Source organism: Candidatus Caldatribacterium saccharofermentans, assembly GCF_050267035.1.
GTDB classification, from domain to species: domain Bacteria; phylum Atribacterota; class Atribacteria; order Atribacterales; family Caldatribacteriaceae; genus Caldatribacterium; species Caldatribacterium saccharofermentans.
The window spans coordinates 560,165-615,912 of the sequence record NZ_CP187957.1 but is presented as its reverse complement, the minus strand read 5'-3'; the positions used below and the strand labels follow the sequence as shown (position 1 = coordinate 615,912).

The 55,748-nt window shown below is 55.9% G+C and carries 56 protein-coding genes, 1 pseudogene, 1 riboswitch and 1 other annotated feature (2 of these 59 running past the window's edge); of the genes and pseudogenes, 42 read left to right on the top strand and 15 right to left on the bottom strand.

Annotated elements, in window-relative coordinates; all coding sequences use genetic code 11:
• The 4 genes from sfsA to ACPT9Q_RS03175 all read left to right on the top strand — a co-directional run.
• On the top strand, positions 1 to 543 hold the end of the coding sequence (gene sfsA / locus ACPT9Q_RS03190) for a DNA/RNA nuclease SfsA (RefSeq protein ID WP_427366293.1). The gene continues 561 nt to the left of window position 1, outside the view; the window shows 543 of its 1,104 coding nt (coding positions 562-1,104); its start codon lies off the left edge, out of view; the stop codon is at positions 541 to 543.
• Positions 544 to 719: 176 nt separating this feature from the next.
• Positions 720 to 2,336, top strand: a complete 1,617-nt coding sequence (locus ACPT9Q_RS03185) for an ABC transporter substrate-binding protein (protein WP_427366292.1) — start codon at positions 720 to 722, stop codon at positions 2,334 to 2,336.
• 77 nt (positions 2,337 to 2,413) lie between these two features.
• Positions 2,414 to 3,277 (top strand): carbohydrate ABC transporter permease, encoded by an 864-nt coding sequence (locus ACPT9Q_RS03180; RefSeq protein WP_427366291.1) that lies wholly within the window; start codon positions 2,414 to 2,416, stop codon positions 3,275 to 3,277.
• Positions 3,278 to 3,289: 12 nt separating this feature from the next.
• Positions 3,290 to 4,144, top strand: coding sequence for an ABC transporter permease subunit (locus tag ACPT9Q_RS03175; RefSeq protein ID WP_017874335.1), 855 nt, complete (start codon positions 3,290 to 3,292; stop codon positions 4,142 to 4,144).
• Between the two features lie 115 nt (positions 4,145 to 4,259).
• Here ACPT9Q_RS03175 and ACPT9Q_RS03170 read toward each other — a convergent pair whose 3' ends face one another.
• From ACPT9Q_RS03170 to ACPT9Q_RS03155, 4 genes are all read right to left on the bottom strand, one after another.
• On the bottom strand, positions 4,260 to 4,511 hold the full coding sequence (locus ACPT9Q_RS03170; protein ID WP_427366289.1) for a hypothetical protein: 252 nt from the start codon (positions 4,509 to 4,511) through the stop codon (positions 4,260 to 4,262).
• A gap of 32 nt (positions 4,512 to 4,543) precedes the next feature.
• Positions 4,544 to 4,909, bottom strand: coding sequence for a glycosyltransferase (locus ACPT9Q_RS03165; protein WP_427366707.1), 366 nt, complete (start codon positions 4,907 to 4,909; stop codon positions 4,544 to 4,546).
• The gene (locus ACPT9Q_RS03160) at positions 4,818 to 5,024 is read right to left on the bottom strand and encodes a hypothetical protein (RefSeq protein WP_427366706.1); all 207 of its coding nucleotides are present in this window, start codon (positions 5,022 to 5,024) and stop codon (positions 4,818 to 4,820) included. The genes ACPT9Q_RS03165 and ACPT9Q_RS03160 overlap by 92 nt, the downstream gene beginning before the upstream one ends.
• 191 nt (positions 5,025 to 5,215) lie before the next feature.
• The gene (locus ACPT9Q_RS03155) at positions 5,216 to 5,866 is read right to left on the bottom strand and encodes an SAM-dependent methyltransferase (protein ID WP_017873969.1); all 651 of its coding nucleotides are present in this window, start codon (positions 5,864 to 5,866) and stop codon (positions 5,216 to 5,218) included.
• Between the two features lie 90 nt (positions 5,867 to 5,956).
• Between ACPT9Q_RS03155 and ACPT9Q_RS03150 the strand changes: the two genes are divergently transcribed.
• Positions 5,957 to 6,937: an aldo/keto reductase gene (locus ACPT9Q_RS03150; RefSeq protein ID WP_017873970.1), complete on the top strand. Its 981-nt coding sequence runs from the start codon at positions 5,957 to 5,959 to the stop codon at positions 6,935 to 6,937.
• 50 nt (positions 6,938 to 6,987) lie between these two features.
• Here the strand turns inward: ACPT9Q_RS03150 and ACPT9Q_RS03145 are convergent, their stop codons facing one another.
• The 3 genes from ACPT9Q_RS03145 to ACPT9Q_RS03135 are packed head-to-tail and all read right to left on the bottom strand — an operon-like array spanning position 6,988 to position 10,238.
• Positions 6,988 to 7,950 (bottom strand): glycosidase, encoded by a 963-nt coding sequence (locus ACPT9Q_RS03145; protein ID WP_427366288.1) that lies wholly within the window; start codon positions 7,948 to 7,950, stop codon positions 6,988 to 6,990.
• A 17-nt stretch (positions 7,951 to 7,967) separates the two neighbouring features.
• Positions 7,968 to 8,573 carry a hypothetical protein gene (locus ACPT9Q_RS03140; RefSeq protein WP_017873972.1) on the bottom strand — a complete coding sequence of 202 codons (606 nt, stop codon included), beginning with the start codon at positions 8,571 to 8,573 and terminating at the stop codon, positions 7,968 to 7,970.
• Positions 8,574 to 8,600: 27 nt separating this feature from the next.
• Positions 8,601 to 10,238: a hypothetical protein gene (locus ACPT9Q_RS03135; protein WP_427366287.1), complete on the bottom strand. Its 1,638-nt coding sequence runs from the start codon at positions 10,236 to 10,238 to the stop codon at positions 8,601 to 8,603.
• Positions 10,239 to 10,339: 101 nt separating this feature from the next.
• Between ACPT9Q_RS03135 and ACPT9Q_RS03130 the strand changes: the two genes are divergently transcribed.
• Positions 10,340 to 11,905 (top strand): AAA family ATPase, encoded by a 1,566-nt coding sequence (locus tag ACPT9Q_RS03130; protein WP_427366286.1) that lies wholly within the window; start codon positions 10,340 to 10,342, stop codon positions 11,903 to 11,905.
• Here ACPT9Q_RS03130 and ACPT9Q_RS03125 read toward each other — a convergent pair.
• The 3 genes from ACPT9Q_RS03125 to ACPT9Q_RS03115 form a co-directional block, all read right to left on the bottom strand.
• Entirely contained in the window at positions 11,897 to 13,186 is a 1,290-nt protein-coding gene (locus ACPT9Q_RS03125; protein ID WP_427366285.1) for a lactate racemase domain-containing protein, read from the bottom strand. The two genes, ACPT9Q_RS03130 and ACPT9Q_RS03125, sit on opposite strands and share 9 nt — an antisense overlap.
• Positions 13,183 to 14,568 (bottom strand): NADP-dependent phosphogluconate dehydrogenase, encoded by a 1,386-nt coding sequence (gndA, locus tag ACPT9Q_RS03120; RefSeq protein WP_427366705.1) that lies wholly within the window; start codon positions 14,566 to 14,568, stop codon positions 13,183 to 13,185. The genes ACPT9Q_RS03125 and gndA overlap by 4 nt, the downstream gene beginning before the upstream one ends.
• 77 nt (positions 14,569 to 14,645) lie before the next feature.
• Positions 14,646 to 15,395: a heparan-alpha-glucosaminide N-acetyltransferase gene (locus ACPT9Q_RS03115; protein ID WP_427366284.1), complete on the bottom strand. Its 750-nt coding sequence runs from the start codon at positions 15,393 to 15,395 to the stop codon at positions 14,646 to 14,648.
• A gap of 72 nt (positions 15,396 to 15,467) precedes the next feature.
• On the opposite strand from ACPT9Q_RS03115, the gene pyk reads away from it, so the two are divergent.
• Positions 15,468 to 16,934 carry a pyruvate kinase gene (gene pyk / locus ACPT9Q_RS03110; RefSeq protein ID WP_427366283.1) on the top strand — a complete coding sequence of 489 codons (1,467 nt, stop codon included), beginning with the start codon at positions 15,468 to 15,470 and terminating at the stop codon, positions 16,932 to 16,934.
• On the opposite strand, the gene ACPT9Q_RS03105 is transcribed toward pyk, so the two are convergent.
• Positions 16,882 to 17,898, bottom strand: a complete 1,017-nt coding sequence (locus ACPT9Q_RS03105; protein WP_017873645.1) for an aldo/keto reductase — start codon at positions 17,896 to 17,898, stop codon at positions 16,882 to 16,884. The two genes, pyk and ACPT9Q_RS03105, sit on opposite strands and share 53 nt — an antisense overlap.
• A gap of 2 nt (positions 17,899 to 17,900) precedes the next feature.
• Entirely contained in the window at positions 17,901 to 18,413 is a 513-nt protein-coding gene (locus tag ACPT9Q_RS03100) for a YigZ family protein (RefSeq protein ID WP_017873644.1), read from the bottom strand.
• A gap of 236 nt (positions 18,414 to 18,649) precedes the next feature.
• Between ACPT9Q_RS03100 and ACPT9Q_RS03095 the strand changes: the two genes are divergently transcribed.
• The 13 genes and pseudogenes from ACPT9Q_RS03095 to ACPT9Q_RS03035 all read left to right on the top strand — a co-directional run bounded on the left by ACPT9Q_RS03095 (position 18,650) and on the right by ACPT9Q_RS03035 (position 31,857).
• Positions 18,650 to 19,564: a sugar phosphate isomerase/epimerase family protein gene (locus ACPT9Q_RS03095; protein ID WP_427366282.1), complete on the top strand. Its 915-nt coding sequence runs from the start codon at positions 18,650 to 18,652 to the stop codon at positions 19,562 to 19,564.
• An 11-nt stretch (positions 19,565 to 19,575) separates the two neighbouring features.
• Positions 19,576 to 20,658 (top strand): zinc-dependent alcohol dehydrogenase, encoded by a 1,083-nt coding sequence (locus tag ACPT9Q_RS03090; RefSeq protein ID WP_427366281.1) that lies wholly within the window; start codon positions 19,576 to 19,578, stop codon positions 20,656 to 20,658.
• Between the two features lie 18 nt (positions 20,659 to 20,676).
• A complete protein-coding gene (locus ACPT9Q_RS03085) occupies positions 20,677 to 21,735 on the top strand; it encodes a LacI family DNA-binding transcriptional regulator (protein ID WP_427366279.1) in 1,059 nt (352 codons plus the stop codon).
• 67 nt (positions 21,736 to 21,802) lie between these two features.
• Complete coding sequence (locus tag ACPT9Q_RS03080; protein ID WP_427366277.1) at positions 21,803 to 23,113, top strand: ABC transporter substrate-binding protein; 1,311 nt, start codon at positions 21,803 to 21,805, stop codon at positions 23,111 to 23,113.
• Between the two features lie 54 nt (positions 23,114 to 23,167).
• On the top strand, positions 23,168 to 24,067 hold the full coding sequence (locus ACPT9Q_RS03075) for a carbohydrate ABC transporter permease (protein ID WP_427366275.1): 900 nt from the start codon (positions 23,168 to 23,170) through the stop codon (positions 24,065 to 24,067).
• Between the two features lie 12 nt (positions 24,068 to 24,079).
• Complete coding sequence (locus ACPT9Q_RS03070; protein ID WP_427366273.1) at positions 24,080 to 24,967, top strand: carbohydrate ABC transporter permease; 888 nt, start codon at positions 24,080 to 24,082, stop codon at positions 24,965 to 24,967.
• Positions 24,968 to 25,177, top strand: coding sequence for a hypothetical protein (locus ACPT9Q_RS03065; protein ID WP_427366272.1), 210 nt, complete (start codon positions 24,968 to 24,970; stop codon positions 25,175 to 25,177).
• Between the two features lie 2 nt (positions 25,178 to 25,179).
• Positions 25,180 to 26,268: an ABC transporter ATP-binding protein gene (locus tag ACPT9Q_RS03060; protein ID WP_427366271.1), complete on the top strand. Its 1,089-nt coding sequence runs from the start codon at positions 25,180 to 25,182 to the stop codon at positions 26,266 to 26,268.
• Between the two features lie 9 nt (positions 26,269 to 26,277).
• Positions 26,278 to 27,366, top strand: coding sequence for an ABC transporter ATP-binding protein (locus ACPT9Q_RS03055; protein WP_427366270.1), 1,089 nt, complete (start codon positions 26,278 to 26,280; stop codon positions 27,364 to 27,366).
• A 14-nt stretch (positions 27,367 to 27,380) separates the two neighbouring features.
• The gene (locus ACPT9Q_RS03050) at positions 27,381 to 28,220 is read left to right on the top strand and encodes a sugar phosphate isomerase/epimerase family protein (RefSeq protein ID WP_427366269.1); all 840 of its coding nucleotides are present in this window, start codon (positions 27,381 to 27,383) and stop codon (positions 28,218 to 28,220) included.
• Between the two features lie 139 nt (positions 28,221 to 28,359).
• A complete protein-coding gene (locus ACPT9Q_RS03045) occupies positions 28,360 to 28,830 on the top strand; it encodes an IS607 family transposase (protein ID WP_427366268.1) in 471 nt (156 codons plus the stop codon).
• A pseudogene (locus ACPT9Q_RS03040) lies at positions 28,727 to 30,414 on the top strand (IS200/IS605 family accessory protein TnpB-related protein). The gene ACPT9Q_RS03045 and the pseudogene ACPT9Q_RS03040 overlap by 104 nt, the downstream one beginning before the upstream one ends.
• 279 nt (positions 30,415 to 30,693) lie before the next feature.
• Positions 30,694 to 31,857, top strand: coding sequence for an iron-containing alcohol dehydrogenase (locus tag ACPT9Q_RS03035; RefSeq protein WP_427366266.1), 1,164 nt, complete (start codon positions 30,694 to 30,696; stop codon positions 31,855 to 31,857).
• Between the two features lie 22 nt (positions 31,858 to 31,879).
• On the opposite strand, the gene ACPT9Q_RS03030 is transcribed toward ACPT9Q_RS03035, so the two are convergent.
• Complete coding sequence (locus ACPT9Q_RS03030; RefSeq protein ID WP_427366264.1) at positions 31,880 to 33,343, bottom strand: FGGY-family carbohydrate kinase; 1,464 nt, start codon at positions 33,341 to 33,343, stop codon at positions 31,880 to 31,882.
• 111 nt (positions 33,344 to 33,454) lie between these two features.
• On the opposite strand from ACPT9Q_RS03030, the gene crcB reads away from it, so the two are divergent.
• The 3 genes from crcB to ACPT9Q_RS03015 all read left to right on the top strand — a co-directional run bounded on the left by crcB (position 33,455) and on the right by ACPT9Q_RS03015 (position 35,080).
• The gene (gene crcB / locus ACPT9Q_RS03025; protein WP_017872173.1) at positions 33,455 to 33,832 is read left to right on the top strand and encodes a fluoride efflux transporter CrcB; all 378 of its coding nucleotides are present in this window, start codon (positions 33,455 to 33,457) and stop codon (positions 33,830 to 33,832) included.
• A 3-nt stretch (positions 33,833 to 33,835) separates the two neighbouring features.
• On the top strand, positions 33,836 to 34,165 hold the full coding sequence (locus ACPT9Q_RS03020; protein ID WP_017872172.1) for a DUF190 domain-containing protein: 330 nt from the start codon (positions 33,836 to 33,838) through the stop codon (positions 34,163 to 34,165).
• A gap of 119 nt (positions 34,166 to 34,284) precedes the next feature.
• Positions 34,285 to 34,436, top strand: a riboswitch (FMN riboswitch).
• A gap of 83 nt (positions 34,437 to 34,519) precedes the next feature.
• A complete protein-coding gene (locus ACPT9Q_RS03015; protein WP_427366262.1) occupies positions 34,520 to 35,080 on the top strand; it encodes an ECF transporter S component in 561 nt (186 codons plus the stop codon).
• Here the strand turns inward: ACPT9Q_RS03015 and ACPT9Q_RS03010 are convergent.
• Positions 35,033 to 35,563, bottom strand: a complete 531-nt coding sequence (locus ACPT9Q_RS03010; RefSeq protein WP_427366260.1) for a methylated-DNA--[protein]-cysteine S-methyltransferase — start codon at positions 35,561 to 35,563, stop codon at positions 35,033 to 35,035. The two genes, ACPT9Q_RS03015 and ACPT9Q_RS03010, sit on opposite strands and share 48 nt — an antisense overlap.
• Positions 35,564 to 35,619: 56 nt before the next feature.
• Positions 35,620 to 35,828 (top strand) — a binding site (T-box leader).
• Between the two features lie 43 nt (positions 35,829 to 35,871).
• Between ACPT9Q_RS03010 and ACPT9Q_RS03005 the strand changes: the two genes are divergently transcribed.
• The 10 genes from ACPT9Q_RS03005 to speD all read left to right on the top strand — a co-directional run bounded on the left by ACPT9Q_RS03005 (position 35,872) and on the right by speD (position 46,900).
• Positions 35,872 to 36,879 carry an ABC transporter substrate binding protein gene (locus tag ACPT9Q_RS03005; protein ID WP_017872168.1) on the top strand — a complete coding sequence of 336 codons (1,008 nt, stop codon included), beginning with the start codon at positions 35,872 to 35,874 and terminating at the stop codon, positions 36,877 to 36,879.
• A complete protein-coding gene (locus tag ACPT9Q_RS03000; RefSeq protein ID WP_427366258.1) occupies positions 36,876 to 37,838 on the top strand; it encodes an ABC transporter permease in 963 nt (320 codons plus the stop codon). Before ACPT9Q_RS03005 ends, ACPT9Q_RS03000 begins: the two co-directional genes overlap by 4 nt.
• A gap of 3 nt (positions 37,839 to 37,841) precedes the next feature.
• On the top strand, positions 37,842 to 38,639 hold the full coding sequence (locus ACPT9Q_RS02995; RefSeq protein ID WP_017872166.1) for an ATP-binding cassette domain-containing protein: 798 nt from the start codon (positions 37,842 to 37,844) through the stop codon (positions 38,637 to 38,639).
• A gap of 18 nt (positions 38,640 to 38,657) precedes the next feature.
• On the top strand, positions 38,658 to 39,974 hold the full coding sequence (locus ACPT9Q_RS02990) for a TrpB-like pyridoxal phosphate-dependent enzyme (protein ID WP_017872165.1): 1,317 nt from the start codon (positions 38,658 to 38,660) through the stop codon (positions 39,972 to 39,974).
• Between the two features lie 99 nt (positions 39,975 to 40,073).
• A complete protein-coding gene (gene oadA / locus ACPT9Q_RS02985) occupies positions 40,074 to 41,807 on the top strand; it encodes a sodium-extruding oxaloacetate decarboxylase subunit alpha (RefSeq protein WP_017872164.1) in 1,734 nt (577 codons plus the stop codon).
• Between the two features lie 6 nt (positions 41,808 to 41,813).
• Complete coding sequence (locus tag ACPT9Q_RS02980) at positions 41,814 to 43,301, top strand: acetyl-CoA carboxylase biotin carboxylase subunit (protein ID WP_427366256.1); 1,488 nt, start codon at positions 41,814 to 41,816, stop codon at positions 43,299 to 43,301.
• A gap of 47 nt (positions 43,302 to 43,348) precedes the next feature.
• Complete coding sequence (locus ACPT9Q_RS02975) at positions 43,349 to 44,881, top strand: FGGY family carbohydrate kinase (RefSeq protein WP_017872162.1); 1,533 nt, start codon at positions 43,349 to 43,351, stop codon at positions 44,879 to 44,881.
• A 14-nt stretch (positions 44,882 to 44,895) separates the two neighbouring features.
• The gene (locus tag ACPT9Q_RS02970) at positions 44,896 to 45,579 is read left to right on the top strand and encodes a flavin reductase (protein ID WP_017872161.1); all 684 of its coding nucleotides are present in this window, start codon (positions 44,896 to 44,898) and stop codon (positions 45,577 to 45,579) included.
• A gap of 49 nt (positions 45,580 to 45,628) precedes the next feature.
• On the top strand, positions 45,629 to 46,096 hold the full coding sequence (locus tag ACPT9Q_RS02965) for a hypothetical protein (RefSeq protein ID WP_017872160.1): 468 nt from the start codon (positions 45,629 to 45,631) through the stop codon (positions 46,094 to 46,096).
• 351 nt (positions 46,097 to 46,447) lie between these two features.
• Positions 46,448 to 46,900, top strand: coding sequence for an S-adenosylmethionine decarboxylase (gene speD, locus ACPT9Q_RS02960; RefSeq protein ID WP_017872158.1), 453 nt, complete (start codon positions 46,448 to 46,450; stop codon positions 46,898 to 46,900).
• Positions 46,901 to 46,954: 54 nt separating this feature from the next.
• On the opposite strand, the gene ACPT9Q_RS02955 is transcribed toward speD, so the two are convergent.
• Positions 46,955 to 47,311, bottom strand: coding sequence for a TraR/DksA C4-type zinc finger protein (locus tag ACPT9Q_RS02955; protein WP_017872157.1), 357 nt, complete (start codon positions 47,309 to 47,311; stop codon positions 46,955 to 46,957).
• Between the two features lie 163 nt (positions 47,312 to 47,474).
• Between ACPT9Q_RS02955 and ACPT9Q_RS02950 the strand changes: the two genes are divergently transcribed.
• The 9 genes from ACPT9Q_RS02950 to ACPT9Q_RS02910 form a co-directional block, all read left to right on the top strand.
• On the top strand, positions 47,475 to 48,548 hold the full coding sequence (locus tag ACPT9Q_RS02950) for an RNA-guided endonuclease TnpB family protein (RefSeq protein ID WP_427366253.1): 1,074 nt from the start codon (positions 47,475 to 47,477) through the stop codon (positions 48,546 to 48,548).
• 82 nt (positions 48,549 to 48,630) lie between these two features.
• The gene (gene rlmN / locus ACPT9Q_RS02945) at positions 48,631 to 49,674 is read left to right on the top strand and encodes a 23S rRNA (adenine(2503)-C(2))-methyltransferase RlmN (RefSeq protein WP_026137173.1); all 1,044 of its coding nucleotides are present in this window, start codon (positions 48,631 to 48,633) and stop codon (positions 49,672 to 49,674) included.
• Complete coding sequence (gene aroF, locus ACPT9Q_RS02940; RefSeq protein WP_427366251.1) at positions 49,671 to 50,687, top strand: 3-deoxy-7-phosphoheptulonate synthase; 1,017 nt, start codon at positions 49,671 to 49,673, stop codon at positions 50,685 to 50,687. The genes rlmN and aroF overlap by 4 nt, the downstream gene beginning before the upstream one ends.
• Positions 50,688 to 50,689: 2 nt before the next feature.
• Positions 50,690 to 51,205, top strand: coding sequence for a prephenate dehydrogenase/arogenate dehydrogenase family protein (locus tag ACPT9Q_RS02935; RefSeq protein ID WP_017872154.1), 516 nt, complete (start codon positions 50,690 to 50,692; stop codon positions 51,203 to 51,205).
• Positions 51,202 to 51,537 (top strand): prephenate dehydrogenase dimerization domain-containing protein, encoded by a 336-nt coding sequence (locus tag ACPT9Q_RS02930; protein WP_017872153.1) that lies wholly within the window; start codon positions 51,202 to 51,204, stop codon positions 51,535 to 51,537. Before ACPT9Q_RS02935 ends, ACPT9Q_RS02930 begins: the two co-directional genes overlap by 4 nt.
• Complete coding sequence (gene aroC / locus ACPT9Q_RS02925; protein WP_017872152.1) at positions 51,527 to 52,693, top strand: chorismate synthase; 1,167 nt, start codon at positions 51,527 to 51,529, stop codon at positions 52,691 to 52,693. The genes ACPT9Q_RS02930 and aroC overlap by 11 nt, the downstream gene beginning before the upstream one ends.
• Positions 52,694 to 52,714: 21 nt before the next feature.
• Positions 52,715 to 53,806 (top strand): aminotransferase class I/II-fold pyridoxal phosphate-dependent enzyme, encoded by a 1,092-nt coding sequence (locus ACPT9Q_RS02920; protein ID WP_026137172.1) that lies wholly within the window; start codon positions 52,715 to 52,717, stop codon positions 53,804 to 53,806.
• Positions 53,807 to 53,835: 29 nt separating this feature from the next.
• Entirely contained in the window at positions 53,836 to 54,780 is a 945-nt protein-coding gene (locus ACPT9Q_RS02915; RefSeq protein ID WP_017872150.1) for a Gfo/Idh/MocA family oxidoreductase, read from the top strand.
• Positions 54,767 to 55,748, top strand: partial view of an NAD(P)/FAD-dependent oxidoreductase gene (locus ACPT9Q_RS02910; protein ID WP_427366704.1) — the 5' portion only. 404 nt of this gene lie beyond the right edge of the window; the window shows 982 of its 1,386 coding nt (coding positions 1-982); the start codon lies at positions 54,767 to 54,769; its stop codon lies off the right edge, out of view. Before ACPT9Q_RS02915 ends, ACPT9Q_RS02910 begins: the two co-directional genes overlap by 14 nt.

Here is a 55,748-nt window from a genome sequence, read left to right as displayed (position 1 = left end):
CGGGAAAGGGTCCTCATTCGCGCGGTGGCGGTGCGCTGGGATATGAGGGGGCATTTCCAGTACTCCCACATCCTCAATCTCCCCTGGGAGGTCTACGAGAGGGAAGCGAGGGATCAGGGGAGTTACCTGCTTTCGGGGTATCTCCCTGAAACGCGCCGGATTGCCGTCGGAAGACTGGGAGAGCTGGATTTCCCCCAGGGTTTCTACGTTTACGTCGGTTCGGCCATGCGGGGCCTTTCGGGGAGAATCCGGCGACATCTCAGGAAGCGGAAACGAAACCACTGGCATATCGATGCGCTTCTCCCTCTCCTTGGGGACATTCGTGTATTTCCCGTCCGGAGTTCGGAACGCCTGGAATGTGCCATTGCCCGGGAACTCGAAAAGGCAGCCCGGCCCGTTCCGCACTTTGGGGCTTCAGACTGTTCCTGCGAAAGCCACCTCTTCTTCCTGCCCCAGCCACCGCTCAAAAGCGCTTCCTTTGTTGAAGTGCTCTTGCGCTTCCGCATGGGACGGATTGCCAGAATGCTGCAAGAGAGAAAGTAGGCTCCACGGCCATTGACTGGGAAAAGAGGAAGCTTTATAATCTAAAGCGGTCAAAATCCTATTCTCAGGGGGTGAGAAGGGGAAAAGGAGAGAGCTCTTCTCAAGGAAGTTTGCAGGGGATTTTCTGTTCTTTCGCGGAATTTCTGTGAAATTTCTCTTCAGGGGGGATGTGCTCGATGGAATGGCGCAGGTTAAGTGTTGTGCTGTTGTCCGTGGTCTTTGTGTTGGGGTTTGTTTTTGGAGCGCTTGCTCAGGAAGGTGCATCAGAACTTGAAATCCAGACTGCCAACGCAGCCTTTGAAGCCGCAGACAAAGGGAATCCCGATCCAGCCTGGAAAGGGCAGAAACTCACCATTGCTGTGTACTCTGCAGGTCCCCGTGGTGCCATCTCCGGTCCTCTGTACTTCTGGCGTCCCTACTTTGAGAAGCTCACCGGTGCTACCTACGACATCGTAGAAATTCCCTTCGGAGAACTCCGGGAAAAGATTTTCACCGACCTCATGACCGGTACCGGCACCTACGACATCATCGTCGGTCCGAGCTGGTTCTACGGCGACTACATCATGAACGACTGGATTGTCCCTGCTCAGGAATTCTTCAACGACCCTCGCATGCCCAAATGGGAGCCTGAATCCATCGCCCTCCCGGTCCGGGAACTCTACATGTGGGGTGACAAACTCGTCGGGTTCAACAACGACCACGATGGCCAGGTGATCTACTACCGCCGGGACATCCTGAGCGATCCGAAGTGGCAGGAGGAGTTCAAGAAAGAGAAAGGCAAGGATATGCCCACCCCACCATGGACCTGGGAAGAGGTCTACGAAATCTGCGACTTCTTCAACGGCAAGGACTGGAACGGTGACGGTGAGCCGGACTACGATATCAGCATGCATCTTAAAGTCGGTGGGCAGGGCTTCTTCCACTTCATGGCGCTTTCCGCACCATACGTTGTTTCTCCGGCCCCGGGAGATGATCCCGCCAAGGTGACCCGCTACCACAACGTGTACTGGTTTGACCCTGAAACCATGGAGCCCCTCGTGAATACCCCTGGGTTTGTTGAGGCGCTGAACATGCTCATCAAGCTCTCCAAGACCGGACCTTCCGCGATGTTCGGCTGGAGCCTTGGTGAGGCGTGGGATGCGTTCCTGCGGGGCAAGGCCGTCATGTGCTGGTCCTGGGGCGACGTGGGCTCGCTGGCACAGCTTCCTGACCGTTCTGTCATCCAGGGTAAGCTCGGTGTAGCGCCTATTCCTGGAAGCGACAAGTACTATGACCTCGAGACGCAACAGTGGGTGAACAAGAAGAACTTCGTGGCCAACACTGTGGGCGCTTCCTGGCACGGCGTGATTTCGAAGTACTGCAAGAACAAGGAGCTCGCCGCCTACTTCCTCTCCTGGCAGGCCACACCGCAGATCAACCACTGGAACGTCGTCTGGGGCTGGACCGGTGTTGACCCCGGAACAAGCTACGACTTCCTGCAGCCGGGTGGGAAAGCAACAATCGAGGAATACGTGGCAACCGGGTACGATGCCGAAGATGCTCGTCAGTTCGTCACCGCTTATGAGGAAATGTGGACCAAGTACCCGCTGCGGCAGACCTACCTCCGTATTCCTGGAACTCCAGAGATGTGGGAAGTCTACGACATCCATCTCTCCGAGGCTGTGACTGGCCAGGTCTCCCCAGAGGAAGCTCTGAACCGCATTGCCGAGGAGTGGAAGGCCATCGTCGAACGCTATGGCAAAGACACCCTGAAGAAGATCTACCAGGAAGCCATTGGATACAAGCCCGAGTGATGAGCAAAGCAAAAGAAGGGGAAGGGACGAGGGCGTCCCTTCCCCTTCTTTTGTGTTCTGGGAAGGGAGAGTGGAAGATGCGGCGGAGATTGCGAGAAAAAGGGAATGCTTTTGTCATCCCTGCAATTTTCTGGGTGCTCACTTTTACGATTTTTCCCCTGGTGTACTCCTTCCGGGTGAGCCTCTCCAAGGTGCTCTACGGGAAGCTTGTGGGATTCGCTGGAGCGAGTAACTACCTCCGGATGTTTGGGGATTACCGTTTCTGGGGGACGCTTCGCTTCACGTTGGTTCTTGTCCTTATTAGCGTCTGTGCCACAACGGCGATAGGACTTGGTCTGGCCATTGTGTTCAACCGGAAAATGAAGGGGCTCCGGGCCTTCCGTTCTATCCTCACCATGCCGCTTTTCACCGCTCCGGTTGCCCTGGGGTATCTTGGCGTCATGATGTTTTATGAAGAAAACGGGCCCATCAACGTCCTTTTAAAGTACCTTGGCATGGGGAAGGTCCCCTGGCTCTCTCATCCCCTCTGGGCGACCCTGGCGATATGCCTTGTGGATATCTGGCAGTGGACCCCTTTTGCCTTTATTATCCTCCTTGCGGGGCTTCAGTCGATTTCTGACGAAATTTACGAAGCTGCGGTGATCGATACCTCTTCAGGCTGGGCCGTCTTCCGGTACATTACCTTGCCCCTGCTTTCTCCGGTTCTTGGCACGGTCATCATGCTCCGTATGGTTGACGCCTTCAAAGCCTTTGACATCCCCTTCAGCCTCACAAGTGGTGGACCGGGAACGGCCACCCGAACACTCACCTTCTACATCTATACGCAAGGGTTGCGGAACTTCGACCTGGGGTACGCCAGCGCCATGGCCTATTTCCTCCTGGCCATCACCATGGTCATCGGGCTTTTATTCTTCAGGAGATACCGGGAACTCTACGAGTAGGGGAGAGCAACGATGCGCAGAAGACGGAAAGGGTCTGTCGTCACGGAGATTCTGACCTGGGTGGTTGTGGTCATTGCCGTTCTGTGGGTGCTTTTCCCTTTCTACTGGACGGTCATTACCTCTTTCAAGAAGCCGGCTGATGTCTTTCGTTTAAGCAGCATTCCCTGGCTCCAGTTCACACCCACCCTCAGCAACTGGCAGACGGAGTTCACCCAAAGAGGTCCGGAAATCTTACGAGGCATTACCAACAGTATCATCATTGCCGTTTTTGCCTCTCTTCTTGCCGTAGCACTTGGGACTCTTGCGGGGTACGGGCTTGCCCGGTACAGGTATGTGAAGTGGCGCAACCAGAGCATGGCTTTCTGGTTCCTTTCGCAGCGTTTTCTCCCCCCTGCAGCAACGGTTATTCCCTTTTTCCTCCTCATGAAATCCCTTGGGCTCCTCGATACGCGTGTGGCACTGATCCTTGTCAACACCACCTTTGCCATGCCTTTTGCGGTCCTCATCATGAAGGACATGTTCCGGGAACTTCCGGTGGAACTCGAGGAAGCCGCTCTTGTCGACGGATGCTCTCGATTTGAAGCCTTTCTGAGGATTGCGCTTCCCCTTGCCGCTCCGGCGCTTGTGGCGACGGTTATCATCTGTTTTTCCTTTGCCTGGAACGAGTTTCTTTTTGCCCTCGTTTTGACGTACAAGCACGCGACCCCGATGACCATCATCATTGCCGGAACGGAGCACACGCAGGGAGTACAGTTCTGGTACGTCTCAACGAGGCTTCTTCTGGCTATCCTTCCACCAACCCTTCTTGCTCTCACCGTCCAGCGTTACATCGTCCGTGGTCTCACCATGGGCGCGGTGAAGGGATGATGTCAAGGGCCGCTTCGGCGGCCCGGCTGAATCACTTTCACCGTGACGTGGGGGATTCTTCAAGGAGCTCCCCGATGGAAATGCTGCAACTGTGCTCTGTTTTCACCCACCGTTTCTAGTTCCAGGAAAGGAAAAGCCCCAGAAAGACGATAGGTATCCAGCTCAGACCGTAGACCGTGTACAGGGCAAAGTAGGGAAGGTACCGGAGGGTGAAACGACCCTCCTTCAAGGAGGGCCCAAGCACCACCTGGTAGGCGCTCTGGATGAGGGCTACCGGAATCCGGAGGTAGAGGTGCAGGATGAAGGGTATATTCCCGTGGGTTCCCCGCTCGATGGTCTCAAGAGCCACGAGGACCGTGGTAGACAATGAGTACGACCTGAACGCTGAACTCAAGGTCTTCAGTGAGGCTTTTCAGGTTCTACCCAAACGGGTAATACAGGACGTCCGTATATCGGTCCCGTACCTCCCAAAGTGGCCGACAGTCCCCAGTTTGCCCGGGCAAGCTGCCAGAACCGGTTAGCATACCAGTACGCCAGGGCGTACATCCTGGTGAGCCAGGAATGGTCCGGATTTTTAGTCTCCAGATACCCCTGGACAACCTCTGCGTCTTCATGGACTTTGGGGTAATCGTTCATCCTGGCCAGGAACTCAGAGTGCACGAGGTTATCAGCGTCAAAGAGGGCTATGGCGTCGTAAAAGGCAAGGGGAGATCTGGGTGAGAGCCCAGCCGACGTTGTACGTCTTTCCAGGATGCTGTGGGTCATTCCGCTCAAGAACGAAAGCCCCCTGACGCAGAGCGATGTCTTTCGTTCTATCGGTGCAGGCATCACAGGCCACGTAGGTGTCGAAGAGTTCTTTTGGGTACTCTTGTGCTCTCAGGCTCTCAAGGAGTGGCCTCGAGACTTTTTCCTCGTTATGGGCAGGGATGAGAATGGCGAACCTCCGGAGTTTCTGGGCTTTCGGGAGGGGGTGGGGAGATTGAAATCCCCGAAGGGCGATGCAGGTCTAATGGGCCCAGAAACAGTAGAGGGGGAAAGCTCTAAAGAACGGAGTACGCCTCAAAAAGGAAATCAAGGAGTGTCGGTTTTTTTCAGGAGCGTGATGATGTAATCGCGCTCGGGGTGGAACACCACCTCTTCAAAGAGGCGGGTAAACCTGCCCCGCTCAAGGAAGAGGTCGTGGATGAGTTTCCCTGAAGGATAGAAGTGGACAAGAAGAAGATACCCGCCATCGCGCAGGCGCCGGAAGAATTTCTCTTCAAGAGCAAGGAGAACATTCCTTCCTCCGAGGTAGTAGAGGACTTCAGAGGCAAGGATAAGGTCGAAGACGCCCTCCAGCTCATCCCGAACAATGTCAAGCTTCTCAAGTCGTACTCGATCGCCGTACACCTCAAGCCTCGCTCTGGCTCGCTCAAGAGCTGTCTGGGAGATGTCGATGCCAAAGACCTTCTTTCCTCTTTGCAGGAGGAGTTCGGTGAAGACCCCTTCACTTGTGCCGACTTCAAGGATGGTATGAACATCCTGGGGGATGACCTCAAGGGTCTTCCGGTACTTTTCCTGCTCATAGGCGCTTTTGGTGTAATTCCAGGGGTCGCGTTTTCTACGGTACAGTCCTTCGAAATGGGCCTCGTTGAAGAACCAAGGGAGGAAGGGAAGTAATGCCCTCCAGAGGAGGTTAGCAAGGTATGAGACCATGCGCCGCTTCAGAATGGAGAGACGCATCTTCAGGGACATCCTCTGAGGTTTCAGAGTGTTACTCATCCCAGAACTACAGTATAATACTTTCAGTTTTCCTTCAAGGGGGTGATGGCGTTGCGATACAGGAAACTTGGCTGGACAGACCTTGAGCTTTCTGTCATCGGCTTTGGTTCCTGGGCTCTTGGTGGTGGGGGATGGCGGTACAGCTGGGGTCCTCAGGATGATAAGGAATCCATCGAGGCGATTCACAAAGCAGTGGACCTTGGGGTGAACTGGATTGACACTGCAGCGGTGTATGGTCTTGGGCACTCGGAGGAGGTTGTGGGACAGGCGATTCGGGGACTGGCAAAACGCCCCATCATTGCCACAAAGTGCGGACTTGTCTGGGACGAGAGGGGAAACATTACCAATTGCCTGAAACGCGAAAGCATTCGCCGGGAGGTTGAGGCAAGCCTTCGCCGCCTGGGAGTAGACGTTATTGACCTTTACCAGATTCACTGGCCCATACCCGATGAGGACATCGAGGAAGCCTGGGAGGAGATGAGCCGTCTGGTAAAAGAGGGCAAGGTCCGCTACATTGGGGTGTCCAACTTCAGTGTGGTCCAGATGGAGCGAATCGCTTCCATTCATCCCATTGCTTCTCTCCAGCCTCCTTACAGTATGCTCCGTCGGGATATCGAGCGGGACATTCTCCCGTACTGCGCAGAAAAGAACATCGGGGTTATCGTGTACAGCCCCATGCAGAAGGGACTGCTCACCGGAAAGGTGACGAAAGAGTGGGTGGCGAGCCTTCCCTCCGATGACCACCGCCGCAACGACCCCATGTTCCAGGAGCCGGAACTCACCCTCAACATTGAGCTTGCCGAGAAGCTGCGAGACATCGGGGCAAAGTACGGCAAGACCCCTGCTCAGGTTGCCGTGGCCTGGGTCCTGCGCCGAAAAGAGGTGACCTCGGCCATTGTGGGAATTCGTCGGCCATCGCAAATTGAGGAAATCGCCCCTGCCGGAGACTGGGACCTCCCTGAAGAAGAGGTGGTAAGGATAGAGGAATTCCTCAAAGAGCGGGAGGAGAAACTCAGGAACCTGCAACGGTAGTCCCAGGGATGGGGTCGACCCCATCCCTGGGCAAGCGCAGAACATCCGGTTCAGCTGGCTTTCTCCTCCACCAGGTATTCCAGGAACTCCCGGTAGGGGAGGAGAGCCAGACCAACACAGTGGTCGGCAGCACCGTAGTACAGGCGGATTTCGTTCTTCTCCTCGTCGATGATGATGCCCGTGGGGAAAACCACTCCGGGAACGTCTCCCAAAAGCTCATACGGTTCCTGAGGGCTCATAATCCACTCCTCGGTTCGGCAAAGGACCCTCCGGGGATCCTCGAGGTCGAGGAGGGCGGCCCCAACCCGGTACAGGCTCCCTGAGGCAGTATGGCGTACCCCGTGGTAGAAGATGAGCCAGCCGTAGGGTGTGGCTACTGGCGGAGTACCGAGGCCCACCCGGTGCTGGTCCCACCACCCGGGACGGACTGGAAGGAGAATCTGGTGGTCTCCCCAGTGCCGGAGGTCTGGCGAAAAGGAAATCCAGATGTGGGCTTCTCCCCGGATGATAGGGCGGTGAATCAGGGCATATCGTTTCCCGCCATCTGCTCTGAAGCGGCGCGGAAAAAGGGCGGCATCCTTGTCCTCGGGAGGCAAAAGAGGACCGTATTTCACAAACTCTTTGAAATCCTCTGTCAGCGCTAAGGAAACGAGGGGGCCACCCTTGCTGAAGGATACATAGGTTATGGCATAGCACTTCTCCTCTTCAAGCCACACGATCCGGGGGTCTTCCAGGCCCCACTGTTCTTCGGCGAACTGCTCTTCGGCCGCAAGGGAAGGGAAGGAATTGATCTCCCATTGCTCTTTGCCGTCTTCACTTGCGGCCACCGTAAGGTGAGAGAATCCCCGGCAGTCCTCCACCCGGACAAGGAGAAGCGTCTTCCCCTGGAATTGCACAGCTCCCGGGTTGAGAACAGCGTTAACCCGGTAGGGCCATTTTTCGGGAGAGAGGATGGGATTACGCTCATAGCGCTTGACAAGTTGCCTTGGTCCAGAGTAGTAGGTCGGCCCCATAATTATCCTCCTCCGCGTCAATTTTCCTGCCACTTGACTTCCTGCACTTCACAGAAAAACCTTTGCCGGTCTTCGGCAAGGTCGATCACCAGGGGAATCAGGCTTTGCTTTTCCACAAGAAATCGCGCAGTTACTTCTCCTGCGACTTTCATCACAATCCAGATAGCCTCCCGGCCAAAGCGCTGTTCCGATGAGGGAATCGAGATTTCCATTTCCCGACCTTCGGCATCTCTGGTATGCCAGAGGAGTCCCACTTCAGGTTTTCCCTGGATTACACCAGCAAGGGGGAGGTACACGCCCTGAGCGGCCATAATTTGACCAAGAAGAACACCCAGGGAGGGATGCATGAGGAGAGTTGAGAACAGGGCTTCTTCTCTGGTTTTCCCCTGAGTGGTGGAGGTCATAGAGAACTCTTCACCGTCGAACTTGTAGTGGACGCTGATTTTCCAGTCTTCTCCTGAGGGAGTAAAGGATACAGTGAGCGTCCCCTGCTGTGTGTTCTGCTCTTGCTGGACTTCCACGTGATAGGTAAGCTTAGTCACGCCTTCCAGGGAAACGCAGGAGACCTCAAGCACCACCGCTAACACCATAGCCGCCACAAGAACCCAGAATCCATTCCGCACTGATACCCCTCCTTTTGGGGTATTGTATCACGCCAGGGCGCTCTCAAGAAGGAGGATGCTTAAAACCACAAAGAGGCAGGCCAGGGCAATCTTCGAGAAGAGGATATTCTTTCTCCCAAATTCCACCAGGGCCTTCGACTGGCTACCGAAGAAAACGCTGAGGAATACGGCCAGGAGGGGGATGATGAAGAAGGCGTTGTAGAAGACGAGGTATCCGATGGCTTTCAGGCGGTAGTCTGCTATTTCCCTGGCGATGTACATGATGGTGGGGAGGTACACCTGGCCGGTACAACCGGCTTCAAGGATTGACACGGCAAAACCACTCACGATGGCGGCGGCAAAAAGCCTTCGTTTGGAGAAACTCTCTTTAAGGTACTGGTTGATTTTCACCCGCAATCCCTTGGGAAGGCCAAGCGTCATTCCGGTTTCTTTCCGATCCTTTTTGTAGGTGATGGCGTCCCGGATGCTGAAAACCGCAAAGACAAGGAGCACCCCGGCCATTGCGCCGTACACGATTCGAGAAACAATGCGATATGCTGCCAGGGTCTGCCACACCTGGAAGATGCCAAGCCCAAGGAGGAGATAGGTGATGAACACGGCCAGAGTATAAGTGACGCCGATTTCGACCACCCGCTGGCGGGAATGGCCAAGGACAAAGAGAAGATTTACCATGAAGACAATGGTCGCAAAAGCACAGGGGTTTAATCCGTCAAGGAATCCGGCTCCGGCCACAACCCAGGGGGTGAACCCCCGGAAGCGCGAAAAGATGAGCTCCTCGGCCCTCTCCGGGGGCCGAGGAGGGGGCAAGGTTCTTGGGCTTTTCAGAGTCTTTTCGATGAGCTCTTCGAGGAGGGTGGTGATTCGTTCCGGGTCTTCCGTTGCTACATATCCAGCGTCGGAGAAGATTTCGACCGAGGTTTTCTCCTCCACCTTCCAGTGTTCTTCAAGGAGGACGAGTTTTTCGTAGTTTTTCGAGAGGGTGTAATCGAGGTAGACCACCTTGATGCGGTCGGCGTATTTCTCAAAAACTGGTGGGGTGACCTTTTCCTTGAGCTCTCGACACGCTGGACACCGGGAGGAATAGAAGAAGAGCAGCACCGGTTTTTCCTCAACGGTTATTCGCTCTCTGAAGTTTCTGGGAAGCCCGTCGCGCTCGAAAAAACGTATCCGGTCTCTGAAAGGAGCAAATTGCTCCTCAAGGAGCACCCGGTTTCCTCTGGTTCCAAAGATAACGACAAGGTCCGGGTTTTTCTCCTGGAGTTCCTGGAGGAAACGGTCGAAGGAAGCAGCTGGGGTGTCCTGGAGGAAGTTGAAGAACACCGCGGTGTGGTAATTCTCGGTGAACGAGAAGGAATGCACAAAGTGCCCCAGAGCATCAGAAACAACGACAGGGTATCCTTTCCGGGAGAGTTCGTTGAGGACTTCTGAAGATCGGTTGAGGTCTTCTTTTGAGGGGAGGATGACCACCTTTTCCGGGGGAGGGAGGAGGTCCACCCAGGCTTCTGGGGAAAATCCGTGGCCTCCCAGGTCTCCTAAAAGGAGGAATTCTTCCTGCGGTGGAGCGGGTTCCTCCTGGTTTCCCCAGAGGAGAACGTCGTATCCCGATGCCAGGGAGGAGAAAAACACAAGCCACAGGACCACAAGCAGTAGCAATTTCTTCACCATCAGGCCTCCTTTCTCCAGGTTCAGTTCCCAGTGTACCATACCCCTTTTTGTATTACGAGCAGAGCACCCAGCGGGTTTTCCATGGTATAATCCTTTCCGTCATGTCATCCGTAACACCGGTTGAGCTCAACAGAGAGTTCGTCCAGGCTCTGGAGCTCCTTGAGCGGACAAGCCAGTCTGTCTTCATCACCGGCCGGGCAGGGACGGGGAAGTCCACACTTCTTTGGTATTTTCGGGACCACACGAAGAAGAACATCGCTGTTCTCGCTCCCACAGGAGTCGCCGCCTTGAACGTTCGGGGGCAGACCATCCACGCTTTCTTCCGCTTCCGGCCCGATGTGACGCCCGAGACCGCTCCGCGCGTCAAACCCGAAGACCCGGGTCTTTACAAGAAGCTCGACACCATCGTCATTGACGAAATTTCCATGGTACGGGCAGACCTTCTGGACTGTATCGATGCCTTTCTCCGTGTTTACGGACCTTCTCCCTCGGCACCCTTCGGGGGTGTGCAGATGGTCTTTATTGGAGACCTCTATCAACTTCCGCCGGTGGTGAAGCGAGCCGAGCAGGCGCTGTTTACCGAGTACTACGAGAGTCCCTATTTCTTCAGCGCCTTTGCTTTCCGGGAGATCCATCCGACGCTTCTTGTCCTTGAGAAGGTCTATCGCCAGAGCGACCCGAGGTTCGTCGAACTCTTAAACCGCATTCGGAGTAACACTGCCACCGACGAGGATTTGGCCCTTCTGAACACCCGCGTTTTCCCCGATTACGTTCCCGGGGAGGGGGAGTTTGTGATTCACCTCACCACCACGAATGACCTTGCTCAGGAGGTGAATGAGGGGAGGCTGGCGGAACTTCCAGGGAAAGAGTGGGTGTACAAAGGACAGGTCCTGGGGGCATTTTCTTCCGCGGATCTCCCCACAGATCCGGTGCTACGCCTCAAAAAGGGTGCCCAGGTGATGCTCCTCACCAATGACCCCTACGGGCGGTGGGTCAACGGGACCATCGGGCAGGTTCAGGAATGCACTGATGATGTTGTCATTCTCCGGCTTGAAGACGGAAGTGAGGTGGAGGTCACACCCCATGTGTGGGATATGTTCGAGTTCTACTATGACCGGGAAGAAGGTCGAATCATGACGCGGAGCATTGGCTCCTTTACTCAGTATCCTCTGCGGCTTGCCTGGGCGGTGACCATCCACAAGAGCCAGGGTTTGACCTTCGACCGGGTGGTCGTTGACCTTGGCCGCGGGACTTTTGCTCACGGTCAGGTATACGTGGCCCTTTCCCGTTGCCGGACACTTGAGGGTCTCATCCTGAAGCGGCCACTCCTTCGGAAGGACATCATCATGGACTGGAGAGTGGTCCGTTTCCTCACCGAGTACCAGTATGCCGCTTCTGCCAGAACCTTTCCTCTTGAGGAGCGGGTGCGCCTGCTTGAAGAGGCTAAAGAAACACAAAAGTCCCTGGAAATCGTGTACCTCAAGGACAACGACGAGAAAACCTGCCGGATTGTCCTGCCTCTTGAGGTGGGGATGATGCGTTTTCAGGAAAAGGAGTTTCTCGGTCTTCGGGCCTTCTGTCTTCTGAGAAAAGAAGAACGGACCTTCCGTGTCGACCGCATTCTCTCCCTTCGTCCTCTGGAGGAGTCCCCTCCCAGATTACCCTGAAGGAAGGGGCAGCTTATCGATGTCCGGAACCGTTCCGTCCTTCAGGCGGTAGAGCATTTCTCCAGCTCGGGGGACGACGAGAATCCCCTCCTCTTCCCGACCCCTGTAAGCGTCAATATCGATAGTGCGGAAGTCAAGATACCCGAGGTTGATTTTCCGGCACACTTCTTCAGGAATGCCTGTGGCGAGGACCACCTCTATCCGGGGGTATTCCCTGCCGTTTGCGTATCTTCCAATGCCCTTCACGTGGGTGGAGTGGGCGAGTACCCCCCAGGGGTAATGCCGGTACTTCTCCCAGTGAGCGAGGAAGAAGTCCCGGGTATGGTAGCCGATTTCAAGGAGGTACTTCCCGTGGGTTTTAGAGATTTCCTGGATGTGGGGGGCGTAGATGATGATGGTTCCTCCGTCAGCCACAACAGGCTCGAGCTTGTACATGCATTTCCCCCCAACCCAGAGCTCACTGTACATGGTGGGGGCAATGGAGAGAACTGTGTGGAAGGGCCGCTCGACATAGACGATGTTCACCCGGGCTGAGAGATCGGCAGCCTGGGACCAGGCTTCTTCGGGGTCACCGAAGAAAATCCCACAGGGGTCCTTTTCCCGCATCACCAGGCACATGGCAAGAGTGGGTCTTGGGATGAATTGGGCTGCCCGGTTGAGGACTTCCCGAACTGGAGTATCCTTGGTACCGATGATTTTGGGGTTGGTGATGAGCGCAGCAAGCCAGTGGAACTTGTCCGTGAGTTCCGGTCCGGAGATTCCCGGGAAGAAGTACTTGTATCCCCCTGAGAACCCCACGACTTCATGGGGGAACACGGGGCCCATGATGAGGAGCTCATCGTACTCCAGAATCCGCCGGTTTATGGTAACCGGAACCTCTTCGGCAATGAGCCCCCGGGAGATGTGGTGCATCTCCTCGCGAGAGATTGTCCCTATCTGGATCAACTCCTGGGGATTCTGGAAATGGTGGTTGTACACGAAAACCCCCTGTTCTGCCGCTTCCTGGAAGGTGACACCAAGGTGCGCCTTGAGCTCTCCATCAGTCATGGGGGGGTGTGTCCCCAGGGCGATGAGGAAATCGAGTTTCTTTGCCCTGGGCTTTAACTCCTCGAGAGTGGCCTCGAAAAAAAGCCGGACTGGGGCCGTGCGGGTATTATCGGGGATGATAACGAGGATGCTTTTCCCCCGCCAGTCGTGCCGTGCCAGGGCTTCACGGAAGTGCTCGCGCATCTTTTGCGGGGAGAAAGTGATCTGCTCGTTCCCCAGGGCAAAGAGCATCATCCCGCCGTCACCTCCCACTCTGTGTGGAACGTTCCCTCCCGGTCAATTCTCCGGTAGGTGTGGGCGCCGAAGTAATCCCGCTGGGCCTGGATGAGGTTGGCCGGAAGCTTTTCCGAACGCCAAGCGTCAAGGTACGCTAAAGCCGCAGAGAGGACCGGAACCGGGATGCCGTGTTCTGCAGAGAGCGCACAGACCTTCCGGAGGGCCGGGAGTTTCTCCTGCACCTCGCTACGAAACTCTTCGGTGGCGAAAAGTAGCGGTGCGTCGTGGAGTGTAAGGGCGCTCTGGATACGTCCAAGGAGTAGCGCCTTCAGGATGCATCCGCCCTTCCAGATGCGGGCGATTTCCGGAAGGTTCAGGTGGTAGGCGAAGACACGACTTGCCTCTTGAAGGAGATGAAAGCCTTCGGAGAATGCTGCAAGTTCCGCAAGGTAGAGGGCGTCAGAGAGAAAGAGAGGGACTTCCTCAGACCATGGGAGGGTTTTTTGGGAGATGGAGAAGCGGGAGGCAATTTGAAGACGCTCGTTTTTAAAGGACGAGAGACTACGGGCGACGACCGATTGGGTAATGGTGGGAGTGGGGATTCCCAAATCAAGCGCCACCTGGGAAGTCCATTTCCCCGTTCCTTTCTGCTCGGCGGCATCAAGGATGAGGTCCACAAGAGGTGTCTTCGTTTCCGGGTCCTCATAGGCGAGAACCCTTGCGGTGATGTCCACAAGGTATGAGTTGAGGTGCGGCAACGTATTCCAGTGGGCGAAAATTCTGGCGATTTCTGGCGCGCGGAGTCCAAAGATTTTTCGCAGGAGGTCGTACACTTCAGCAATGGCACCCATGAAGGCATACTCAATGCCGTTGTGGACCATTTTCACAAAATGTCCGCATGACCCCGGTCCAAGGTAGGTGCAGCAGGGCCCGTCTTCCACCTGGGCGGCTGCCTTTTCAAGGATATCCTGCACGAGTGCATAACCCTCTCTGTGTCCCCCCGGCATGAGCGAGGGACCGTGGAGTGCTCCGTGTTCCCCACCACTTATCCCCATGCCGAGGTAGAGCAATCCCCGCCTTTCGGCCTCTGCGATTCTCCGGTCGGTATCCCGGAAGAAGGAGTTCCCGCCGTCGATGACGAGGTCCCCTTCATCGAGGAGAGGGAAGAGCGCGTTCAGGAATTCGTCAACCGCCTCACCCGCCTTCACCATAAGGAGGATTTTGCGTGGTCGCTCAAGGGAAAACACGAATTCCCGGAGGTCATACGCTGGATAAATGGATTCCCCTTTCACCCTGGTCTCGAAGAACTCTTGTGTTTTTGCTGCGGTCCGGTTGAAAACCGCAACGGGGAACCCTTTGCGGGCAATGTTCAGCGCGAGATTCTGCCCCATGACGGCCATGCCGATGATACCAATGGCGCAAGTCCCTTTCACACCCACACCCCCCTCTGTCCTTTTCGCTATTATAGCGCAGCGGACTACAGGGGGAACCGGATGAGGCCAAGGAGGAAGAGGAGACCAAGAATCACCGGCTGGTGGAAGAGGTAAATGGTGAGGGAATGGCGCCCCAGGAAAGCCAGCCCCCGAAAGGGAAAGGCAGGGATGTTCGGGAGAGTGAAACCCCTCTCCCCCCCGGGGTAGAGGAAGTTCCCTGCGAAGATTCCCAAAAGCACCACCCCAAACCAGGGAAAAAGGGGGAAGTAGTCGAGGGTGGAGAATCGTGGAGGCTTGAGGCCAAGGAAAAGAAGGAAAGAGAACGGGAAAATCTTCAGGGAGAGGAAGTATCCGGCTACGATGCTTCCTAAACCTCCCAAAAGGCTCAGCCACGGTCGAGGGATGAAGGGATAGGCGAGGATTACCGACGTTCCTATGCAGTGGAGGACGCCGAAGCGAACATAGGATTCAGGGAGTGCGAGGTAGGTAACGAGGGTAATGACCATTCCATAGAAAAGCAAAAGAAGCCCTCTTTTCAGGTACTTCGAGAATGGAACGACGTTGCGGTGTTTCCGCTCCCGGGAAAAGCTCAGGGTTAGCGAGAGCCCTGCAAGGCCGACAAACAGCGAGGCACCAGAGAGGACATATCCTCGCCAGAAGGGCGAGAAGAGGTTCATCTTGAGGTTGCCGAAGAACACAAGGTCAAAGAGCATATGGTACAGAAGCATCATGACGACGGCGCAACCCCGAAGCGCATCAACCTCAGGGAACCTGTTCTGTCCGCTCCTTCGCATGGTTTTCCTCTCCCTTCCTTCATTGTACCAGAAGTGCCCGTGGTATAATCCTGGAAAAGGTCGGGAGACAAAATGCGGCGAACGAAGATTATCTGTACCCTTGGTCCTTCCTCGGCAGAGTACGGGATTCTCCTTGAAGTAGTTCGTGCCGGAATGGATGTGGCGCGAATCAACTTCTCCCATGGCGACCCTGCTTTTTACCACCATGCGGTTAGGCTTGTGCGAAGGGTTTCTCAAGAGTTGAAGAAGCCTGTGGCTATCCTTGCCGACCTTCAGGGCATCAAAATCCGCATCGGGGAAGTGGAACAGGGAGCTGTGGAGCTTGAGAAGGGTTCCTCGGTGGTTGTCCTTCCCGGAGAGGGTGTGACAACGGCGCAAAAGCTGTACATCCGCTACGAACCCCTCCTTGAGGACCTGAAGGTGGGAGACGACATCCTCCTTGACGATGGTCTGATAAAGCTCAAGGTGCAGGAGAAATTTGCCGATCGTCTTCACGCGACGGTGCTTGAGGGTGGGGTGCTCCGTTCGCGGAAAGGCGTCCATTTTCCCCGCACGAACACCTCGGCCCGGACGTTCACAGAGAAGGACCAGAGGGACCTGGAAATGGCGGTGCACCTTGGGGTTGACTACGTTGCCCTCTCTTTTGTTCGGGATGGGGAGGATATCGCCAGAGTCCGGTCCTGGGCAAGGGAACGGGGATTCCGTCTTCCTCCCCTCATCGCCAAGATTGAACGGAAAGAGGCCCTGCACGCTGCAGAAGAAATCGCCCAAGAAGCTGATGGTCTCATGGTGGCCCGAGGAGATCTGGGGGTTGAGGCCCCCATCGAGATGGTCCCGGTGTACCAGAAAATGCTTGTGAAACTTGCGAAAGAGCGTGGGAAAATCGCCATCATCGCCACGCAAATGCTTGAGTCGATGCGGGAGTCCTCAAGCCCCACAAGGGCAGAGGTGACGGACATCGCCAATGCCGTTCTTGACGGTGCCGATGCCCTCATGCTTTCGGCAGAAACTGCAATCGGGAAGTATCCGGTACTTGCCACGCAGATGATGCACACAGTGGTTGAAGCCACGGAGCGGCATCTTGCCTCGCGCATCCCTTCTTTCTACCGGCCCCGGGGGATGCTCCCCGAGGCCATTGTTTTTGGAGCGTTGCAGACCGCCTGTAACGTCAACGCCCGGGCTCTTGTGGTGTTCACCCATTCTGGTTTCACCGCCCTGGTGCTGTCTTCCTTTCGGCCGGGGATGCCCATCCTCGCTCTCACTCCTGAAGAAGAGACTGCTCGCCAGCTTGCCCTGGTGTGGGGAGTGTTGCCTGAGGTTCTCGATGTGCCCGAAGAGGCAGAGAGCATAACCCTCCTTCGCAGAGCCGAGGAAATTCTCCTTGGGCGAAAACTCGCCCGGCCCGGTGATCCTGTGGTGTTTGTGGCAAGTTCTCCTTTTCTGGGGTACCGGAACCTCATCCGGCTGCACCGCCTGGGTGAGCCTTTCACCGAGGAAGGAATTCCTCCCGGTACACCAGCCCCTGAGCCCACTGGATGAAGCGATAGGGGTAAATTTCCGGTGGGGCGCTCACGGCGTCAAGCAGGGCAACGTCCTCTTCGGCAAGACGCCACCCCACGCACCCGAGGTTATCTTCGAGTTGCGCGAGGGTCCGAACGCCAAGAATGGGGATAACGTCCTTTCTCGTGAGCAACCAGTTGAGAGCAACCTGCGGTATCGTCTTCCCGTATTTCTCCGCGAGGTTCCTGACCGTCTCGAGAATCTGGAAGTTCTTCTCCGTTGCCCGGCGTTCCCAGGCTTCTTCCCAGTCCTTTTTCGCCTGGGCAATCCGCCCTTCTTTGGGTGGGGTATGGGGAGTGTACTTTCCGGAGAGGAATCCGCCTCCCAGAGGCCCCCAGGCCATAATGCTCAGTCCTCCGTCGTAGCAGGCAGGGATCACTTCGTACTCGATATTTCGCTCCACGAGGCTGTACTGCATCTGGGCGGAGATGGGGCGGGGGAAGCCATACTTTTCGCAGAGGCTGACGACTTTCGTAATCTGCCACCCGGTGTAGTTGGAAACTCCGACGTAGCGAATGTATCCCCGCTCAACGAGGTAGGCCAGCGTTTCGAAAGTTTCCTCAAGGGGGGTGAAGGCGTCGAAGCAGTGAATCTGGTAGAGGTCGATGTAGTCTGTTTGCAGGCGCTTGAGGCTGTCAAAAACGGCCTTCAATATGTGTTTTCGGCTGGCTCCGCCATCATACGGTCCCTCGCCCATCCGGAAAAATACTTTGGTTGCCAGAACGATATTGTCTCTTTTTCCCCGGAGCGCCCGTCCGAGAATGCTCTCCGAAACACCCTGACTGTAGACGTTGGCGGTGTCGATGAAGTTCCCTCCCGCATCGAGGTAGCGGAAAAGGATGGCTACGGCCTCCTCTTCAGGTGTTTCTCTGCCGAAAGTCATGGTTCCCAGAGACACCTCGGAAACGTACAGACCACTTTTCCCCAGAGGTACGTACCGCATGTTTATTCCCCCCTTGTGAAGCATTTTACCGTTCCCCGCAGACGTTCCCGCTCAAGAAAGCCAAAGAGTGCATCCTCCTGGCTCTTGGGGATGGTGAAGGAAACCTCACAGCGCGCTCTCTCTGTCTTAAGGCGCTCTTTCGTTTTGAGGTACTGCAGGAGGCGGTGGACGAAAAGCTCAAAGGCCTGTGGTTCAGTGGTGACGGTGAAGTACCGGGCAACCACCACCATGCTGTTCGTCACCGCAAAGCGTCGCAGAACCCCAAGAACCGGCCATCCGGCACTGCCCTTCGGTTCCCCGCCATCTGAGGCGTACTCCTTTTCTCCCTGGGGACCACATCGAAAGGCATAGACGTAGTGAGTAGCCTGGGGGCAGCACCCCATGGCTCTCTTGAGTTTCTCCCGGCTCTCCTCGGGGTGAAAAAGGCGAAAGCTCATGGCCACGAAACGAGATTTCTCGCGGCTCAGTTCCCACAGGGCCTCGGTCTTTATGGTGAAAAGCGCTTTTCCGGACATAGCCAGAAGACCTTCCGGTGGTTTGAGCTTCCAAAAACATCATACCATCGCCTTTTCGCAAAATGAAGCGTGGAGCAGAGGTTCTTCCCAGGGGTCTCAAGGGTCTACAACTTTTTTGATAGAAAAGCCCCACGGGGGGTTGACAGGAAAGGGACATATTTATCATAATCATGGTAGTTCATGTTGAAAACGTTTTTATAAACACGATTCTCCACATCTCAAAGGAGGGGATGTCCTTGGGTAAGGCGAAAATCTCCATCGGAAGCTGGGCCTACGCCATCGGTCCCTATGCAAGCCACCCTGTACCCCTTGATGAAGTGATCGTGCGCCTGTCGGAACTCGGTTTTGATGGCGTTGAACTTGGCGGTTTCAAACCTCACGCTCATCCTGACCTCTACCCCACAAAAGAGGACCGCAAGAAGCTCCTCGGGCTTCTTGAGAAGTACCGCCTCGGCGTCAGTGCCTACGTGGCGGATCTCTGGAGTTTCCCCTTTGCCAGCGGCGACCCAAAAATCGTCCAGGCCTATGAGGAGATGTTTGACCGGTCGCTGGAGTTCTGCGTCGACTGTGGTTTCGACAAAATCCGCGTGGACACCGTAACCGGGACACCCTTCCCTAAGGACTGGGACTACAGGGAGACCTGGGATCGGGTTGTGGCGATGTTCCAGAAATGCGCGGATAAGGCCCGGGATGTGGGTGTCATGGTGGTGTGGGAATTTGAGCCCGGGTTCATTTTCAACAAGCCCAGCGAAATCAGGAAGATGCACGACGATGTGAATCGGGAGAACTTCAAAATCCTCCTTGATACAAGTCATGCCCAGATGTGTGCTGTGGTTGGGGCAAAGCAGACCGAGCCCAGGGAAACCCTCCCCGGGGGCATTCTGGAGCTCGTGGACATGCTTCGGGGACGCATTGGGCACGTGCACCTCATCGACTCGGACAACACCCTCCACGACGACGAGACGAGTACCCATGCTCCTTTCGGGACCGGGTACATCGATTTTGAAAAGGTCATCCCGGCGATTGTGGCAAGCGGGTACACCTCGGACTGGTGGTGCATTGACCTCTGCTTCTGGCCCAATGCCTGGGATATTACGGCCGATTCCATCAAGTTCCTTCGAGACCTTTTCGCCAGGCTCGGCATGGCGTAAGGAGGGAGACCATGATTCCTGCGACGATGAAGGCCTGGGTATTCTACGAGCCGGAGGTTATGAAGTTTGAGGAAGTCCCGGTGCCGGAAATTGCCGATGACGAGCTCCTCATTCGGGTGCGTGCCTGTGGCATCTGTGGGTCTGACGTTGCCTACTACTGGGGTCTTTCCCCTCTTGAAACACCAACAGGCAAAGGACCCCTTATCCTTGGGCACGAGTTTTCTGGGGAAGTCGTAAAAGTCGGGAAGGTCCCTGCAGAGCGCAAGCTCTTTTCCGTGGGTGATCGGGTCACAGTGAACCCGGTGCAGTACTGCAACGCCTGTGAGGTGTGTTACCGGGGGTTCGTGAACCTCTGCGAGAATAAAAAGGTCCTCGGGGTTTCGGCAAACGGTGCCTTCGCAGAATACGTGGTATCCCACTACACCCATGTGTACAGGCTTCCTGAGCATGTCTCTTTCAAGGCCGGGGCCTTTGTGGAACCCCTGGCCAATGCGGTGTACGGGGTGAAAAATCTCCAGGTTGGCCTTGGGGATACGGTGGTGGTTTTCGGTCCTGGGGCCATTGGGCTCTCTGTTGTGTCCCTCGTGAAGCGGAGTGGTGCAGGGAAAGTGATCCTCGTGGGAACTCAGGATTTCCGGCTTGAGGTGGGAAAGGCGATGGGGGCCGATGAACTTCTCAACGTCAGAGATGCTTCGTCGCCGTACTATGCGCCAAATGTCGTTGAGCGTATTTCGCACCTCACCGGGGGACGCATGGCAGATCGGGTGATTGTGGTCACGGGAAGTAAGGAAGCCATGCAGCTTGCCCTTGAAGTCTCCGGGCGTCGTTCCAACATCGTGTACTTTGGACTTCCAGGAGCAAAGGACGTCATAGAGGTTCCTGCACTTTCTTCCATTTTCTGGGACAAGAACATTCGCTTCTCCTGGCTTGCGCCGTTCACCTGGGTTGAGGCCATCCAGAGCATCGCCGGGGGTCTTGTGGATGCCGAGCGTCTTGTGACCCATGTGTTTCCGCTTGAGGAGCTCATGGAAGGCCTCCAGGTGGCCCGGGAAAAGAAAGGCAATCCTCTGAAAGTGATGGTAGTGATGGAGTAAAGAGCAGGGCATGTTGGGGTGAAGTCTGTGGAGCCGAGGGTTCACCGGGTGACCATGAAAGATGTGGCAAAAGAGGCGGGAGTGGCTCTCTCGACCGTATCGCACTTTCTGAACGGCACGGCTCCGGTTGCCCCGGAAACGAGAAAGAAGATTCTTGAGGCCATTGAGCGGCTCAACTACCGTCCTGACTTCACTGCCCGGAACCTCAAGCGACAGAAGACCAATGCCCTGGGTCTCTTCATTCCCGATGTCACCAACCCCTTCTATGCTGAACTTGCCCAGGGTGTCACTGATGTGGCCCAGGAAGCGGGTTACAGCGTCATTCTCTACGCCACGTCCTACAAGGAAAAGCTTGAGGAGAGCTTTGTGAGTCTTGTGGAACAGCACCAGGTTGATGGAGTGGTGATTGCTTACAGTTTCATCGCTGAGCGTCTCTGGGGTCGTCTTGCCTCAAGCGGTGTTCCTGCTGTTCTTGTGGACGTGTACCCAGTGAACGACCTCTGGCCTTCAGTGGTGGTGGACAACGAGAAGGGTATCGAGGAAGCCCTGCGGTATCTTGTATCTTTAGGCCACACCGATATCGGGTACCTGAGTGAACCCCCGTATGTTCTGTCTTTGGTCAAAAGGCAGCGGGCCTTCCTCAACTTCATGAAACGGAAGGGTCTACCTCTTCGGGATGAATGGGTGCTTGTGGAGAAGATCCAGAAGAACCGGGTGGAGATTGGTTTCACTCTGGGGAAGAAGCTCCTCAAAGAAAAGAAGCGTCCCACGGCCGTTGTGGCAAGCTCGGACCTTGTGGCGGTGGGGGCGCTCAAGGCCTTTTTGAGCTCTGGAGTTCGCGTTCCTGAGGACATCTCCATTGTGGGCTTTGATGATATTCTCCTGGCCTCCTACGTGCATCCGTCGCTCACCACAGTTCGCCAGCCCAAGTACGAGATGGGTAGAACTGGAGTGGAATTTTTGTTACAATTTCTCCGGGGGAAGAAAGACTGTCCACCGCTCACACTCATCGAACCTGTCCTTGTGGAACGTGACTCCTGTCAAGGGAGGGGGGTGAGAGAAGAGATACTCCTCTGAGTCTGTGTTCTCTGCGTTTTTGAGGCACCTCTTGACAAAAATACCATTCTGAAAGGAGGGTATGTAGATGAAACGGCTCGTTCTTGGTGTGCTTGTGGTGTTCCTTCTGGGGACAATCCTCGGGGGAGTAGCTCTGGCGGAAGAGGTGACGCTTACCATCACCTGGGCAGCCTGGGCGCCGATGGATACCCTCATTGCCCTTGCGGAAGACTTCACTGCCAAGACCGGTATCAAGGTGAAAGGTGACCCGGTTCCCTGGCCGCAGTACCATGATAAGGTCTTCACAGAATTTGCCTCAGGCAAAACGAGTTTCGACATCGTCCTTCCTGATTCCCAGTGGCTTGGTGAAGCAGTGGTTGGCGGACATCTCCTCGACATCACCGACTGGTTCAACGAACACGTGAAGAAGGAAGATTTCTACGACACCTTCATCCAGTCCTTCTGCGAGTACCCCGACGGGAGTGGCAAGTACTATGGTGTTCCGGCTCTGGGAGACTTCTTTGGAATGTGCTACCGGACTGACCTCTTCAACGACCCCGAAGAGCAGAAAGCCTTCCAGGAGAAGTACGGTTATGCTCTGCAGGTTCCCGAGACCTGGAGCCAGCTCAAGGACATTGCCGAGTTCTTCACCCGTCCAGAAAAGAACCTCTACGGAGTGGCTCTGTGGCACGCCCCAATCCCAACGGCTGGACTCACCGATGAATTCCTCGCCGTGTTCTGGTCCTTCGGAGCGGAACTCTGGGATCCGGTGACCAAGCGTGTCAAGGGGTACCTGAATAGTGAAGAAGGTAAAGCCGCTGCCCGGTACTGGGTGGACATCTACAAGTACTGTCCTCCAGGTTCTGCCAACTACAGCATGGATGAGGCCAATACTGCCATGCAGCAGGGGCTTGTCGCCATGATGGGGACATACCTGGCATTCTATCCGGGCCTTGTGGATCCTAACCTCTCCCTGGTCTGGGATAAGGTTGACTTCTTCCCCACCCCCAGGGAGAAAGAGTGGTACGTCCAGCTCGGTGGGCAGGGTATGTCCATCTCGGCCTACACACCCTACAAGAAGGAAGCCCTCATGTTCCTCGAGTGGTGGCTCTCCCCCGAGACCCAGTGGAAATGGGCCCAGGCCGGGATGTTCAGCTGCATGAAGCCCATTGTTGAAGACGATAAATACCTTGAGTACGCACCGGTGAATAAGGTTGCCCGGGCGAGCTATCCACACCTCAAGGACTACTGGGAAATCCCCGAGTACAACGAAATGGGTACGGTCATGGCAGAAATTCTCAATGCCGCCATCCTTGGGAAGTACACCCCTGAAGAGGCTATGGACCTCATCGCAGAAAAGCACGAGGAAATCCTTGAGCGTGCTGGCTACTACAAATGAGGATAGTGCTGCCCCCCTTGTGGGGGGCAGCAGCTGTAGAGGAGGGAAAAGTTCGTGGATATTCGGAACACATGGGCAAATCGTGTCTCAGATCGAGGAATGCTCTACCTTTTTCTCCTCCCCACCTTTGGCCTTTTGCTTTTTCTTGTTATTTTCCCCCTTATCTGGTCGCTGTACCTGAGTTTCTGCGAGTACTCGGCGAATGCGGCCAATCCTCCGGTGTTCATCGGGATTCAGAACTACAGTTCCCTCTTTCGGGAGAAAGAAGTCTGGGATCGCTTCGTCACAACCGGAAAGTTCGTCCTTCTTGCAGTGGCTATCGAGTTCCTCCTTGGATTTGGCATAGCCATGCTCCTTAACCGGGAGTTCTACGGAAAGGGGCTTTTGACAACGCTTTTCATTCTCCCAATGATGTTTTCTCCTGCAGTTGTTGGGAAGTTCTTCCGTTTCATGATGGATACCAACTGGGGTATCATCAATTACATCCTGGGTCGGCTCTTCGGCATGCCGAAAATCGCCTGGACGACGAGTTACGAGTACGCTCTGTACTCTCTGGTTATCACCGACGTCTGGATCTGGACACCCTTCATCGTGCTTTTGAGCTTGGCTGGGCTCTCGAGTGTCCCCAGGTACCTCTATGAAGCTGCGGATGTTGACCGGGCTTCGGGGTGGTTCAAATTCCGATACATTACGCTTCCCTATGTTGCCCCCATTCTCATCCTTGCCGTCCTTTTCCGGACCATGGATGCTTTCCGTTTCTTTGACGTGGTGTACGTGCTCACCGAAGGAGGGCCGGGGTACGCTACCCAGATCATCCCCTTCTACATCTATAAGCTTGCCTTTTCGTTCTGGCGGACGGGGCGGTCCTGTGCCCTGGCGTATGTGCTCCTCATCATTATCATCGCCCTGAGCAATATCTACATCACGTATCTCAATCGTTTGCGGAGGGCGTAAGGGGGGAGTGGAATGAACGAATTCCAGCGAAGAGCCGTTAAGAACCGGATTATCGTGGTGGTCCTTGTAGTGTTGCTCTGTATCTACCTTTTTCCCCTCTACTGGATGTTCTCGACGGCCACGAAGAGCAAGGTAGACGCCTTTGCCCTTCCTCCCAAATGGGTCTGGCGTCCGCAAATTGATAACTTCCGGAACATCTTCTATGTCGGTGCCGGGGGAGCTCTTGGAACAGTTCGCGGCATTGAGGTAAAACCAAAACCTTCGGCCTTCTTGCGACAGCTCGGCAATAGCATCGTGGTGTCCTTCGTGAGTACACTTCTTGCCACGTTCCTTGGGGCACTCTCCGGGTATGTGTTCTCGAGGATGCGAGTGCGGGGCAAAGATGACCTGCTCTTTGTCATCCTGAGTAGCCGCATGCTGCCGCCTGTGGTCATTGCCATTCCTCTTGTCATGATGTACCGGGCTTTAGGGCTTTTTGATACCCGTTTCGGGCTCATCATCATGTACACGGTGTTTAACCTCGCCTTTGCCGTGTGGATGATGCGGAGTTTCGTTGACGATATCCCTCCGGAGTACGAAGAGGCAGCACTGGTTGACGGGTACTCCCGCTTCCAGGCTTTCTTCAAGTTTATCTTCCCGGAGATGCGGGTGGGTATGGTGGCCACAGCCATTTTCAGCCTCATCATGACCTGGAACGAATTTACCTTCTCGCTCCTTCTCACCGGGGAACGGGCCCGGACTGCGGTGCCCTCTATCGCCCATTCCCTCGGAACGGCGGGAGTGAACTGGGGGCACATTGCTGCAGGATCTTTCCTCATGGTTCTTCCCGTGGTTGTGTTCACCTTCCTCCTTGGAGGAAATCTCATCCGGGGCTTCACCTTTGGAGCGATAAAGGAGTAGATGGACATGAGATTCCTGGCGCGAATCAAGAGGTTTATGGAATCCCTCTCCATTGTGCTCATCGTCTTTGGTATTTTCAGCCTCTGCCAGCCCTTTACTTTTTTCCTCTACCATTACGGTTTCGCTTTTCTTGGGGGAGGAACAGGACTGTACATCCTCTTCTCCCACATTCCTCCCCTTGAGGAACTTGCGGGGGAGAAGGAGGCATAGCGATGTCCTCAGTGCGGGTTGAAAAGCTCTACAAGCGCTTCGGACATGTGGAGGCGGTGAAGGGCATCTCTTTCGAGGTGAAGGAGGGAGAGTTTACGGTTCTCCTTGGTCCCTCGGGTTGCGGAAAAACCACGACGCTCCGCTGCATTGCTGGGCTGGAACAGCCAGACGGTGGACGCATCTACTTCGATGACGAAGATGTGACCCCTCTGAGCCCGGCGGCCCGAAACATCGCCTTTGTGTTCCAGCTCTACGCCCTGTATCCGCATCTTACGGCGTACGACAACATTGCCTTCCCGCTCCGGGCAGAAGGACTGCCGAAGCAGGAAATCAGCCAGCGGGTCGGTGAGGTCGTGCGGCTTCTGCAGATTGAGGATATTCTCCACCTGAAGCCCCGCAAGCTCACGAGTGGTCAGAAGCAACGGGTGGCCCTGGCCCGGGCAATTGTCCGCCGTCCCCGGGTTTTTCTCCTTGACGAGCCCCTCTCGAACATCGACGCCAAACTCCGGGAAGTCACCAGGGCCGAACTCAAGAAACTCCAGAAATCCCTTAAGGCTACGACGATTTACGTGACCCACGACCAGGTGGAAGCCATGACCATGGCTGACAAAATCGTGGTGATGAACTTTGGGGACATCCAGCAGATTGGCTCGCCTCATGAGGTCTACCATTATCCGGCAAACCTCTTCGTAGCCCGGTTCATCGGGAGCCCGGGGATGAACTTTATTCCCGGTAGCGTGGAGGAAAGAAATGGACGCCTGGGTGTTGTGGTGGACGGTGCGTACTTCATCCCCCTGGCAGAGGAGCAGGAAGCTGCCCTGAGGCGTCTTGTGCAGCCGGTACGGCAGGTGGTCCTTGGCGTACGCCCTGAAAATATCCTCGTTGCGGGGGAGCAAGAGAAACTCCTCGATGGCGAGGTCTACGTCTTTGAGCCTCTTGGAGTGCAGAACGTGGTGACCTTCCGCATTCTCGGGCATCTTGTGAAGGCACTCCTTCCAGGGGATGTGATGCTCAGGGTGGGGGAGAAGGTGGGCCTGGTGTTCCGGGAAATTCGTGTTTTCCACGCAGAAACGGAAAAACTCATCGCGTAGGTGACGTCTATGGCACGTCTTGTGATTGAAGGATTGACCAAGAGGTTTGGAAGAATCACCGCCGTTTCCGGGCTTTCTCTTGAAGCAGAGAGCGGAGCCATCACGGTCCTTCTTGGTCCAACCGGGGCAGGGAAAACAACCACGCTTCGCTGTGTGGCAGGTCTTGAGCGGCCTGACGGTGGCACCATTCGCATTGGAGAGCAGGTGGTTAACGACCTTCCCCCTAAAGACCGGGACGTGGCCTTCGTTTTCCAGAACTTTTCTCTCTATCCGCGGTACACGGTCTTTGAGAACATCGCTTCGCCTCTGCGCATCCGGAATATCTCAAAAGAAGAGATCGAGCGGCGGGTGAAGGAAGTCGCCCGTTTCCTCCATATCGACCACCTCCTGTCCCGAAAACCGATCCACATAAGCGGTGGAGAGATGCAGCGGGTGGCCATCGCCCGGGCACTGGTGCGAAACCCCAGGGTTTTCCTCCTTGATGAACCTCTGACCAACCTCGATGCCAAAATCCGCGAGGAAATGCGTACTGAGCTCAAGCGCCTGCAGAGCGAGACCGGTGCGACCTTCCTCTACGCCACCCCGGATCAGGCCGAGGCACTCTCCATGGGAGACCGGATTGTCGTCATTCGCCAGGGACACGTCGTCCAGGTGGGAACACCGCAGGAAATCTACCACTACCCTCGGAATGTCTTTGTTGCCGACTTTGTGGGGAGCCCTGGAATGAATTTCGTCCCGGCCCTCTTTGAAGGGGAAGACCGTCTCAATGTGGGTCCAGGGTACTTCACCTTTGCCCTTCCAGAGGATGCTGCCTCGGTCTGTCGAAAGAGTATCAGAAGCCCTGAGGTGATTTTTGGCATTCGCCCCGAGGATATCACAATCTCCCGGGAGGAAGGAGAAGGCTTCTACCCTGCCCAGGTTGAGGTGGTGGAGCCTCTTGGGGTCATCCAGATTGTGCGCCTGCGCCTTGATGGGCATGTTCTCCGGGTACGGAGCGAGAAGGGAGCTCGTTTCGAGGCTGGGGAACGGGTCTTTTTCGGGTTTAAGAAGGAGAAAGTTCGCATTTTCGACCGCATGACCGAGGAACGCATTTTCTGAAAGGGGGATGCCGGATGTTTGGCGTGAATCTCTTTCTCTGGACTGCGGCGTACACAGATAGCGAGGCTCACCTCATCCCTATGGTGAAAGAGCTTGGCTTTGATTGTGTGGAAATCCCGCTTGATCTCCTTGATGCCATTTCTGTGGAGAAGACGAAAGCACTTCTTGAGGAAAACGGGCTTGCGGTGACCGGGTGTGCCGTGGTGGGGGAACGGAGGGACCTCGTGAGTGACAGTGCCGAAATTCGCAAAGAAGCACTCGCTTATTTCACCCGCTGTCTCCAGATGCTCTCCGCCTGGGGTGGAACGGTGCTCTGCGGTCCCTGTTACTCTGCGGTGGGCAAGCTCACTGGAGAACCACGGACGGCGGAGGAGTGGAAGCGAGCAGTGGCAGGCCTCAAGGAACTCGCCAAAGTTGCCGAGGACTGTAATGTGAAAATTGCCGTTGAGCCCCTCAACCGCTTTGAAACGTACTTTCTGAACACTGCGGAGGATGCCGTGCGCCTTGTGGAAGAGGTGGGGAGTCCTTACGTGGGGATTCACCTTGATACCTTCCATATGAATATTGAGGAGAAGAGCCTCTACCAGGCGATCAAAGTGGCAGGGAAGCACCTCTTCCACGTCCATACCTGCGAGAATGACCGGGGAACACCTGGAGAGGGCCACGTGGAGTGGGATGAAGTTTTCCAGGCGCTTCGGGAAATCAACTACCGGGGGGCACTGGTCATCGAGTCCTTCGTCCCGGGCGTGAAGGAGATTGCCCGTGCAGCCTCCATATGGCGCCCTCTTGCGCCAAGCAGCGAATACATCGCCCAGAAGGGCCTCGAGTTCTTGAAAAAGCACTGGAATCCCTGAACCCTTTTCTTCCATGCTACAATGGAGGAAAGGGAGGTTTGCATCAGCTTCGAGGGATTTGACTGTAACTGGTTGTGCTTAACTATTCGCCCGGGTGTCTACGAAGAAGCGGGCCGACGCTGGAAACCTCGAGCGGCAGATGGAGAGACTGCGGGCATACGCACGGGAGAAGGGCTACCGTGTAGTGGCGGAGTATTCGGATGTGGCTTCGGGTTTAAACCAGAACCGCCGGGGCCTGGAACGGGTGCTAAAAAGCGCCGAACGGGGTGAGTTCAGAAAGTTCCTCATCGAATACCCCGACAGGTTGGCCAGGTTCGGGTACGCCTATTTAGAGCGCCATGTAAAGTACTGCGGTGTAGAGATAGAAGTTTCGCGGAAAGAGCCCGAGGACGCACATACGGAGCTGGTGCAAGATTTGTTAGCCATAGTGACTTCTTTTTCGGCCCGGCTGTGTGGAGCGAGGGGTGGGAGGAAAATCCGGCAGGGCTTCCGGGAGCTGATAAGGGATGCCGGAGAGGCAAAAGAAGGACAAATTGAGCTTTACAGTATGCGGGGAGTTTTTTCCAGAGGTCTTCCCCACCTCCCGGTCTCCAAGGTGGAGCCGGGGTGAGGAAGACCCTCTTGTTACGGAGATGCGGCTTTTCTGCGCCTGCATGCGGTGGGCCTTCAACCGGCTCCTGGAAGGCGCTTCCCGCGATGAAATCAAAAAACTCGGCCAGGAGCTTTTCGGTCTCAACTCGCGGTATGCGGACGACGCCAGGCTTAAGGCACAAGGTGTGCTGGACTCCCAGAGAGAGCTCCTGGGACTGGAGATTGAGGAGACGGAAAAGAAGCTGGGCCGGGCAAAGCAAAAGCTCAGCCTGGCTATGAGGAAGCTGGTGGTGGCAGAGAAAAAAGGGGCTGCTCCAGAAGTTATTGAAAAACTCCGCCTGGTGGTCAGGGGGCGGAACAACCGGGTAGCATCTTTAGAGAAGAAACTGGCCGAACTGGAAGCCCACCGGGAGAACGGGACTGTACCCAGGGTAGTGTTTGGCGGCAAGAAACTGTGGAAGAAGGTCTGCAAAGGCCGGGCCACGCGGGAGAAGTGGCGGGCCGCTCGCAAAAACCGCCTCTACTCCCGAGGGGACGAGACCAAAGGCGGCAATCCTAACATAAAGGTAACTTACCGGGAGGGGGAGTTCTCCCTGGCGGTGACCATCTCCCACCTCTCGGAGAAAGTAGGCGAGGACGCCCTGGGCCGCCCGAAGATGAGCCGCGCCCCGAGGGTGGAGGGCAGGTTGTGGCTGCCGGAGAAGCACCGGGACCTGGTGCGGGTATGGCTGGCCATGAAGCTACCCTATTCAGTAGAGCTGGTCCGCACCCTGGAGGGCCGCTATATGGTGCATCTGACGTTTGAACTGAGTGGAGTGCGGGAGCCCAACTTGGCTAAAGGTTGTTTAGCCCTGGACACGAACCCTGACAGAGTGGCCTTATGCAACATAAACGCTTCAGGCCAGCCGGAGCCGTGGCCGGAAGGTTTTAGTGTTCCATACCCCGGCAACCTGGGTAAATACGAAGGAGAGTTTCAGGTTACCACTTACCCTAACGGTTTTCTGTACATCAGGGTACCTGACTTGGCTTACGCTTCCGGCTTTCGACGGGACTACCTGATAGGTGTCTTAGCCAAAGTAGTGGGAGACATAGCCTTCTTTCTGGGCAAGCCGGTTATCCTGGAAGACCTGGAGTTTGGGAAAGATAGGCTGGACACCAACAAGAAGTTCAACCGCATGGCTTCAAACTTTCCCTTTGCGAAGATGGTGGAGGCGGTGTGCCGGAGGGCGTCAAAGAGGGAGTATCTTTCAAGCTCGTGGCTGCCCGGCACACGTCCACTATAGGTTACTGGAAGTACATGGAGTGTTACGCCGTTCCGGTGCACTGCTCGGCGGCACTTGTTGTAGGCCGCCGGGCGATGGGCTTTAAGGAACGGGTAACGAAAGAAATGAAGCAACTGGTAGCCCGTATCAAGCAAAACCTGACCCAAAAGGTCAATCCTGATACACCGAGGGAAGGAGAAGGGATGACCCGCAGGGTCAGGGCCTGCTTGAGACGGCTGGAGGGGAGGCTCCCTGTGCACAACGGGTTTGCCCCGTGGCAGCAGGAAGCGTATTGCTCCGTCTGGCGCGACTTAAAGCTTTTGGCCCTGTCCTTGCGGTGACCCCGTTTAGCCGGTGTCGGACAAACCGGTAGGCGTCCTAACAGGACGCGGGAGGCGGGAGCAATTCCCCGCCGGAAGGTCCACACAGTCCGGCGGTCCGTGCCAGTTGTGCCCTTCCGGTGCAGTACTCCCGTCCGGGTGGGACTCCCGGGCCGAGGTCCCCTGTCGCCCTGCCCCTCGGAGGGCAAATCAAATATCCGGAAGGAGGCGAAAGCCTGGTCTGGGGGCCGGCTTGGCTGAAAATAGAAACAGTCAAGTTTTTGAACCAGGTCGAGGTACATGCGAAACTTTGAGTACTGGAATCCTACGCGCCTCTTTTTTGGACGAGGGGAAACCGACCGGGTAGGGCAGGAATGCCGCAAGTACGGAGAACGGGTGCTCCTTGCTTATGGTGGAGGGAGCATCAAAAAGACCGGTCTCTATGACCGGATAGTGCGTCGCCTGCAGGAGGCAGGGTGTTCAGTTACCGAACTCTCTGGTATCCAGCCAAATCCTCGTCTCAGCAAAGTCCGGGAAGGAGTGGAAATCTGCCGGAGGGAGAAAGTCGAGGTTGTTCTCGCTGTGGGTGGGGGAAGCGTCATCGATACTGCCAAGATTGTTGCCGCAGGAGTGTGCTATGATGGTGACCCGTGGGATTTCTTTACGGGAAAAAGTGTACCGGAACGGAAGCTCCCTCTGGGGACTGTTCTGACTCTTGCGGCCACAGGCTCTGAGATGAACCGGAATGCAGTCATCACAAATGACGAGACTCAGGAGAAACTCGTGGTGAAGAACCCTGTGCTTTTCCCTGACTTTTCCATCCTCGACCCCGAAAACACCTTCACCGTTCCGAAAGACCACACCGTCTACGGCATCGTGGACATGATGGCCCATGTGTTCGAGCAGTATTTCCATCCCGTTCCTGAGACGCCTCTCCAGGACCGCCTGGCAGAAAGCATCATGAAGACCATCATCGAGTACACCCCAAGAGTCCTCGAAAACCCGAAAGACTACGACGCCCGGGCCACCATCATGTGGTGCGGGACACTGGCCCTCAACCATCTTATTGAAGCAGGATTGACAGGTGATTGGGCAACGCACCGGATGGAGCTTGAGTTAAGCGGTGTCTACGACATCCCCCATGGGGCGGGGCTGGCCATTCTCTTCCCCCAGTGGATGGAATACGTCCTTCCGCTCATTCCGAAGAAGTTCGCCCAGTTCGCCGAGCGGGTATGGGACATCCCCCGCGGGAACCGAAGCGACGAAGACCTCGGGAAAGCCGGTATTGAGCGGACCCGACAGTGGTTCCGGGAGATCGGTGCTCCCACAAGGCTTCGGGAAGTGGGCATTGGCGAAGAACGTCTTGAGGAGATGGCCGAAAGGGTAGCAAAAAGAGGCCCCATTGGCTCGGTGAAAGTTCTCACGAAAGAAGACATCCTGACGATTTACCGCCGATCCCTCTGATCACACCTGACCCCGCTCGGGGTCAGGTGCTTTTGATATATCCTCGCTTTGCGCACTCTTCCACAAAGCGCTGGTATTTCTCTCCGTAGAGGACCGAGAGTGCAGGATCGGGCTCTTCCTGCGCCACCACGTGGACCATGTTCTGTGCTGCCTGAGATATCCCTCCAAAAAGCGGGCAGGCTGCCATGATACAGGCTCCTAAAGCAGCGTCGGGGAACCTGGGGAGGTAAAGAGGAAGCCCCAGGATGTTCGCCCGTATCTTCCGCCATATGGGGCTTTTTGCCCCGCTTCCGGAGACGAACACTCGCTGGATTCGGGTGGCTCCAAGACGCTCGAGGAGCTCGAACCCGTAGCGTTCCACGTACCCCACGCCCTCAAGACAAGCAGCGTAGAATTCGAGGTCATCTTTCCGTTCCCCCAGGGAGAAAAACTCTGCCTCCGGGTGGGCGAAGGGGAAGCGTTCTCCTTTACGGACCATGGGGTACACGATAAGGCCTGTGGGAAGGGAGAGAAGGGCAACCCTTTCGTCCCATTCGGCAAGGTTCGCTTCAGGGAAGAAGTGGGTGAGGCACTCTCCTCCGGTGTTGGAGGCTCCTCCGGGGAGCCAGAAACCCTCAGGATGGAGGTGGCAGTACACGCGTCCCAGAGGATCCTTCACATGGTGCTCGGAGATGCTTCGCACCACAAGGGTGGTGCCAAGCGTTGAGGAAACATCCCCCGGTCTTGTGGCTCCCGAGGCGTAGAATGCTGCTGTTCCATCCGTTGCTCCGGAAACGACAAACGTCTGGGGAGAGAGGCCCCATGTTCTGGCAAGGGAGAGAGAAAGCGTACCAATGACCTCCCCGCTTTTCACCACTTTGGGGAGTTTTTGGAGAGGAATACCGAGCTTCTCCTCAATGAAGGAAGGCCACCGTTTCTCCATGAGGTCGTAGCCCATTTTCAGGGTGTTCGAGATGTCCGATATCCCGAAAACTCCGGTGAGGTGCCCCACAAGGTAATCCGTGGGGTGGAGGAAATACGCGGCTTTCTCGAAAATTTCGGGGAGGTTCCGTTTGAGCCAGAGGACCTTGCAGAGGGCGAAGGAGGGGTCGAAGCGATACCCCAGACGTTCGGTGAAGTCCTGTGCCGCTTCGTTCACGATGTGAGCCTCTTCCTGGGCTCGGGAATCGTTGTACATGAGGGCGTGCATGAGCGGCTGACCCTGGGCATCGACGGGAACGACGGTCCCCGAAGTCGAGTCACAGGAGATGGCCCTGAGGGATGTGAGGGGATAGCCAAGGGCACTGAAGGCGGCAAGGGTTTTTGCGACGCATCGCTCTGTTTTCTCCCACCACTCTCTGGGGTCCTGTTCGAAACGTCGTCCTTCCTGGAGGGAAAACCGGATATCTTCTTTTTCTTCCACGATGACCTCTCCCCGGAGGTTCGCCACCATGGCCCGGACTCCCTGGGTACCGAGGTCGATACCAAGGACAAAGGTGTCCTTCACCCTGTTCACTCCTTTTGATTTTTGTCTTCTGTCATTGTACTACTCCTTTGCCTTGCGTGGTATAATACTCTTCCACCTCTGGGGTGGAGTCTTCCAGAAAGGGGAGTACCGTTGAAAGACCTTCTCCTTGTTGGTCTTGGCGGAGCGCTGGGGGCTGTGCTCCGTTTCAGCGTGGGATGGTGGGTGCAGAAGAACATCCTGACCTTTCCCCTTGGGACTTTCCTCATCAATGTCCTGGGAAGTTTCTTTCTGGGCTTCATTATGTATGCCGTCGAGTACGGTGGTTTCGTCGATCGCGAACTCCGTGTTTTCCTCACCATCGGGGTTCTCGGAGCCTTCACCACTTTTTCTTCGCTGGAGTACGAATCCCTGCGGCTTTTTGAGGAAGGGGAGCTCTCGCTCTTTTTCCTCAACCTCTTTGGCAACGTCGTCCTGGGTCTTGGTGCGGTGGTGCTTGGGAAAGTTCTGGCAGGCGTGTTTTTCCATTAAGCCATGAAGCGGGAAGAAGAGGCGGTCCTTTTACGGATTTTCATCGGGGAATCGGATAGGTACAGGGGAAAGCCTCTCTACCAGTACCTCCTTGAGATGTTCCGGAAGGAGGGCCTGAGCGGGGCAACGGTTTTTCGCGGTATCGCAGGATTCGGAAAAAAGAGCGTGCTCCAGGCAACCTCAATTCTCCGCCTCTCCACGGACCTTCCAATCGTCATTGAGGTCGTGGACACCAGGGAGAAGATTGAACGTATCAAGCCCATCATCGATGAGGCAGTGAAAGAGGGACTGGTGACGGAGGAAAAGGTACGGGTTTTCCTCTATGAGGGGTAATGACCGTTCCGTTTGCCCTCGAGGCCATGGTGGACGAGCTCCTTTTGGGTTCTTTCTGAAGGGAACACCCAGTAAAGGTTGACCCTCTCGCCTGCCCGGGGTATAATTTTTGAAAACAAAAACTTCTTCAGGGCAGGGTGAGGGGAAACCCAATTCCCGACCGGCGGTGAGAGGCGAAAGCCTCAAGCCCGCGAGCCCCTCTTCGGCAAAGAGGGGTTGATCCGGTGGAAATCCGGGGCCGACGGTACAGTCCGGATGGGAGAAGAAGTTTTTCCGGTTACCCTCAAGCCCTGAAGGCGAAAGAGCTTTCAGGGTTTTTTGTTTGCCCTGGGAAGGAGAAAGGGAGGTTGCACCGTGAAGAAGTACTTCATCTACGCTGGGGCTTTTGCTGCGCTTTCGCTTGTTCTCGACCTTTTTGTTCACTTCCCCCTGATTCCTTCGGCGTCGTTTTTGCTCTACCGGCCAGGGGACATCCCCATTCTCATGGTGAGCCTGAAGTTTGGTCCGGGGGCAGGGCTTTTTGCCGCAGCCATTGTGGCAGTGCTTTTTGCCCTCCTCACCGGGCAGGGCGGTCCCTGGGGTATGCTCATGTACTTTCTGGCCTGCGGAACCTTTGTAGGAGTGGCAGGACTTCTGTACAGGCGGCATCGAACCCTCCGGGGGGCCTTTTTTGGCCTTCTGGCCGGGCTTTTCATCATGACCGGGGTCATGGCTTTTGCCAACCTCGTCGTGACCCCCATCTACCTTGGGGTACCAAGGAGCACGGTCCTTGGAATGATTCTCCCGGTTGTGGTGCCCTTCAATCTCCTCAAGGGAGCTCTGAATGCCACGGTGACCCTGCTACTTTACAAAAAGGTGAGCGCGTTCTTAGAAGGGACTGTTCCTGTCCGGGCTGCTTCCCAGAAGCTCCAGTGAGAGAAGAAGGATTTTGTACCGAAGCCCGTACCCCGAAAACCCTCCAGGGGAGGATTTCCCCACCACCCGGTGGCAGGGGATGAAAAGAGGCAGCGGGTTTTTTCCCACCGCCCTTCCCACGGCTCTTGTGGCCCGGGGGAGGGCGATTGTTTCTGCAAGGTCCCTGTAGGTGACCAGGGTCCCGTAAGGAATGGAGGCAACGGCTTCAAGGACTCTCCTGGTGAAGGGGGAGAGGTGTCCGAGATCAAAAGGGTACGGGAAACTCACGCGTTGCCCCTCAAAGTATGCCTGGACCCGGGAAGTGACCTCGGGGAAGGGCGGTGTGCCGGTAGTGAGGCTTTTCAGCGTCACTCCGTAGCGGGCAAGGTGCCTCAGGGCTTCTTCCTTTGTCCTCTGGGGTAGGACGAAATGCGTGAGGCTTTCCCGCCAGCCAAGAAGGGCAAAACCAAAACGGGTGGGAATGAAACATATTCCAAGCTCCATGGTTTACTTCTCTCTTTTTCTGCGTATAATAAAGATAGCTCAGAGAAAGGTCAAGAGGAAATCCTGGGAAGGGGAAGAGTAGTCTCCGGGTCTCCCTCAAAGAGAGTCGGGGGAAGGTGGAAGCCCGGCAGGGAGATGGAGATGAATGGGCCCCTGAGGAGCAGGCCGAAGGATAGTAGGCTGTGCCGTTTTCCCCGATAGAGGAACAGAGTGGGGTGATGAGCCCAAGAAGGGTGGCACCGCGAGTTTGCCCCTCGTCCCTGGCGGCGAGGGGCTTTTTTGTAAAACACGCTGAAGGGGGGTTGAGCATGAGAAAGATAGGCATTGTGGTGCTTGTGCTTTTCGTCCTTGGGGTGTCTCTGGGGGCTCTGGCTCAAGATAAGGTGAAGATTGGGATCATGCAGATTGTCGACCATCCAGCGCTCAACGCCGTTCGTCAGGGGTTCATCGACGCCATGAAGGAAGTCTACGGGTACGTGGAGGGCGAAAACGTCGAGTACGATGCCCAGTCTGCTCAGGGTGACGTAGCCACGGCCAACACCATCGCCCGGAAGTTCGTCACCGAGAAAGTGGACCTCATCGTTTCCATCGCCACACCGACCTCGCAGGCGGCGGTGAACGCCACCAGAGATATCCCCATTGTTTTCTCCGCCGTAACCGATCCGGTGAGTGCTGGACTCGTCAAGGACCTGGAAAAGCCCGGTGGTAACGTCACGGGAATTTCGGATATGACTCCGGTGGCACGGCAGATTGCGCTCATTAAGTTTCTCTTCCCTGAGGCAAAGCGGATTGGGACGCTCTACAACGCGGGAGAAGTGAACTCTGTGGTCACCAATGAACTCGCCAAGAAAGCCTGCGCCGAGCTCGGCCTTGAGCTTGTGGAGGCTACTGTAGCGAGCACGGCCGATGTGGCTATAGCTGCCCAATCCCTTGTGGGGAAGGTCGACGCCATCTACGTCTCAACGGACAACACCGTGGTCAGTGCCCTGGATGCGGTGGGGAATGTGTGTCTAGCCAACAAAATCCCCCTGATTCTTGCCGACCCAACGACCATTGGCAAGGGAGCACTCTGTGCCCTTGGGTTTGACTACTACCTCCACGGGAGGCAAACTGCGGACATCGTGGCCCGGATTCTTAAGGGAGAGAAGCCCGGAGATATTCCGGTGGAGTTCGCGAAAAAGCTCTCTCTCCTTGTGAATCCGAAGACTGTGGATGCTCTGGGTCTGTCCATGGGAGATCTTGAGGTCAAAGTGCAGCAGTTTGTTGAGGAAATGAAAAAGGAGGGTGTGGAGGTTACCTTCGGTAAGGTCGAATGACAGAAAGGCCCCGCGTAAGGGGGCCTGCTTCTTACGCGGGGCTGCGGAAGGGGGCCTGTGGTATTCGGGAGTTCTTCCTTTACAGTGTCCAGGAAGGGTTACTTTTTGGTATTCTGGCTCTGGGAGTTTTCATCACCTTCCGATGTCTGAACTTTCCTGATCTGACCGTTGACGGGAGTTACCCTCTTGGGGCAGCGGTCTTTGCCCTCATGATGTACCGGGGGTATGGTCCGATAGCAGGTGTGGTGGGTGCCCTTGCAGCCGGGGCTTTAGCGGGGCTTTTCACCGGCGTTCTTCACACCTTTTCCCGAATTCCTGCTCTTCTCTCGGGTATTCTCACCATGATTTGCCTGTATTCCATAAACCTTCGGATTATGGGGAGGCCGAATATTTCGCTTTCGGAGAACCTCGGGCACCGGACGATTTTTGTGATCCTGCGGGATGCTTTCCCCACCGTTCCCGAGGTGTACGTCCGTTTCCTTTTCCTCTTTGCCCTGCTTGTGGTTCTGAAGTTCCTCCTTGATGCTTTCCTGCAGACGGAAATCGGCCTTTCCATCCGGGCAACAGGGGACAACGAGACCCTTGTGGCGACTCAGGGAATTAATCCTGACGATATGAAGCTCATTGGTATCAGCCTTTCTAACGCTCTGGTGGCGCTCTCTGGGGCCATGTTTGCCCAGTACCAGAGCTTTGTGGACATCAACATGGGCATTGGCATGGTCATCTCAGGCCTTGCTTCAGTCATTGTGGGAGAGGTGCTCTTGCGGGGGAAAACAATTTTCGTGATGACCCTGCAGGTTATCGTGGGGTCGGTCGTGTACCGTCTTGCCACTGCTGTGGCCCTGAACTGGGGTTACAGCATTGGGTTCAAGCCCTATGACCTGAAGCTCTTTACAGGGATTCTCGTCATCATCATCCTTTCTTTTCCAGTTCTCAAAGAGAAATTCGGGAAGGCGTAAGCTATGCTCAAACTCGACCGGGTGAACAAGTACTTTTTCCGGAATACTCAGGATGAGCGATGGGCGGTGCGGAATTTAAGCCTTGAGGTGCGGAGGGGAGAGTTTGTGACCGTGGTTGGGAGTAACGGTGCGGGGAAAACGACGCTCCTCAACCTCATCAGCGGGACGTACTTTCCCGACAGCGGCCGCATCTTCATCGACGGCCACGATGTGACTACCGTTCCAGCCTATGAGCGGGCGAAGTACCTTGGCAGGGTCTTCCAGAACACTTTCCAGGGAACAGCCTCAAGTCTCACCATTGAGGAGAATCTGGCCATTGCGTACCTTAAGGGGAAGAGGAAGGGTATTCGCATGGCTATCAATGAAAAGATGCGGGAGTACTTCCGGGAACGGCTGGCAGAAATCGGCCTTGGCCTTGAGAGGCGGCTCAAAGACAGGGTTGGCCTTCTCTCTGGAGGTCAGAGGCAAGCGCTGGCGCTTCTCATGGCCACTTTTGGCAACCCCAAGATCCTCCTTCTTGACGAGCACACGGCAAACCTCGACCCCAAAACGGGGGAGAAAATCATGGAACTGACCACGCGCCTTATTGAGGAGAATGCCCTCACTGCCATCATGGTCACCCATAACCTCCAGGATGCCCTCCAGTATGGGAACCGCACTCTCATGATGGACGAGGGTGAAGTGGTTCTCGACATCTTCGGTGAGGAGCGGAAGAGGATGACCATCCAGGAGCTCCTCGAGCGTTTCAGCGAGCTGCGTCACAAGAAATTCGCAGAGGATAGAGCACTGCTCTCCTCATAGAAGAAAGGGGGAAAAAGTATGAACGAGAACCGTGTTCTTCTGAGCGAACGGGAAATGCCCACTGTGTGGTACAACATCCTCCCGGATCTTCCCCGCCCTCTGGATCCGCCGCTCCATCCTCTGACGAGGGAACCGGTGAAGCCCGAAGACCTTGCGCCCGTTTTCCCGCCAAGCCTTATCGAGCAAGAAGTGAGCTCCAGTCGTTTCATTGATATTCCCGGAGAGGTTCTTGACATCTACCGTCTGTGGCGGCCGACGCCTCTTGTGCGAGCTCGCCGGCTGGAGAAGGCCCTGAACACACCGGCGCGGATTTACTACAAGTATGAGGGAGTGAGCCCCGCGGGAAGCCACAAGCCAAACACTGCAGTCGCCCAGGCCTATTACAACAAAAAAGACGGCACAAAACGCCTGACGACAGAAACCGGCGCAGGACAGTGGGGTTCGGCTCTCGCCATGGCCTGTCAGTTCTTTGGTCTGGAATGTACGGTGTACATGGTGCGGGTGAGTTACGAGCAGAAACCCTACCGGCGGGTTCTCATGGAGACCTGGGGGGCGAAGGTGTACCCAAGCCCCAGCACTCGCACCAAAGCCGGTCGAGATATTCTCGAGAAAGATCCCAACTCTCTGGGAAGCCTTGGTATTGCCATCAGCGAGGCTATTGAGGATGCGGTGACCACACCGCACTCAAAGTACAGCCTGGGAAGTGTACTCAACCATGTGCTCCTCCACCAGACCATTATCGGGGAAGAGGCAAAGCTCCAGCTTGAGAAAATCGGTGAGTACCCCGATATCATTGTGGGCTGTGTGGGAGGAGGGAGCAACTTCGGAGGCATCCTCCTGCCCTTTATGCGGGATAAACTCGAAGGGAAGAAGAACTTCCGGGGAATTGCCGTGGAACCGGTAGCGTGTTCGTCGCTCCTTCGGGGGCGGTACGAGTACGATTACGGGGATGTGGCGAAGAACACTCCGCTTTTGAAGATGCACACTCTGGGTCACGAGTTCATCCCCCCGGCCATCCATGCGGGAGGGTTACGCTACCACGGAATGGCCCCCATCATCAGCCTCCTGTACGATGCTGGTCTCATCGAGGCCCAGGCTTACCACCAGAATGCGGTATTCGAGGCGGCGGTGCTTTTCGCCCGAACCGAGGGTTTTGTGATAGCCCCTGAGACGGCCCATGCCGTTAAGGCAGTAGTCGAAGAGGCGAAAAAGTGCGCCGAAACGGGTGAAGAAAAGGTCATCCTCTTCAACTGCAGTGGTCATGGGTTCCTTGACCTTGGGGCTTACGACCAGTACCTCTCTGGGAAACTCCCCGATGTGAACCACGAAAAATGAAAAAAGCGGGGCAATTTGCCCCGCTTTTCGAGACCCTTGCGTTGTCCCTCTCCCTTCCCTATAATTAGTCAAAATCACCCTCTGAGGAGGGAAGGCTTCATGGTGAAAATCACGGATACCACGCTTCGTGACGCCCACCAGTCGCTTATTGCCACGCGACTTCGCACCGAAGATATGCTACCGATTCTTGAGAAGATGGACGAGGTCGGGTTCTACTCGCTGGAATGCTGGGGTGGAGCGACCTTTGATGCTGCCATGCGGTATCTCTGCGAAGACCCCTGGGACCGGCTCCGGAAAATCAGGGAACGGGTGCAGAAGACGCCTCTGCAGATGCTACTTCGGGGACAGAACCTCCTGGGGTATCGCCATTACAGCGATGATATTGTGAAGCGGTTCATTCCCCTGTGCGTCAAGAACGGCATTGATATCATCCGGATCTTTGACGCCCTCAACGACATCCGGAATATGGAGCTGGCAATAAAGGTCGCCAAAGATGTAGGAGCCATTGTTCAGGGGGCCATATGTTACACCATAAGTCCCGTACACACCATTGAGTCCTTTGTGGAGCTTGCGGTGAAACTCGAGGAGCTTGGGTGCGATGTCATTTGTATCAAGGATATGTCGGGAATCATTTCTCCCCAGGCAGCCTATGACCTTGTCCTTGCTTTGAAGAGAAGCCTTCGCGTTCCTGTACACCTCCACACCCATTCCACAAGCGGCATGGGTATGGTGAGTTATTACGCTGCCTGCCAGGCAGGGGTTGACATCATCGATTGTGCCTTTTCCCCTTTTGCTGGAGGGACTTCGCAGCCACCGCTTGAACCCATGGTGGCGTGCCTCAAGGGAACACCCTATGACCCGGGGTTTGATTTAGAAAAGCTCATAGAAATCGGATATTACTGGCTCAAAGTACGGGAGAAATACCAGGCACTCATCACGCCTGTTGCTGAACGCCCTGATGTTAGCGTGCTCATCCACCAGATCCCGGGCGGGATGATTACCAATCTCTACTCCCAGCTCAAAGAACAGCGGGCTGTGGATCGTTACCGCGAGGTGCTTGAGGAGGTTCCCCGTGTCCGGGAGGATCTGGGGTATCCTCCCCTTGTGACGCCGACAAGTCAGATTGTGGGAACTCAGGCGGTGCTCAACGTCCTTATGGGCGAGCGGTACAAGAAGGTCACCGAGGAAGTGAAGCGGTACTGCCTCGGGTATTACGGAAGGCCTCCTGCCCCAATCAAAGAAGAAGTCCTGAAGAAGGTCATTGGGGACGAGAAGCCTATTGACGTGCGCCCCGCTGACCTCCTGGAGCCTGAATGGGAAAAGATTGTGCAGGAAGTGCAGGAACTCGGTCTTGCGGTAGATTCCGAGGAGGATATCCTCACCTACGCCATGTATCCACAAATTGCGGCGAAGTTTTTCCGGTGTGAGCTTGTACCCGAGGAAATTCCTGCTTCGACTTCCGGGGAAAAGGTGGGGACTGTGGCTGTCAACAACGTTCCTGACGAGTTTGTGGTGACGGTGGACGGGGAGGAGTTCCACGTGAAGGTTCGACCTGTGCTTTCGGTCACCCGCGTGGAGGAGGAAAAGAGGGAAACCCCCGTAAGACCCCGGGAAATCCCCAGGGGGGCTATTACCTCTCCCATGCAGGGGATGATTGTAGCGCTTAAAAAGAAGGTCGGAGACCGGGTGCAAAAAGGGGAGACCGTTGCCGTACTTGAGGCAATGAAGATGCAAACGGAAATCCATTCGGACTTTGAAGGTGTGGTGAAGGAGATTTACGTGTACGAGACAGAAATTGTGGATTTTGGCGATGTCATTATGGTTGTGGAGTGAACTTCTATGTTCCGAAAGGTTCTCGTGGCCAATCGTTCTGAAATTGCCGTGCGGGTCATGCGGGCGTTACGGGAACTCGGGATAAAATCGGTGGCCATTTACTCTGATGTGGACCGGCATGCTATCCACACGTACTACGCTGATGAGGCGTATCCTCTTGAAGGGAACCACCCCCGGGATACGTATCTCAACATCAAAAAGATTATCCAGATTGCCAAGAAAGCCCAAGTTGATGCCATCCATCCCGGATATGGTTTCCTGGCCGAAAACCCTTCATTTGCCTACGCCTGTGAAAAGGAGGGTATCGTCTTCATCGGTCCCTCAAGCAGGGTTATTGAGCTCATGGGCAACAAGATTGTCGCCCGCAAGATTATGAAGGAAGCAGGCGTTCCGGTTGTGCCGGGAAGTGATGGAGAGGTGCAGACCCTCGAAGAGGCGCTGCGTATCGCAGACAGCGTAGGGTACCCTGTTATTATCAAGGCTGCGGCTGGCGGTGGGGGCATCGGCATGCGGATTGTCCACACTCCCCGGGAGCTCGAGCAGGCAATGGCGCAGGCTAAGGCTACGGCGCTTTCTGCTTTTGGGGATGCAAGCATCTTCATTGAAAAGTACGTGTCCAACCCTCGCCATATCGAGTTTCAGATTCTTGCCGATGTCTACGGGAATGTCATCCACCTGGGGGAGCGGGAATGCACCATCCAGCGACGGCATCAGAAGCTCCTTGAAGAGGCACCGTCACCCGTCATGACCGAAGAACTGCGCCAGAAAATCGGCGCTCTTGCCGTTCGGGCAGCAAAAGCGGTGAACTACGTGAATGCCGGTACCGTGGAGTTCATTTACAGCGAGGGCAACTTCTATTTCATCGAGATGAACACCCGTATCCAGGTGGAACATCCCATCACCGAGATGGTCACCGGTATCGACATTGTGAAGGAGCAGATTCGTATCGCTGCGGGAGAACCTCTGTCCATACGTCAGGAGGACGTGGTGCTCCGGGGACACGCCATTGAGTGTCGTATCAACGCCGAAGACCCCCTGAATAACTTCGCTCCCTCTCCGGGGAAGCTCATCGGATACCGTTCCCCGGGAGGGATTGGTGTTCGGGTGGATTCAGGCGTTTTCACCTCCTATACCATTCCTCCCTTCTACGATCCGATGATTTCTAAACTCGTGGTCTGGGGAAGGACCAGGGAAGAGGCCATCAGGAGGATGGAACGCGCCCTGTACGAGTACATCATTGTCGGCCCAAAGACCAACATTCCCTTCCACAAGGCGGTCCTGGCCAATGAACGGTTCCGCCGTGGAGAGCTCACCACGCACTTTATCAGCGAGGAAAGTTCGCTCTTTACGGAGATGGAGCGCATTATGGCTGAAGAGCAGCCTCTTCAGGAGAAACTCCAGAAAATTTTCCGTGTCGAGGCAAAAGCCGCTGCGGCGGTTGCCGGAGTGGAAACATTTTTACACTTTGCCTCTGGAGAGAAAAAGACGAAGTAGCGTGTTACAATATTGTCAAACTTTTCCTTAGGGTTGGGGGTGAACGTATGTACCTTCTTGGAACCGATATCGGCACAAACGGTACGAAAACGGTCATGGTGGACGAGAAGGGGAATTTCATTGCCGACGCCTTCGTCGAGTACGACGTGATCACGCCGCGGCCCTCCTGGGCAGAGCAGTGGCCTGATGTGTGGCTTGACGCCGTGGTGAAAACCGTGGCCCGCTGCGTGGAGAAGTCCAAGGTGAACCCCAGGGATATCGCGGGTCTTGCCATCAGCGGACTTTACGGAGGGTCGGGAATTCCGGTGGACAGGGATATTCGGCCACTCCGCCCCTGCCTCATCTGGATGGACCGTCGGGCCCGGAAGGAAACCCAGTGGGTGAAGGACAATGTTCCCCTGGAGAAAATCTTTGGTATCACCGGCAATTACGTGGATTCCTACTACGGCTTCACCAAGATGATGTGGATTCGAAACAACGAGCCCGAGGTCTGGGAAAAGATTTACCAGTTTGTCACCCCCAAGGACTACGTGGTGTACTGCCTCACTGGAGAGCTGGCCACCGACTACTCCTCGGCGGGGAACATCGGCGGAGTTTTCGATATTCGCAAGAGAACCTGGTCTGATGAGATGTGTGAAATCCTCGGCATTCCGAGGAGAATGCTTCCGGAGAAAATCTACAAGTCCTCCGAAATCGTGGGTAAGCTCAAGAAAGAATTTGCCGAAAAGATGGGTCTTCTAAGCGGCATGCCCATTGTGGCAGGAGGTGTCGACGCCCCGGTGGCTCAGCTTGCCGCAGGTGTCCTTGGCCCTGGCGAACACGTGGCGATGGCAGGGACCTCAATGTGCTGGGGAACGGTTCACGACGGAACGTACCTCACGCCTTTTTTGGTGAGCTTCCCCTATGTGGTGTACGATGACCAGCTCATCTACACTTTTGGTGGGAGCGCAACTTCCGGGGCTCTGGCTCGCTGGTTCCGGGACCAGTTCGGCCGCTTGGAAAAGGAGGCGGAAAAGGATTTCGGTATCCCGGCGTATACCCTGCTTGAGCTCCAGGCTCGGGACATCCCCCCAGGGAGCGACGGCATCATCGTCCTTCCGTACTTCATGGGAGAACGTTCCCCCATCTGGGATCCGGATGCCAGGGGAACAATCCTTGGACTTTCTCTTTACCATACCCGGGCCCACGTCTACAAGGCTATGCTTGAGGCGGCAGCCTACGCTCTCCGGCACAACATGGAAGAGGCCCTGAAGACAGGCATGAAGCTTAATCCTGAATGCTGGATTGTCGGTGGGGTTGCCCGGTCCTCGTTCTGGGTGCAGATTTTTGCCGACGTCACTGGCTTTGATATGAAGCGTCTCTCCAAAGACGTTGAAGCACCCTTTGGCGATGCCTTCCTTGCAGGGCTCGGAACCGGGGTCATCGATAAACCCGAACGGATTAAGGAGTGGGTGAGTTTCCGGCCGATCATCAAGGTCGACCCGGAGAGGAAGGCTCTCTATGATCAGTACTACGCCCTTTTCCGGGAACTCTATGAGAAGACGAAGGACGTTATGAGGAAGCTCGCTGAACTCATGTAGGGGGTTTTTCATGAATGAACCTTGAGGCCCTTTTTTCTCTAAACTGCGGCATGTACGTGGTTGCCGCTCGGGCTGGGGAGAGCCTGGGGGGCTGTATCGTGAACGCCCTGGTGCAGGTGACCGCCTTTCCTCCACAGCTTGTGGTGAGCATCCACAAGGACAATGCCACCTGTGGACTCGTGGAGCGCAGCGGGTACTTTGCAGTGTCGGTCCTTGACCAGGATACACCACTCCAGCTCATCGGGCTCTTTGGCTTTCGGAGTAGCAGAGAGACGGGAAAGTTCGACCAGGTACCCTACTTTTTCGGGAAAACGGGTATGCCCGTTCTTTCCGAGCACACTGTAGCCTATGTTGAGGCCAAGGTGGTCAACCGTCTGGACGCGGGAACGCATATCCTCTTTCTTGGGGAAGTTGTGGAAGCAGAGTTCGTGAACCCCTCAGCCATTCCCATGACCTACGCGTACTACCGGGACGTGAAAGGCGGTAAAGTTCCCCGTAAAGCAGCAACGTACAAGGAAGAAAAGGCAGAGCCTGGGGAGATTGAGCGGTACCGTTGCAAGGTCTGTGGCTATATTTACGATGCCCGTTTTGGAGACCCCGATTCAGGGATTCCGGCGGGAACCCGCTTTGCTGATCTTCCCGAGACCTGGGTTTGTCCGATCTGTGGGGTAGGTAAAGACCAGTTCGAGAGGGTGTAGGGTGCCACACCCTCTCGAACCCCCTGATTTTCTGAGGAGGGGAAAGGACATGAGGGGTTTCAGCGGGATTGTCCTCCTTGTGCTGACTCTCACTTCGGCACTCCTTGGGTGTGGACCCTGGGAGACCGTTCCTACTGTTGCGCTTTCTGAGCTTCCGGCATGGGTGGGGAAACGGGTGGTGATTGAGGGGTGCCTGCGGTTTTCCTGTCCACAGGTTCCCGGGGCTTCGTATCCTCGGGATTGTCTTGTCTTTTTGCAGGAAAGCGAGTCCACGGCGTACCTTGAGTTTCCCCAGGGGAGAGAGGACCTTCGACGTACCCTGGACGGCTACTACGAGGCGAGCTTCACAGGATGTGTCCTCGTCCGGGTGGAGGGGAGGGTGGTGGAACGTTCCTGTGACGTCCCGGGATGTGTTCCCTGGATTTTCCTTGAGGTAGCAAGGATCCTCGAGGTTCAGGGAGTGCGGTCCCTGAGACCGGGAGCAGCTCACCCGAGAAATTTCTCCCCAGGTCGTTGACATCCTGGGGGAAAGGTATATAATAACCTCCGAAAACGTAAGGGGGTGGAAGAGGAGCTCCATGAGGCGTTGGAAAACGCCGGTTCTGTTCTCCTGAAAGCCCGGTTGAGGAATGGCTCCTTCCTCGATCGGGAGTGCCCCCCATGTGTTCTGGCATGAGAGGGGGAGCACCAGATGTGCTGTGAGCTGAAAAGTGGTGTTCCTTCTATCTTTGGGAAGTGAATAGCACAATGGTCACGGTGCTTGAAGCACCGTGACCATTGTTTTTGCTCGAGTATCTATCCCCAGGTGGCGCTGGGGGTAGATTTTTCCTTTTATCCTTGGGAGAGTTTCTGAAGGGAGGGATGCGCGATGGAGAAGGAAACCCTGGAAGTGGGCATGCACCTTGTGCTGGATGGTCGGAGCTCGGATCCTGAAATCATCGGAGATGTGGACCGTATCAGGAAGTTTCTGGACGAATTCCCGAAGTACATGGGCATGACCAAGGTCACTCCACCGTATGTGTTCCGGTATCAGGGGGCCACACCTGAGGAGAGTGGCATCTCTGGTATCGTCATCATTGCCGAAAGCCACATCAGCATTCACACCTTCCCTGCCCGGCGGTACGTGAGTGTAGACATCTTCTCCTGCAAGCCCTTTGACGTTGACGAGGCGGTTCAGGGGCTTGTGGAGTACTTCCGCCTTGTGGAGTTCCGCCGTCAGGTCTTCGACCGGGGCGTGGAGTACCCCAGAGACCTCTTTTCGAGCATTCCTCTGGTTTTGGAGGAACGATTGGAGATGCTTGGGAAAATGGCACACACTTGACTCACAACGTTCGTGTAGCGGGGCGAGTGGAAAAGAACAAAAGACCACTCGCCCTTATTTTTTTCTCTGGGCTTCCTGTTTTGCCTGGCACTCCACGCAGTATGAAGTATAAGGAATGGCCTGCAGACGTTCCAGAGGGATTTTCCTCCGGCAGATCTCGCAGGTGTCGTAGGTTCCGGCCTCAATTCTTCGGAGGGCTTTGTCGATCATCTCAAGGGTCTCAAGGAGCATTCTCCTTGAGGAGAGTTCAAGTTCCATGGAGAACGTGGCATTCCCCATGTCGGCTTCATCCAGGGCTTCCCCTCCCACACGACCATGTGCGTCCTGAGCTTTTCGTGCCAGGGCCTCGGTGACCTCTTTCCGAAGCCTCAGAAGTTCTGCCTGAAACTGGACTTTCTTCTCCTCGTCCATCGTTTTCACCGTCCCTTTTCCCGCGCCGGGGGCCCATGCCTTCAAGCATGGGGAGGAAGGCGCGGCTGACACCTTTTTCAAAAGCGGTACGTAACATGAAACTGTGAAACTTGTCAAAACAGTAAAGTGCAAACTCCAGGTTAATCCTGAGCAAGCCGAGGTTTTGCTGGAGACCCTGAGGCGGTTTGCCAACGCCTGCAACGATGTCCTCTGCGTCTCTCAAGAAAACCACACCACCAACAAGGTCAAACTCCAGCACCTCTGCTACCGCACCATCAAGGAAAGATACGGCCTGCAGGCTAACCTCGTCATCCGCGCCATCGCCCGTGTGGCTGAAGCTGCAAGGAAAAAGCTGAAGCCATCCAAACCTAAGAAGTTCAAACCCACGAGCATGAGCCTCGACCAGCGCACCTTCTCCTTCAACGAGAAGCGCTGGGAAGTCTCCATCTCCACGGTGGCGGGTAGGCTCAAGCTTCCCCTTGCCATCGGCAACTTCCAGCGCGAGCTCCTGACAGGGCAGAAACCCACTTCCGCCACCCTCTGTTACAGAAGGTGCATGAAAGCGTTCTCCATCAACATCGTCGTGAACCGGGAAGTGCCCCTCCCGCCACAAAACGGCAACGTTATCGGCGTTGACCGTGGTATCTACAATCTTGCCACCACCTCCAGTGGCTTGAGGTTCTCCGGGCGGCAGGCCATGCACGTCCGCAGACGCTACGCCCGGTTGCGGCAGGCGCTCCAGGCCAAGGGCACGAAGGGGGCCAAACGCCTCTTGCAACGGCTTTCGGGGAGGAAGCGCCGCTTTATAGCCGACCTCAACCACAGGATCGCCAAAGCTATCGTCAATTCCTGTAAGCCCGGTGATGTGATCGTCATGGAAGACCTGCGGTACATCCGGGAGCGAATTCGTGCTGCTAAAGAGCAACGTCTCCTTCAGCACTCCTGGGCTTTCGGGCAACTGGGCAAATGCATTGAGTACAAGGCTACCGAACGTGGCATCAGGGTAGTCTATGTAGATCCCAGACACACCAGCCAGCGCTGCCCGAGGTGTGGCTGTACCAACCGGAGTAACAGGCACAGGCACCTTTTCCGTTGCACCTCCTGTGGCTTTGTCGGCCATGCAGATATAGTCGCCGCAACCAATATCCGTCAGGTCTATCTTGAGACGCTGGCGGATGGGCCTCCGTCAGTAGGCCCTGAGGCGGCCTCAAGCCGCAAGCCCCGAGCTTTGGGGTAACTGACTTCCCGGGTATATTTTAAACCATCTGCGAGTGTTGTAAAATTACGATGCGAAGAAGTTTGCCTCTTTGGGGAAGAACGTGAAGAGAAACATTGTTGGTATGCTTCCTGAGGACCTTGTGTCCTGGCTTGGACGCGAGGGAGAACCCTCATACCGGGCAAGGCAGATTCTCCGGTGGGTCTATGAGAAAAGGGTATCGTCGTTCCAGGACATGAGCGATATCCCCCTGGGGTTGCGGGAGAGGCTCTCGGCGTCTTTTGTTCTTGGGACGACACGGATTGCCGAAGTCCAGACCTCTTCTGATGGAACGAAGAAGTTCCTTCTTGTCTTCCCTCAGGGGGATTCGGTGGAGGTTGTGGCCATTCCTCAGCGATCATGGTACACCGTGTGCCTTTCAACCCAGGTGGGGTGTCCGGTGCGCTGTCCGTTCTGCGCCACGGGAAGAGCAGGATTCCGCCGCTCTCTCACTGCCGATGAAATTGTGGAGGGAGCCTGGCGAGTGAGTCAGAGCGAAAGAGAGAGGATCACCCATCTGGTATTCATGGGTATGGGAGAGCCGCTGCTCAACTATGAAGAGCTCACCCGGGCTCTTCGGGTTTTCAATAGTCCCGAAGGTTTCGGGATTGGGTCGCGCCGGATTACAGTTTCCACGGTGGGGGTTCCGGAGAAGATGCTCCAGCTTGCCCGGGACTGGCCGGAGGTGAACCTCGCGCTGTCGCTGCATGCTCCCTCTGATGACCTGCGGAACTTCCTCGTTCCGCTCAACAGGACGTATCCTCTAAAGGAGGTGCTTGCCGCTTTGCGGGAGTACCTTCGCCTGACCCGCCGGCGGGTCACCATAGAGTACACCCTGTGGCAGGACTTAAACGATGGCAAAGTGCACGCCCTGCAGCTTTCCCGGCTTCTTCAAGGGCTCCTTGTCCATGTGAATCTCATTCCGGGAAACCGGATCAAAGGAACACCCTTTGTGCCTTCTCCGCCGGAGCGTGCCGCGGCTTTTGCGGCGCTTCTGCAAAGGCACGGTATACCGGTGACGCTGAGGAGGTCCAGAGGACGAGATATTCAGGCGGCCTGTGGAGAGCTCTATCGCATTCATGGTTTGAGGGGAGAGGTGGCGGGATGATTATTGTCTTAAAAAGTGGTGTGACGCAGCAGGAAATTGACGAGGTTGTGCGGCGACTGAAGCGCCTGGGATTTGGGGTGCACATCTCCCAGGGGGTTGAGCGGACGATTATCGGTGCTATCGGAGACGAGCGGGGGGTGAACCTGGAGGAGAAAATCGGGGTCCTCCCCTTCGTGGAGCGGGTAATCCCCATCCTCACTCCCTACAAGCTCACGAGTCGGGAGTTCCGGGAGACGGACACGGTGGTTCGGGTGGGGGATGTGGAGATTGGGCCGGGGAGATTCGTGGTGATGGCCGGTCCCTGTGCGATTGAATCTGAGGCCCAGATCGTTGAGGTAGCCCACCGGGTGAAGGAAGCAGGGGCAAAGATTCTCCGCGGTGGGGCCTTCAAACCCAGGACGTCCCCCTACAGTTTCCAGGGGCTTGGGGAAGAGGGTCTGCGGCTTCTGGCCAAGGCCAGAGAGGAAACGGGGCTTCCCTTTGTCACCGAGGCTCTGGGAATTGAGGAGCTTCCTCTTGTGGCCGAGTACGCGGACATGATTCAGATTGGGGCGCGGAACATGCAGAATTTCCGCCTTCTTGAGGCGGTTGGGCGACTCCGGAAACCTGTGCTTTTGAAGCGGGGCATGATGAACACCGTGGATGAGCTTTTGATGTCTGCAGAATACATCCTCGCCCAGGGGAACTACCAGGTGGTGCTCTGTGAACGGGGCATCCGGACCTTTGAGCCCTCAACCCGGAACACCCTTGATTTGAGCTGCGTGCCTCTTGTGAAGAAGAAGAGCCACCTTCCCATCATCGTGGATCCGAGTCACGGGACAGGACGGAGTGACCTTGTAATTCCGATGAGTCTTGCGGCGCTGGCCTGTGGTGCTGATGGCCTCATCGTTGAGGTTCATCCCAATCCCATTGAGGCGCTTTCCGATGGTCCCCAGTCACTGACTCCGGATCAGTTCACCACGCTCATGAAGGAGCTCCGGAAACTCGCGGTCATCATGGGGAGGGAAATGTAGGATTGGAGACGTTCACCGTTGGGATTGTGGGGCTCGGCCTTGTGGGAGGGTCACTGGGGCTTGACCTTGCCCTGTGGGGGAAGAAGCGCTGCATCATTGGGTACGACAGGGTTAAAGACGTCGCTCTCCAGGCCCGGGAAAAGGGCGCGATTGAGGTTGTGGCAGAGAGCGTCGAGGAAGTGGCGGAATGCGCCGATCTTCTCTTCATCGCCACACCAGTTCGGGAAATCCCCCGGGTGTTTTTTGCCGCCCGACCCTTCCTGCGAAAAGGCGTGAGAGTGCTGGACACAGGGAGCTCAAAGGAGTGGGTTTTTCGGGAAATTCGCCCTGAAGGACTTGATGTCGAATATGTTGGGTTTCACCCTATGGGGGGGTCGCGGGAAGGCGGGATTGACCGGGCCCGGCCTGGGCTTTTCCGGGGTATGCCGGTGCTTGTGATTCCGGGAAGAATCAGGGAGGAAACGCGGGTACTCCTCCAGGAGCTTGGAGAAGTCATTGGAGGACGGGTTTTTTTTTGACCCCTGGGGAGCACGATGAAATCTGTGCTTTCGTGAGCCATCTGCCACACATCCTGGCCAATGTGTTCCTGCAGACCGCCTGTGCGGTCCGGGAAGACATTGCCCGTTTTGGTGGTCCCTCTTTCCAGGATATGACGAGAGTCGCCGGATCCTCCCCTTCGGTGTGGGTGGATATTTTCCTCACCAATGAGAAGTTGCTTCGGGCTGCCCGGGAGTTTTTGCGGAATTTCGAGCGCTTCCTGTCCCTTCTTGAAGAGGGAAGAGAGACAGAGGTTCTTGCTTTCCTTCAGGAGATGGCGCGCCTTAAGGAGCAAACAGGACATGGGTCTTGAGTTTCGTACTGCAGGAGAATCTCATGGGAAGGGTATCCTCGTGTATCTGAGTGGATTCCCCGCGGGAATGGACATCGATGTGGCCTTCATCGAGGGTGAACTTTCTCGGAGGCGAAAGGGGTTTGGTGTAAGCCCCCGGATGGATCTTGAGGAGGACCGGGTGGAGGTACTCTCGGGTCTCCGCTTTGGCAAGACTCTGGGGAGTCCTCTGGTTTTCTGGGTCCGGAACAGGGAATACGAGAAGTGGCAACCCTTAATGGATCCGGTAGGGGAGAAGCCTGAAGGGTATGAACCGGTTACCGTTCCGCGGCCGGGACACGCTGACCTTGGGGGGATGGTGAAGTACCGTTTCGATGATATTCGCAACGTCATTGAGCGGGCAAGCGCGAGAGAAACGGTTGGCCGGTGCATTGCCGGGGCGGTGGCCAAGCTCTTCCTCCGGCACTTTGGCGTTCGTGTGGGAGGATTTGTGGAAAGCATTGGGGGTGTCCGGGTGGAGGTGGAAGATCGCCCCTTTGAGGAGATGGTGGAGCGAGCCCTCCTTTCCCCCCTTGCGGCACCGGATAAGGAAGAGGAAATGAAAAGGCGCATTGCCGAGGCCATAGACAGTGGCGATACCCTGGGAGGGACCTTCATCGTTGTGGCCTTCCATGTGGTTCCGGGTCTTGGAAGCTACGTTGAACTCGAGAAGCGTCTTGATAGCCGTCTGGCCTTCTACCTCATGGGGATTCCCGGAATCAAGGGCGTGGAGATTGGCGCAGGGTTTCTGGGAGCGATGCTTCCAGGAAGCCGCTTCCACGACGAAATCTGGTACGACCGAGGTCGCACTCCCTTCCCTTTCTACCGCAGGACCAACCGCAGCGGAGGTGTCGAGGGAGGGGTATCCACCGGGGAGGCTATCTGGGCCCGGTGTGCCATGAAGCCCATTCCTACCCTGAGGCAGGGGTTGCACTCAGTGGACGTGGTGTCCAAGGAAGACGTTGTTGCCCGATACGAGCGGTCCGATGTCTGCGCTGTCCCCCGTGCCCTTGTGGTTGGGGAGGCCATGCTTTCCTGGGTTCTGGCCTGTGCTTATGAGGAGAAGTTCGGAGGAGATACCCTCGAAGAAACGGTGGGACGTTTCCGAGAGTACTGTGCGTACCTTGAAAGCCTCTGAAGGTAGGAAGGGTGGCAGGGCATGAGAATACCCCTGAGTCGACCAATGATTGGCGAAGAGGAAAAGAAAGCCGTTCTTGAGGTGCTTGAGTCTGGACAACTCGCCCAGGGAGAGCAGGTGGCATCCTTTGAGCGGGAGTTCGCCGAGTACATAGGAACGAAAGAGGCTGTGGCAACGAGCAGTGGAACGACAGCGCTCTTTGTGGCTCTCAGGGCCCTGGGGGTGCAACCGGGGGATAAGGTGGTCACAACGCCTTTCACTTTCGTGGCCACAGCAAGTGCCATCCTTCACTGTGGGGGCATTCCGGTGTTCTGTGATGTGGACTGGAAAACTTGCAACCTCGACCCCGAAAAGCTCAAAGCAACGCTTGAACGGGAGCCCAGGGTGAAGGGTGTGGTGGTGGTGCACTTGTACGGGATCCCTTGCGCCCTTGAGGAGATTCTCGACATCACAAGATCCCGCGGCCTTTTCCTCCTTGAGGACTGTGCCCAGGCCCATGGGGCGATGTACCGGGGCAGGAAAGTGGGGAGTTTCGGAGACGCAGGGGTTTTTAGCTTCTACCCCACGAAGAACATGACGACCGGAGAGGGGGGCATGGTGACGACCAACGACCCGGAGCTTGCTGAGCGATGCCGGATGCTTGTGAACCACGGGAGCCGCAGACGGTACTACCACGAAGTCCTGGGATACAATTTCCGGATGACGGACATCGCCGCGGCCATCGGGAGGGTACAGCTTCGGCGGCTCGAGGAAGGGAATGCCCAAAGGAGGGCCCATGCTTCCTTCTATTTCCGGGAACTTTCGGGCATCGAGGGTCTGGAGCTCCCCTTCATCCCCCAGGATACACTTCCTGCGTTCCACCAGTACACGGTGAAGGTTCGGGAAAGGCGGGATGAGCTTCTTCAATTTCTCAGGTCCTGGGGAGTGGGGTGTGAGGTGTACTATCCTGTTCCGCTCCACAGACAGGCATTTTTACAGTCTTACGGATACGGAGCTTTTCCGGTTGCTGAAAGTCTCTCCCGTGAGGTATTATCAATACCGGTGCATCCCGGTCTTTCCCCGGGTGACCTTGAGGAAGTTGCTCGGCTTGTTCGGGAGTTTTTTGCGAAATGACCTGGTCTTTCTGGTGATGGGGCTTGAAAGTGGTTCGAGTTGGTGTTGTTGGGGTAGGGTACCTTGGCCAGCACCATGCCCGGGTGTATTCAGAACTTCCCGGGGTGGAGCTTGTTGGTGTGGTGGACATCAACCGCGAACGGGCCCAGGAGGTTGCCCGCCGGTACTCAACGACGCCGTTTTTTGATTACCGGGATCTCTTCGGCAAGGTCGACGCAGTGAGTATCGTTGTGCCCACCATGCTCCATCGGGACATCGCTATCCACTTCATTGAGGAGGGCATCAACATCCTCATTGAGAAGCCAGTGACCACAACCCTTGAAGAGGCCAAGGAACTCATGGAAATGGCAGCCAGAAAAAACGTCGTCCTCCAGGTGGGTCATATCGAACGCTTCAACTCGGCGGTGATGGAACTCGCCAAGATTGTCGATAATCCCATTTTCATTGAGTGTTGCCGGATGGGTCCTTACGTCAACCGGAATACCGATGTCGGTGTGGTCCTTGATCTTATGATTCACGACATCGACATCGTCATGAGCATCGTGAAGAGCAACGTTGTCAAAATCAGTGCTTCGGGGCGTTCGGTTTTCTCCCGTCAGGAGGATATCGCCAATGCCCAGCTGGTGTTCCAGAACGGTTGTATCGCGAACCTCACGGCAAGCCGGGTCACCAGGAAGAAAATTCGCCGCATGGAGATCACCCAGGTGGATTCCTTCATTTCCATCGATTACCTGGAGCAGGAGCTTGCGGTGTACAAGAAGACCTCTTCTCCGCTACCCCAGCTACTTATCGAAAAACCGGTCATGCAGAAGGGAGAGCCTCTCCGGCTTGAGCTCGAGCATTTCATCCGCTGTGTACGCAACGGCGAGAAACCCCTTGTTGGTCTTGAGGAGGGGAAAAACGCCTTAGAGGTTGCCCTGCGGATTCTTGAAGAGATTCAGAAGAACCAGGGTGGTGGCAATGACAAAATATGATGTGGTCATTGTGGGTGCAGGTCCGGCAGGGATTTTTGCTGCTCTTGAGCTTGCAGAAAAGAGCAACCTGCGGGTCCTTGTGGTGGACCGGGGGAAGAACATTGAGAAACGGGTCTGCCCTGCTCGGGAGAACAGCAGAATTTGCCAGCGGTGCAACCCCTGCTCGCTGCTTTGTGGATGGGGTGGAGCAGGGGCTTTCAGCGATGGGAAGCTGACACTCTCACGGGAAGTTGGGGGGCAACTTGCTGCCTGTATTGAGGAAGAGGAATTCGTCACGGTCCTTGACCAGGTGGATAAGACGTACCTTCGCTTTGGAGGGACGTCCCGTATCTATGGGACCGACAGCGAGCAGGTAGAGGAGCTCCGGAAGAGAGCCGAAATGGCGGAACTCATCCTTGTTCCCTCCCAGGTTCGCCACCTTGGGACGGAACGGTGCCGGGATATCCTGCGGAACATCTTCGATTATCTCAAGGAACGGGTGGATATCAGGACTGCGACCACGGTAGAAGAACTTCTCGTTCGGGACCACAGGGTCTTGGGGGTTCGTCTTGAGACGGGGGAGGTCATCGAGAGCACCTTTGTTGTTGTGGCTCCGGGAAGAGTGGGGGCGGACTGGCTCCGCAAGGAATGCCTTCGCCTTGGTCTTCCGCTCAGGAACAACCCCGTAGACCTGGGGGTGCGGGTAGAAGTTCCGGCCTCCGTCATGGAAGAGTACACGAACGTCATGTACGAGCTGAAGCTCATCTACTACTCCCGGACCTTTGACGATCGGGTGCGGACGTTCTGCATGTGCCCCCATGGCGAAGTGGTGACAGAGTACAACGACGGCATTGTTACGGTGAATGGCCACAGCTACGAGGGGAAGCACACACCGAATACCAATTTCGCCATTCTTGTGAGTACGAATTTCACCGAGCCCTTCCATGAGCCCATCGCCTTCGGGAGGTACGTGGCGCAACTCGCCAATA

Bases quoted from the DNA above. Each gene is read 5' to 3' on its own strand.
- ACPT9Q_RS03185 (WP_427366292.1), top strand. From the start codon at position 720: ATGGAATGGCGCAGGTTAAGTGTTGTGCTGTTGTCCGTGGTCTTTGTG.
- ACPT9Q_RS02995 (WP_017872166.1), top strand. From the start codon at position 37,842: ATGCTCAAACTCGACCGGGTGAACAAGTACTTTTTCCGGAATACTCAG.
- ACPT9Q_RS03055 (WP_427366270.1), top strand. From the start codon at position 26,278: ATGGCACGTCTTGTGATTGAAGGATTGACCAAGAGGTTTGGAAGAATC.
- aroF (WP_427366251.1), top strand. From the start codon at position 49,671: ATGATTATTGTCTTAAAAAGTGGTGTGACGCAGCAGGAAATTGACGAG.
- ACPT9Q_RS02965 (WP_017872160.1), top strand. From the start codon at position 45,629: ATGAGGGGTTTCAGCGGGATTGTCCTCCTTGTGCTGACTCTCACTTCG.
- aroC (WP_017872152.1), top strand. From the start codon at position 51,527: ATGGGTCTTGAGTTTCGTACTGCAGGAGAATCTCATGGGAAGGGTATC.
- ACPT9Q_RS03020 (WP_017872172.1), top strand. From the start codon at position 33,836: ATGAAGCGGGAAGAAGAGGCGGTCCTTTTACGGATTTTCATCGGGGAA.
- ACPT9Q_RS03035 (WP_427366266.1), top strand. From the start codon at position 30,694: ATGCGAAACTTTGAGTACTGGAATCCTACGCGCCTCTTTTTTGGACGA.
- speD (WP_017872158.1), top strand. From the start codon at position 46,448: ATGGAGAAGGAAACCCTGGAAGTGGGCATGCACCTTGTGCTGGATGGT.
- ACPT9Q_RS03060 (WP_427366271.1), top strand. From the start codon at position 25,180: ATGTCCTCAGTGCGGGTTGAAAAGCTCTACAAGCGCTTCGGACATGTG.
- ACPT9Q_RS03005 (WP_017872168.1), top strand. From the start codon at position 35,872: ATGAGAAAGATAGGCATTGTGGTGCTTGTGCTTTTCGTCCTTGGGGTG.
- ACPT9Q_RS02975 (WP_017872162.1), top strand. From the start codon at position 43,349: ATGTACCTTCTTGGAACCGATATCGGCACAAACGGTACGAAAACGGTC.
- ACPT9Q_RS03000 (WP_427366258.1), top strand. From the start codon at position 36,876: ATGACAGAAAGGCCCCGCGTAAGGGGGCCTGCTTCTTACGCGGGGCTG.
- ACPT9Q_RS03130 (WP_427366286.1), top strand. From the start codon at position 10,340: ATGTCATCCGTAACACCGGTTGAGCTCAACAGAGAGTTCGTCCAGGCT.
- oadA (WP_017872164.1), top strand. From the start codon at position 40,074: ATGGTGAAAATCACGGATACCACGCTTCGTGACGCCCACCAGTCGCTT.
- gndA (WP_427366705.1), bottom strand. From the start codon at position 14,568: ATGGCCGTCATGGGGCAGAATCTCGCGCTGAACATTGCCCGCAAAGGG.
- ACPT9Q_RS03100 (WP_017873644.1), bottom strand. From the start codon at position 18,413: ATGTCCGGAAAAGCGCTTTTCACCATAAAGACCGAGGCCCTGTGGGAA.
- ACPT9Q_RS03090 (WP_427366281.1), top strand. From the start codon at position 19,576: ATGATTCCTGCGACGATGAAGGCCTGGGTATTCTACGAGCCGGAGGTT.
- ACPT9Q_RS03065 (WP_427366272.1), top strand. From the start codon at position 24,968: ATGGACATGAGATTCCTGGCGCGAATCAAGAGGTTTATGGAATCCCTC.
- pyk (WP_427366283.1), top strand. From the start codon at position 15,468: ATGCGGCGAACGAAGATTATCTGTACCCTTGGTCCTTCCTCGGCAGAG.
- ACPT9Q_RS03115 (WP_427366284.1), bottom strand. From the start codon at position 15,395: ATGCGAAGGAGCGGACAGAACAGGTTCCCTGAGGTTGATGCGCTTCGG.
- ACPT9Q_RS02970 (WP_017872161.1), top strand. From the start codon at position 44,896: ATGAACCTTGAGGCCCTTTTTTCTCTAAACTGCGGCATGTACGTGGTT.
- ACPT9Q_RS03050 (WP_427366269.1), top strand. From the start codon at position 27,381: ATGTTTGGCGTGAATCTCTTTCTCTGGACTGCGGCGTACACAGATAGC.
- ACPT9Q_RS03070 (WP_427366273.1), top strand. From the start codon at position 24,080: ATGAACGAATTCCAGCGAAGAGCCGTTAAGAACCGGATTATCGTGGTG.
- ACPT9Q_RS02955 (WP_017872157.1), bottom strand. From the start codon at position 47,311: ATGGACGAGGAGAAGAAAGTCCAGTTTCAGGCAGAACTTCTGAGGCTT.
- ACPT9Q_RS03105 (WP_017873645.1), bottom strand. From the start codon at position 17,898: ATGCGGTACGTACCTCTGGGGAAAAGTGGTCTGTACGTTTCCGAGGTG.
- ACPT9Q_RS03165 (WP_427366707.1), bottom strand. From the start codon at position 4,909: ATGACCCACAGCATCCTGGAAAGACGTACAACGTCGGCTGGGCTCTCA.
- ACPT9Q_RS03175 (WP_017874335.1), top strand. From the start codon at position 3,290: ATGCGCAGAAGACGGAAAGGGTCTGTCGTCACGGAGATTCTGACCTGG.
- ACPT9Q_RS03010 (WP_427366260.1), bottom strand. From the start codon at position 35,563: ATGGAGCTTGGAATATGTTTCATTCCCACCCGTTTTGGTTTTGCCCTT.
- ACPT9Q_RS02980 (WP_427366256.1), top strand. From the start codon at position 41,814: ATGTTCCGAAAGGTTCTCGTGGCCAATCGTTCTGAAATTGCCGTGCGG.
- ACPT9Q_RS02920 (WP_026137172.1), top strand. From the start codon at position 52,715: ATGAGAATACCCCTGAGTCGACCAATGATTGGCGAAGAGGAAAAGAAA.
- ACPT9Q_RS02990 (WP_017872165.1), top strand. From the start codon at position 38,658: ATGAACGAGAACCGTGTTCTTCTGAGCGAACGGGAAATGCCCACTGTG.
- ACPT9Q_RS03125 (WP_427366285.1), bottom strand. From the start codon at position 13,186: ATGATGCTCTTTGCCCTGGGGAACGAGCAGATCACTTTCTCCCCGCAA.
- ACPT9Q_RS03135 (WP_427366287.1), bottom strand. From the start codon at position 10,238: ATGGTGAAGAAATTGCTACTGCTTGTGGTCCTGTGGCTTGTGTTTTTC.
- ACPT9Q_RS03155 (WP_017873969.1), bottom strand. From the start codon at position 5,866: ATGCGTCTCTCCATTCTGAAGCGGCGCATGGTCTCATACCTTGCTAAC.
- ACPT9Q_RS03145 (WP_427366288.1), bottom strand. From the start codon at position 7,950: ATGGGGCCGACCTACTACTCTGGACCAAGGCAACTTGTCAAGCGCTAT.
- ACPT9Q_RS03180 (WP_427366291.1), top strand. From the start codon at position 2,414: ATGCGGCGGAGATTGCGAGAAAAAGGGAATGCTTTTGTCATCCCTGCA.
- ACPT9Q_RS03045 (WP_427366268.1), top strand. From the start codon at position 28,360: ATGGAGAGACTGCGGGCATACGCACGGGAGAAGGGCTACCGTGTAGTG.
- ACPT9Q_RS03080 (WP_427366277.1), top strand. From the start codon at position 21,803: ATGAAACGGCTCGTTCTTGGTGTGCTTGTGGTGTTCCTTCTGGGGACA.